At 64.9% G+C, this 57,671-nt stretch carries 50 protein-coding genes and 1 pseudogene (2 of these 51 running past the window's edge); 26 read left to right on the forward strand and 25 right to left on the reverse strand.

The features are described from left to right. Positions 1-565: the 3' portion of a class I SAM-dependent methyltransferase gene (locus QXZ85_RS07220; protein WP_316173845.1), read on the forward strand. It extends 197 nt beyond the left edge of the window; the window shows 565 of its 762 coding nt (coding positions 198-762); the start codon falls outside the window, past its left edge; the stop codon is at positions 563-565. A gap of 224 nt (positions 566-789) precedes the next feature. Here the strand turns inward: QXZ85_RS07220 and QXZ85_RS07225 are convergent, their stop codons facing one another. After that, a complete protein-coding gene (locus tag QXZ85_RS07225) occupies positions 790-1,290 on the reverse strand; it encodes a hypothetical protein (RefSeq protein ID WP_316173847.1) in 501 nt (166 codons plus the stop codon). A gap of 350 nt (positions 1,291-1,640) precedes the next feature. On the opposite strand from QXZ85_RS07225, the gene QXZ85_RS07230 reads away from it, so the two are divergent. Then, positions 1,641-1,928 (forward strand): hypothetical protein, encoded by a 288-nt coding sequence (locus QXZ85_RS07230; protein ID WP_316173849.1) that lies wholly within the window; start codon positions 1,641-1,643, stop codon positions 1,926-1,928. A 21-nt stretch (positions 1,929-1,949) separates the two neighbouring features. Here QXZ85_RS07230 and QXZ85_RS07235 read toward each other — a convergent pair whose 3' ends face one another. Next, positions 1,950-3,068, reverse strand: a complete 1,119-nt coding sequence (locus QXZ85_RS07235; protein WP_315702532.1) for a ring-opening amidohydrolase — start codon at positions 3,066-3,068, stop codon at positions 1,950-1,952. Positions 3,069-3,267: 199 nt separating this feature from the next. On the opposite strand from QXZ85_RS07235, the gene QXZ85_RS07240 reads away from it, so the two are divergent. Both QXZ85_RS07240 and QXZ85_RS07245 read left to right on the forward strand, forming a co-directional pair. Continuing rightward, entirely contained in the window at positions 3,268-4,527 is a 1,260-nt protein-coding gene (locus tag QXZ85_RS07240; protein WP_315764589.1) for a DUF2157 domain-containing protein, read from the forward strand. Then, the gene (locus tag QXZ85_RS07245) at positions 4,524-5,138 is read left to right on the forward strand and encodes a GDYXXLXY domain-containing protein (RefSeq protein WP_315702530.1); all 615 of its coding nucleotides are present in this window, start codon (positions 4,524-4,526) and stop codon (positions 5,136-5,138) included. The genes QXZ85_RS07240 and QXZ85_RS07245 overlap by 4 nt, the downstream gene beginning before the upstream one ends. 50 nt (positions 5,139-5,188) lie before the next feature. Here QXZ85_RS07245 and QXZ85_RS07250 read toward each other — a convergent pair whose 3' ends face one another. Next, the gene (locus QXZ85_RS07250; RefSeq protein ID WP_315744574.1) at positions 5,189-6,094 is read right to left on the reverse strand and encodes a hypothetical protein; all 906 of its coding nucleotides are present in this window, start codon (positions 6,092-6,094) and stop codon (positions 5,189-5,191) included. Between the two features lie 267 nt (positions 6,095-6,361). On the opposite strand from QXZ85_RS07250, the gene QXZ85_RS07255 reads away from it, so the two are divergent. Next, positions 6,362-8,824: a glucose/quinate/shikimate family membrane-bound PQQ-dependent dehydrogenase gene (locus QXZ85_RS07255; protein ID WP_316173851.1), complete on the forward strand. Its 2,463-nt coding sequence runs from the start codon at positions 6,362-6,364 to the stop codon at positions 8,822-8,824. 109 nt (positions 8,825-8,933) lie between these two features. Here QXZ85_RS07255 and QXZ85_RS07260 read toward each other — a convergent pair whose 3' ends face one another. The 8 genes from QXZ85_RS07260 to QXZ85_RS07295 all read right to left on the reverse strand — a co-directional run bounded on the left by QXZ85_RS07260 (position 8,934) and on the right by QXZ85_RS07295 (position 18,009). Further along, on the reverse strand, positions 8,934-10,076 hold the full coding sequence (locus QXZ85_RS07260; protein WP_315702527.1) for a hypothetical protein: 1,143 nt from the start codon (positions 10,074-10,076) through the stop codon (positions 8,934-8,936). 192 nt (positions 10,077-10,268) lie between these two features. Further along, a complete protein-coding gene (locus QXZ85_RS07265; RefSeq protein WP_315702526.1) occupies positions 10,269-10,970 on the reverse strand; it encodes an ABC transporter ATP-binding protein in 702 nt (233 codons plus the stop codon). Then, complete coding sequence (locus tag QXZ85_RS07270; protein ID WP_316173853.1) at positions 10,963-11,697, reverse strand: ABC transporter ATP-binding protein; 735 nt, start codon at positions 11,695-11,697, stop codon at positions 10,963-10,965. The genes QXZ85_RS07265 and QXZ85_RS07270 overlap by 8 nt, the downstream gene beginning before the upstream one ends. Beyond that, positions 11,684-12,742 (reverse strand): branched-chain amino acid ABC transporter permease, encoded by a 1,059-nt coding sequence (locus QXZ85_RS07275; RefSeq protein WP_315702524.1) that lies wholly within the window; start codon positions 12,740-12,742, stop codon positions 11,684-11,686. Before QXZ85_RS07275 ends, QXZ85_RS07270 begins: the two co-directional genes overlap by 14 nt. 210 nt (positions 12,743-12,952) lie before the next feature. Beyond that, on the reverse strand, positions 12,953-14,173 hold the full coding sequence (locus tag QXZ85_RS07280) for a substrate-binding protein (RefSeq protein ID WP_316173855.1): 1,221 nt from the start codon (positions 14,171-14,173) through the stop codon (positions 12,953-12,955). Between the two features lie 4 nt (positions 14,174-14,177). Then, entirely contained in the window at positions 14,178-15,035 is an 858-nt protein-coding gene (locus QXZ85_RS07285) for a branched-chain amino acid ABC transporter permease (protein ID WP_315702522.1), read from the reverse strand. A gap of 36 nt (positions 15,036-15,071) precedes the next feature. Next, entirely contained in the window at positions 15,072-16,586 is a 1,515-nt protein-coding gene (locus QXZ85_RS07290) for an amidase (RefSeq protein ID WP_315702521.1), read from the reverse strand. Positions 16,587-16,830: 244 nt separating this feature from the next. Beyond that, positions 16,831-18,009, reverse strand: coding sequence for a substrate-binding domain-containing protein (locus tag QXZ85_RS07295; protein ID WP_315764597.1), 1,179 nt, complete (start codon positions 18,007-18,009; stop codon positions 16,831-16,833). A 213-nt stretch (positions 18,010-18,222) separates the two neighbouring features. On the opposite strand from QXZ85_RS07295, the gene QXZ85_RS07300 reads away from it, so the two are divergent. From QXZ85_RS07300 to QXZ85_RS07310, 3 genes are all read left to right on the forward strand, one after another. Beyond that, the gene (locus QXZ85_RS07300) at positions 18,223-18,666 is read left to right on the forward strand and encodes a MarR family transcriptional regulator (protein ID WP_315702519.1); all 444 of its coding nucleotides are present in this window, start codon (positions 18,223-18,225) and stop codon (positions 18,664-18,666) included. 332 nt (positions 18,667-18,998) lie between these two features. After that, a complete protein-coding gene (locus tag QXZ85_RS07305) occupies positions 18,999-20,906 on the forward strand; it encodes an acyl-CoA synthetase (RefSeq protein ID WP_315769328.1) in 1,908 nt (635 codons plus the stop codon). 101 nt (positions 20,907-21,007) lie between these two features. After that, positions 21,008-21,478: a GNAT family N-acetyltransferase gene (locus tag QXZ85_RS07310; RefSeq protein ID WP_315744569.1), complete on the forward strand. Its 471-nt coding sequence runs from the start codon at positions 21,008-21,010 to the stop codon at positions 21,476-21,478. 216 nt (positions 21,479-21,694) lie between these two features. Here the strand turns inward: QXZ85_RS07310 and QXZ85_RS07315 are convergent. Next, positions 21,695-22,661 (reverse strand): annotated as a pseudogene (locus QXZ85_RS07315) (glycerophosphodiester phosphodiesterase). 256 nt (positions 22,662-22,917) lie between these two features. On the opposite strand from QXZ85_RS07315, the gene QXZ85_RS07320 reads away from it, so the two are divergent. Next, complete coding sequence (locus QXZ85_RS07320) at positions 22,918-24,210, forward strand: flavin-dependent oxidoreductase (RefSeq protein ID WP_316173858.1); 1,293 nt, start codon at positions 22,918-22,920, stop codon at positions 24,208-24,210. A 284-nt stretch (positions 24,211-24,494) separates the two neighbouring features. Here the strand turns inward: QXZ85_RS07320 and secA are convergent, their stop codons facing one another. Then, positions 24,495-27,341: a preprotein translocase subunit SecA gene (gene secA / locus QXZ85_RS07325; protein ID WP_315702514.1), complete on the reverse strand. Its 2,847-nt coding sequence runs from the start codon at positions 27,339-27,341 to the stop codon at positions 24,495-24,497. Positions 27,342-27,730: 389 nt separating this feature from the next. Between secA and QXZ85_RS07330 the strand changes: the two genes are divergently transcribed. Together QXZ85_RS07330 and argJ are read left to right on the forward strand one after the other, a co-directional pair. Beyond that, positions 27,731-28,648, forward strand: a complete 918-nt coding sequence (locus QXZ85_RS07330) for a peptidylprolyl isomerase (protein ID WP_316173860.1) — start codon at positions 27,731-27,733, stop codon at positions 28,646-28,648. A 317-nt stretch (positions 28,649-28,965) separates the two neighbouring features. Continuing rightward, the gene (gene argJ / locus QXZ85_RS07335) at positions 28,966-30,207 is read left to right on the forward strand and encodes a bifunctional glutamate N-acetyltransferase/amino-acid acetyltransferase ArgJ (protein WP_315702512.1); all 1,242 of its coding nucleotides are present in this window, start codon (positions 28,966-28,968) and stop codon (positions 30,205-30,207) included. Positions 30,208-30,211: 4 nt separating this feature from the next. On the opposite strand, the gene QXZ85_RS07340 is transcribed toward argJ, so the two are convergent. Together QXZ85_RS07340 and QXZ85_RS07345 are read right to left on the reverse strand one after the other, a co-directional pair. Next, positions 30,212-30,463, reverse strand: a complete 252-nt coding sequence (locus QXZ85_RS07340; protein WP_315702511.1) for a hypothetical protein — start codon at positions 30,461-30,463, stop codon at positions 30,212-30,214. Positions 30,464-30,685: 222 nt separating this feature from the next. After that, the gene (locus QXZ85_RS07345; RefSeq protein WP_315702510.1) at positions 30,686-32,032 is read right to left on the reverse strand and encodes a TadE/TadG family type IV pilus assembly protein; all 1,347 of its coding nucleotides are present in this window, start codon (positions 32,030-32,032) and stop codon (positions 30,686-30,688) included. 293 nt (positions 32,033-32,325) lie between these two features. Between QXZ85_RS07345 and QXZ85_RS07350 the strand changes: the two genes are divergently transcribed. Then, positions 32,326-32,736, forward strand: coding sequence for a (deoxy)nucleoside triphosphate pyrophosphohydrolase (locus QXZ85_RS07350; RefSeq protein WP_315702509.1), 411 nt, complete (start codon positions 32,326-32,328; stop codon positions 32,734-32,736). Between the two features lie 122 nt (positions 32,737-32,858). On the opposite strand, the gene QXZ85_RS07355 is transcribed toward QXZ85_RS07350, so the two are convergent. Continuing rightward, positions 32,859-33,704: a methyltransferase domain-containing protein gene (locus QXZ85_RS07355; RefSeq protein ID WP_315744558.1), complete on the reverse strand. Its 846-nt coding sequence runs from the start codon at positions 33,702-33,704 to the stop codon at positions 32,859-32,861. A 79-nt stretch (positions 33,705-33,783) separates the two neighbouring features. Between QXZ85_RS07355 and QXZ85_RS07360 the strand changes: the two genes are divergently transcribed. The 4 genes from QXZ85_RS07360 to QXZ85_RS07375 are packed head-to-tail and all read left to right on the forward strand — an operon-like array spanning position 33,784 to position 36,242. Beyond that, positions 33,784-34,593, forward strand: a complete 810-nt coding sequence (locus QXZ85_RS07360; protein WP_316173862.1) for a ComF family protein — start codon at positions 33,784-33,786, stop codon at positions 34,591-34,593. A 31-nt stretch (positions 34,594-34,624) separates the two neighbouring features. Beyond that, on the forward strand, positions 34,625-34,900 hold the full coding sequence (grxC, locus tag QXZ85_RS07365) for a glutaredoxin 3 (protein WP_315702506.1): 276 nt from the start codon (positions 34,625-34,627) through the stop codon (positions 34,898-34,900). Then, complete coding sequence (locus QXZ85_RS07370) at positions 34,897-35,775, forward strand: carbon-nitrogen hydrolase family protein (protein WP_315702505.1); 879 nt, start codon at positions 34,897-34,899, stop codon at positions 35,773-35,775. The genes grxC and QXZ85_RS07370 overlap by 4 nt, the downstream gene beginning before the upstream one ends. Continuing rightward, positions 35,772-36,242: a DUF1178 family protein gene (locus QXZ85_RS07375; protein WP_315744557.1), complete on the forward strand. Its 471-nt coding sequence runs from the start codon at positions 35,772-35,774 to the stop codon at positions 36,240-36,242. The genes QXZ85_RS07370 and QXZ85_RS07375 overlap by 4 nt, the downstream gene beginning before the upstream one ends. 129 nt (positions 36,243-36,371) lie before the next feature. Here the strand turns inward: QXZ85_RS07375 and QXZ85_RS07380 are convergent, their stop codons facing one another. The 3 genes from QXZ85_RS07380 to QXZ85_RS07390 form a co-directional block, all read right to left on the reverse strand. After that, a complete protein-coding gene (locus tag QXZ85_RS07380) occupies positions 36,372-37,271 on the reverse strand; it encodes a DMT family transporter (protein ID WP_316165205.1) in 900 nt (299 codons plus the stop codon). Between the two features lie 172 nt (positions 37,272-37,443). After that, entirely contained in the window at positions 37,444-38,208 is a 765-nt protein-coding gene (gene ubiG, locus QXZ85_RS07385) for a bifunctional 2-polyprenyl-6-hydroxyphenol methylase/3-demethylubiquinol 3-O-methyltransferase UbiG (protein WP_316173865.1), read from the reverse strand. 18 nt (positions 38,209-38,226) lie between these two features. Next, on the reverse strand, positions 38,227-38,694 hold the full coding sequence (locus QXZ85_RS07390; RefSeq protein ID WP_315702501.1) for a PH domain-containing protein: 468 nt from the start codon (positions 38,692-38,694) through the stop codon (positions 38,227-38,229). Positions 38,695-38,866: 172 nt separating this feature from the next. On the opposite strand from QXZ85_RS07390, the gene QXZ85_RS07395 reads away from it, so the two are divergent. From QXZ85_RS07395 to QXZ85_RS07420, 6 genes are all read left to right on the forward strand, one after another. Further along, positions 38,867-40,123: an aspartate kinase gene (locus tag QXZ85_RS07395; RefSeq protein WP_315702500.1), complete on the forward strand. Its 1,257-nt coding sequence runs from the start codon at positions 38,867-38,869 to the stop codon at positions 40,121-40,123. Between the two features lie 303 nt (positions 40,124-40,426). Next, positions 40,427-42,694 carry a phosphoenolpyruvate--protein phosphotransferase gene (gene ptsP, locus QXZ85_RS07400; protein ID WP_315702499.1) on the forward strand — a complete coding sequence of 756 codons (2,268 nt, stop codon included), beginning with the start codon at positions 40,427-40,429 and terminating at the stop codon, positions 42,692-42,694. A gap of 62 nt (positions 42,695-42,756) precedes the next feature. Next, a complete protein-coding gene (prfA, locus tag QXZ85_RS07405) occupies positions 42,757-43,842 on the forward strand; it encodes a peptide chain release factor 1 (protein WP_316173867.1) in 1,086 nt (361 codons plus the stop codon). A gap of 193 nt (positions 43,843-44,035) precedes the next feature. After that, the gene (gene prmC, locus QXZ85_RS07410; protein ID WP_315769339.1) at positions 44,036-44,917 is read left to right on the forward strand and encodes a peptide chain release factor N(5)-glutamine methyltransferase; all 882 of its coding nucleotides are present in this window, start codon (positions 44,036-44,038) and stop codon (positions 44,915-44,917) included. 551 nt (positions 44,918-45,468) lie between these two features. Then, positions 45,469-46,302, forward strand: a complete 834-nt coding sequence (locus QXZ85_RS07415) for a DUF4167 domain-containing protein (RefSeq protein ID WP_315744555.1) — start codon at positions 45,469-45,471, stop codon at positions 46,300-46,302. A gap of 146 nt (positions 46,303-46,448) precedes the next feature. Next, positions 46,449-46,778, forward strand: a complete 330-nt coding sequence (locus QXZ85_RS07420; protein WP_315702495.1) for a DMT family transporter — start codon at positions 46,449-46,451, stop codon at positions 46,776-46,778. 17 nt (positions 46,779-46,795) lie between these two features. On the opposite strand, the gene QXZ85_RS07425 is transcribed toward QXZ85_RS07420, so the two are convergent. Next, a complete protein-coding gene (locus QXZ85_RS07425) occupies positions 46,796-47,542 on the reverse strand; it encodes a class I SAM-dependent methyltransferase (RefSeq protein WP_315769340.1) in 747 nt (248 codons plus the stop codon). 136 nt (positions 47,543-47,678) lie between these two features. Between QXZ85_RS07425 and gloB the strand changes: the two genes are divergently transcribed. Together gloB and QXZ85_RS07435 are read left to right on the forward strand one after the other, a co-directional pair. Then, positions 47,679-48,446 carry a hydroxyacylglutathione hydrolase gene (gloB, locus tag QXZ85_RS07430; protein ID WP_315764613.1) on the forward strand — a complete coding sequence of 256 codons (768 nt, stop codon included), beginning with the start codon at positions 47,679-47,681 and terminating at the stop codon, positions 48,444-48,446. Positions 48,447-48,461: 15 nt separating this feature from the next. After that, positions 48,462-48,899: a cupin domain-containing protein gene (locus QXZ85_RS07435; RefSeq protein ID WP_315744552.1), complete on the forward strand. Its 438-nt coding sequence runs from the start codon at positions 48,462-48,464 to the stop codon at positions 48,897-48,899. A gap of 31 nt (positions 48,900-48,930) precedes the next feature. On the opposite strand, the gene QXZ85_RS07440 is transcribed toward QXZ85_RS07435, so the two are convergent. The 4 genes from QXZ85_RS07440 to QXZ85_RS07455 form a co-directional block, all read right to left on the reverse strand. Next, positions 48,931-50,937 (reverse strand): putative bifunctional diguanylate cyclase/phosphodiesterase, encoded by a 2,007-nt coding sequence (locus tag QXZ85_RS07440; RefSeq protein WP_315744551.1) that lies wholly within the window; start codon positions 50,935-50,937, stop codon positions 48,931-48,933. Between the two features lie 210 nt (positions 50,938-51,147). Next, positions 51,148-52,017, reverse strand: a complete 870-nt coding sequence (locus QXZ85_RS07445; RefSeq protein WP_315702490.1) for a DMT family transporter — start codon at positions 52,015-52,017, stop codon at positions 51,148-51,150. A 171-nt stretch (positions 52,018-52,188) separates the two neighbouring features. Then, positions 52,189-52,914 carry an acetoacetyl-CoA reductase gene (gene phbB, locus QXZ85_RS07450; protein WP_315761721.1) on the reverse strand — a complete coding sequence of 242 codons (726 nt, stop codon included), beginning with the start codon at positions 52,912-52,914 and terminating at the stop codon, positions 52,189-52,191. 274 nt (positions 52,915-53,188) lie between these two features. Continuing rightward, positions 53,189-54,367 (reverse strand): acetyl-CoA C-acetyltransferase, encoded by a 1,179-nt coding sequence (locus QXZ85_RS07455; protein WP_315702488.1) that lies wholly within the window; start codon positions 54,365-54,367, stop codon positions 53,189-53,191. 386 nt (positions 54,368-54,753) lie between these two features. Here QXZ85_RS07455 and phaR point away from each other — a divergent pair, with 386 nt between their 5' ends. Then, entirely contained in the window at positions 54,754-55,338 is a 585-nt protein-coding gene (gene phaR, locus QXZ85_RS07460) for a polyhydroxyalkanoate synthesis repressor PhaR (RefSeq protein WP_315702487.1), read from the forward strand. A gap of 154 nt (positions 55,339-55,492) precedes the next feature. Here the strand turns inward: phaR and QXZ85_RS07465 are convergent, their stop codons facing one another. After that, entirely contained in the window at positions 55,493-57,187 is a 1,695-nt protein-coding gene (locus tag QXZ85_RS07465) for an EAL domain-containing protein (RefSeq protein WP_409977466.1), read from the reverse strand. Positions 57,188-57,636: 449 nt separating this feature from the next. On the opposite strand from QXZ85_RS07465, the gene QXZ85_RS07470 reads away from it, so the two are divergent. Beyond that, a protein-coding gene (locus QXZ85_RS07470) for a hypothetical protein (RefSeq protein ID WP_315702486.1) crosses the window boundary here: on the forward strand, positions 57,637-57,671 show its start. 109 nt of this gene lie beyond the right edge of the window; the window shows 35 of its 144 coding nt (coding positions 1-35); it begins with the start codon at positions 57,637-57,639; its stop codon lies beyond the right edge, outside the window.

The following is a 57,671-nucleotide window of genomic DNA, read 5'->3' on the forward strand; positions in this document are numbered from 1 at the left end:
CGAGCTCGCGGCCCTGGCCGATGCCCATCCGTCCTGGACCTTCGTCGGTGTCGATCCGTCGGCGCAGATGTTGCGGCTGGCCGAGCGGACGCTCGGGTCCCGCATCGATCGCGTCGAACTGATCGAAGGCTATATCTTCGATGCTCCCACAGGCCCCTTCGACGCGGCGACGTGCCTGCTGACGCTACACTTTCTCTCAGCTTCGGAGCGCCTGAGGACGGTCCGCGCCATCCATGACCGGCTTCGGCCAGGGGCGCCGTTCGTGGCCGCACATGGCTGTCTGCCGCAGGATCCGGCACAGCGAGGGCTTTGGCTGGATCGTTATGCCGCCTACGCCGTCGCCTCGGGTGTCGATCCCGAGCAGGCGAAAACGATGCGCACGACCGTCGAGGCCAGCGTCAACATGCTGAGCCCCGAGGAGGACGAAGCCATTCTGCGCGGCGGCGGCTTTTCCGATGCCAGCCTTTTCTTCACCGCTTTCACCTGGCACGGCTGGACCGGTCACGCATCGGCGATCGGCTTTGGTGCGTCGGAATTGCATACGTTGATAGCGAGCAGCAGTTAGGGGTTGTGGTGCCGCGCCGGCTGTGATTCAATAAGGCGATAAGGGCCGCGCAGCTAAGGTTTGGACCCTTGGATGCGCGGATATTCTCTCGATGTGGTCCGACTCCTTGTGGAAGGGAGCGGACGTGGCCCTTGTGGAAGGGGCCGAAAGGTGGAGGTAGCGGGACTTGCACCCGCCGGGGCCGGAGCTGGACAACTCACCCCTGCACTGTGCACCCCCAAACTCTATTCTGGGGTCGCAGCATTCTCCTGTCTGAGGAGATCTGCGGCCTCTTTTTCTGCCTCATGAGTACCAGGCAGATAATAGATCGACCCATCCTTCCCCAAGCGGCCCTCCTTCCACATTCTCCAGGCAGTCGGGCCTACATCTTCTGATTTGACGGACGGCCACCACCTCCGGGCGATCGCCATCTGCATCTCCTTTGGCTCCAGCCCCTGCTTCCCTTGAGCAAAGGCCTCGCGCAAAAGAGCAAAAATCATGTTTGGTGTCGTTGGGGTTCCTTCCGGTTTACCGGACGCATGTTTTGTCTGGACGAGCAGGACACGATCGCCATCGGCCATCACCAAATCGGGCTGCACGGACCCAAATCGCGATAGAACCCGTTCGGCAGTCGCCAATTCTTGATCCTCAGACTCCAATGCTTCGATATGCGCGCGATGGCGCTCGATCTCGGCTGCGATCTCCTTGCGCCGGTGCAACAGCATTGCATATGGATCAGTGCTCATAATGATCCATATGAGCCTTAATCTTTGATTCTGTCAATGCAGAGATTGATTTTTATCATCAGTTGTTCTTGGTATTCCCCTCGAATCAATATCGATGACGACTTGTGGATAAGCAATGACTCATCTTGACTCTAAGAAAGCAAAGATCGAATCACAATAATGACAGTAATGCTGTCATTATTAATTCGGGTCGATTGTGCGAGTTTGCTCCCTGATGCGTAGGCATTGTTGGCCGAGGTGCGGCTGTCGATCTCCGCCGACCGCCCTGACGAATACCAGGCGTTCTGCTGCTTGTGGCTGGGCGAAACGAGCTGCTCGACGAGCAACGGAAGTCAGCGAGAGCGAAGTTCGTGCTGACAACGTCGGACGACGGCATTGAGGCGCGCTGCGATCCCGGTTTCCCCGATGCCTCGTGCAGTCAGCCGTATGAGCGCCATATCCGCGAATGGACTATCTCCGGCGAAGAGCATGACGTCACCGTGGTCGTCATCATGGGCGCGCGCATGATCCTGGTCACGCGTGAGCGCGACTTCGATCTCGGCACCGTCGGCCCTGACGAGCGCATCGTCCGTGAACTCGAGGGCACGCGCGTGATCAATGCCACGGTGGTGAAGGCAACGGAGCCGGATCGCAAGTGAGTGCGCGTCATCCGCCGAGCTTCATTGCGGCAACCGGACGATTGCAGCGATCGGTCCGCCGCCGGGCGGTCCCTGATGCTCGGCACCGCCGGAAACGTAGACGGCACTCGTCCCTGCGAGGCCGCTGATCAGACCACCAACCGCAGCGCGGGCATGCCGCGTGGCGCTGATGTCGGTATCCTCCAGCATGGTGTGCCGAAAGCCGCGCACGCTGCCATTGGGCGACGCCTCGGCCTTGGCGAAGATATTGACCAGTTGCCGTCCATCGCCCGACGTGGCGCCGATCGCCAGGCCGACGCTGCCGAGAGCCTCGATCACCGCCGCGGCGTCGATCGCATCCTGCATCACCGCGTGGCCGATCTCGCATGCGCTCGCGGAGTTTTCGGAGTTGCCGAGCACGATCACCACATTATGCATCAGCTCGATGCCGGCCGAGGTCGATGCGACCCGCGAATACAGATCGAACCGCCGCATGACGTGCTCATCGGCGATCTCGCCTTCGATCTCGCCGAGCGCAACTGCAATGCCGAGCGCCGAGGCGCCGCGCGAATAGGCCATCGACGTATAGGCGTTTCCGGTTACGGTCTTGGTGCCGCGTGCCAATGCGGCCTCGACGCGCTCGCTCGTCAGCAGCGGGCATTTGATCTGGGCGAAATGGACATCGCTGGGATCGGCGATGCCGGCATCCAGCATGGCAGCCGCCACGGCCTTGGCGGTTTCCCCGATCTGCGCGCTGCGTCCGAGTTCTTCCGGCAGGAAGTCGCGGGTCTGCGCAATGCCGATGCTCAAGCGCTTGCCCGCCGCCTCACCCGGGCCTCGGTCGCTGACACCATCATGACGGGTAAAGACGGTGATGTGTGGGCTGAGCACGCCTTCGGTGCCGCCGGACATCACGAAGGCAATCCGCTGTTCGACACCGTGCGGCGGCAGATCGAGATGCGGCGCCAGCGCCGCGCACAGCGCGGCAACCGCATACTCCCTGGTGAAATCGTTGACGCCGCCATTGCCCTCGGTCTTGCCGAGAATGGCGACGATCGCGTGCGGATCGATCGCTCCGGACTCGATCCGGCTCATGAGGCCCGAGACGTCCCCGGGGCCATGGGTCGCGATGCGAATGACGTCCACCGATCTTGTCCGCATGCGAACCTCTTGCATCTGCTCTCCCGGCGCGTCGTCCAGCAAATTCCCCTACCAGGTTCGTCTAGCAAGATTGACGCCAGCGCGGAGCTGAAGCCAGCCGATACCGCAGCTCATCACACCGGCGGCAAGATGCGCCTGTCGGCCGGCAGCCCTCATGCTAATATAGGTGAACGATCGCAACCGGTGGTGATTCACGCGGATGTTCGAGCGAACCTATCGTCAGCGTCTCGAGACTGATCTGGCGCGGTGGGAGGCCGATGGCCTGATCACGCCCTCGGCAGCGATTGCCATCCGCAACGCACTGCCGCCGCTTTCGCCTGCCGCCAACATCTCGGTGGTGGTCGGCATCGTCGGCGGCCTGTTGATCGCGGCGGCGTTCCTCGCCTTCGTCGCCGCGCATTGGACCGATATCGCGCGCCTGTTGCGTTGCGCCATTCTGGCGGCCGGCATCATCGTCGTTTACGGCCTCGGGGCGTGGTTCGCGCGCGCCGACCGCTCCATCCTCGCCGATCTTTGCGCCAGCGTCGGCGCGATCATCTTCGGCGCCGGCATCGCGCTGGTCGGCCAGATGTATCACCTCGGCTCGGATTTTGCGGGCGGCATGCTGCTGTGGGCGATCGGCGCACTCGCCGCGGCCGCGCTCACGGGCTCGCGCGGTGCGCTGGCGACGGCCCTCGTCGCGGCATGTATCTGGAGCGACATGCGCCTGTCCGAGGGCGATGAGGTGCCGCACCTTGCCTTTGTCGCGTTCTGGCTCGTTGCCGCCGGCCTGGCCGTGCTCTGGCAGTCGCGGGTCGCCGCCCATCTGGTCGCACTGGCCGCCGTCAACGGCTGGATCGCAACCGCGTCGCGGCTCGACCTGGCCGATCCACTCGCGGTGTTCGCCGACGGCACGGCATTGCTGCTCGGCGCAGGGCTGGCGCTGGCCGCGCTGCGTCCGCCGCGGCTGTCGGGCTTCGGTATCGTACTATCCGCCTATGGCGGCTTCATGCTGGCCGTGGTCGCCGTCCTGGGCGGCGTGGCATTCGACTCCCTGCTTCACCCGCGCTCGGGAGCGGGTCATCCCGCCTGGGCCCATATCTGCGGCATCGGCGGCATGTTGCTGGCCTTCGCCGCTGCCGCGATGACACGGCGCCCTGGCCCGGCCTTGGCGGGACTCGCGAGCGGGCTTGCGCTGCTCGCGCTGGAGCCGGGGATCGTCGGGCAAGGCGGCCAGCCATGGCTGGTTTACGCCATCGAGCTCGGCGCCATGATCTGCCTCGTCATCTCCGGCATGACCGATACGGCGCTGCCGCGCATCGTCGCCGGCTGGCTCGGCATCGCCGGCGTCATCGCCGCCATCACCTGGATCGTCAGCGAATCCCTGTTGAGCCGGTCGCTGTTTCTCGCGGTGGCCGGGCTGGCCGCGGTCGCGCTCTCGATCCTGCTCAATCGCCTGCTGCCGAGGGATGCACGATGACCCTCAGCTCAGCCGCAGCCGTGACCGATCGCCTGCAGCGCATTCCGAAGGCCGTGCTGTTCGGCGCGGCCGCCTTGATACAACTCGGCTTGCTGGCCGCGATGGTGGTCGACCGCGCGGAGATCCTGCGCGACGGCAAGGAGGTGACCCTGCAAACGCAGCCGGTCGATCCGCGCGATCTCCTGCGCGGCGATTATGTCGTGCTCGGCTACGACATCTCACAGCTCCCCGCGGGCGCGCTCAAGGACCAGCCGGCGCACGGGCAGCACCCTGTGCTGTTCGTCAAGCTCGCGCCCGACCAGAGTGGCGTCTACCACGCGGTCTCGGTGCACACCGAACCGGTCGCGGTGAAGGGCGCAGAGGTGTTGATCCGCGGCCGCGTGATCTCGGGCGCGAGCTGCGGGCCGAAGAGCGACTCGTTTTGCGACAGCTTGGGGGTTCGCTACGACATCGAGAATTATTTCGTGCCGCAGGGCGAAGGCCAGAAGCTCGAACAGCTGCGCAACCAGCGCAAGCTGCTGGTGGTCGCGGCCGTGCTGCCCTCGGGCCGGGCCGCGATCAAGCGGCTCCTGGTCGACGGCACCCCGGTCTATGAGGAGCCGTGGTTCTAGACCCGGTACCGCGGGTCAGCCTGACCCGCCGGCGCGGCCAGGATTGAATCTCAGCGCAGGCTGATCGGCTGGACGATCTCGGCCTGCGACACCGCCGCCGACTGCGCGCGGTAGTTCAGCAGATCATGGTCGAGCGAGGAGAGCACGCACAGCGCCAAGCTCGCCCACACCGCCGCACTGAAATAGAGCGACATCCAGGCGATCTCGTCCTTCCAATGATCGAACTCATGGGTGACGATCCAGCGCGTCGCGGCGTCACGCAGGCCCTCCAGCGGATGCAGCAGCCTAGTGCCGTTGGCTCGCCCGATGCGCCAGCGGTTGAGATACATCGGCACGTCGATGACGATCAGGAAGCCGAGATAGAACGCGATGCCGACGAGGCCCGTGATGAGCAGCCAACGCAGCGGCCCCTCGAATTCCGGCAACAGCCGGCCGAGCCCGATCCCGACCAGCAGGAAGGTGACCGCCCACAGCGAATTCTCGATCGCGTTGCCGAGGAAGTTGGTGGTCAGGACCGCGTACCAGGAGCAGATCTCGGCGACGATGATCAGCGGCACGATGATGCGCGCGATGTTCACGGCGGTTGGCGCGTCCGCGATGGTGCCGAGCTGGCCCAAGATGATGGCCCATTGCGCGGCGAAGCAGACTTCCGCGATCGTTGCCACCGAGCGGCCGACGAACACGCTCGACAGCCAGCTGTCGACCAGGCAGATGCGCTGCACGTCGGCGCGCGGCAAAACCGAGCGGAAAGCGCAGCCGAACACATAGGCCGCGCAGAGCATCAGCATCGACGAGGTCTCCGATCCGCTGGCGGACGTGACGGGCTGGCCGGAGAGCTGGCGGTACAACAGAAACCAGAACGCGACATTCGCAATGCTGACCAGCGTCAGCAGCGCCCACCACCAAGCCACCGGATTGGATGCCGCCTGCCGTCGTAAACCCACTCGCAACCCCATGGCCACGCTCCACGCTTTTCGTCGAACTGACATTTCAACGTAATGATACTGTCATAATCGACCCGGTAACCAGTACAAAAAGCCGTGTGCGGCCCCGCGGCCGGCAACCGGGTCCTTACGCCAAGGTTCCGGTCGCGCCACCGCCGCGCAATGGCCGGTGGCGGACGCGGCAAGTCCGGCGACAGGAACTTTCTGCAATGTCGGATGGTTCTTGAAGGCGCCGGGTAAACGCCCGATCATCAGTCGCAAAATCAGGAGACGCGCATCATGGTCAGCGCCCGCGAGCTGCAGCGCGCGCCGCTGCTCGTCTTCACGGTCATCATCGTTGCGCTGATGGGCATCGCCCTCGTCGCAGGCGGCGCCCGGCTGTTGGCGCTGGGCGGCTCGCTCTATTACATCATCGCCGGCGCGGCGCTGCTTGTCACCGCCTGGCTGTTATGGCAGCGGCGCGCCGAGGCGCTGTGGGTCTATGCCGCGCTGCTGCTCGGCACGATGGCCTGGGCGCTGTGGGAAGTCGGCCTGGATTTCTGGTCGCTGGCGCCGCGCGGCGACGTGCTGGTGCCGCTCGGCATCTGGCTGCTGTTGCCGTTCATCACCGCCCACCTTGCAGGCGACATGCGCCCGGCGCGCTGGGGCCTCGTTGCCGTGCTCGTGCTCGCCGCGATCGTGCTCGGCGCATCCTTGCGCGGCGACCGCTTCGGCCTCAACCGCGTTTTGCAGCAGGCAGCGGCCACGAACGCGCCAGGAAACGCATCAGGAAACGCATCAGGAAACGCGTCAGGAAACGCGTCAGGAAACGCGCAAGGAGCGGACGTCGGGGCGGCACAGGCGCAGTCCGACTGGACCGCCTATGGCGCGACCAATTTCGGCACGCGCTATTCGAGTCTCCACCAGATCACCAAGGACAATGTGAAGGACCTCGAGCTCGCCTGGGAATTCGAGACCGGCGACCGCAAAGGGCCGGATGATCCCAACGAGTTCACCAATGAGGTGACGCCGCTCAAGATCGGCGACCTGCTCTACACCTGCTCGCCGCATCAGATCGTGTTCGCGCTGGATGCGCAGACCGGCAAGCTGCGCTGGACATTCGATCCGAAGATCGAGCATCACAAGAATTTCCAGCACATGACCTGCCGCGGCGTCGCCTATCATGAGACCAAGCCGGGCGCCGTCGACATCACCGGCGCCGCCGCACCAACGGAATGTCCCAAGCGCATCTTCCTGCCGACCAATGACGGCCGGCTGTTCGCGCTCGATGCCGACAGTGGCAAGCCCTGCGAGGGCTTCGGCGATCACGGCCAGATCGATCTGAAGGCCGGCAACGAGATTACGACCCTCGGCTTCTACGAGGGCACCTCGCCGCCTGTCGTCACCGACAAGGTGCTGATCATGGCCGGCGCCGTGATCGACAACTACTCCAACAAGGTGCCGTCGGGCGCGATCCGCGGCTTCGACATCTACTCCGGCAAGTTGATCTGGGCGTTCGACGCCGGCAATCCAGATCCCAACGAGATGCCGTCGGCCACGCATCATTTCACGCCGGGCTCGCCGAACTCCTGGGCGGTCGCCGCCGCCGACGAGAAGCTTGGTCTTGTTTATGAGCCGCTCGGCTCCAGCTCGCCCGACATCTGGGCCGGCAACCGCACGCCGGACGAGGAGCGCTATGATTCCGCGCTGGTCGCGCTCGACATCGCCACCGGCAAGCTGCGCTGGTCGTACCAGAACGTGCACCACGATCTCTGGGACATGGACATGCCCTCGCAGCCGAGCCTGATCGACCTGCCGGGCAAGGACGGCGTGGTGCCGGCGATCTACGTGCCGGCCAAGACCGGCAACATCTTCGTGCTCGACCGCCGCGACGGCCACCTGCTGGTGCCCGCGCCCGAGACGCCGGTGCCGCAGGGCGCGGCACCCGGGGACCACGTCTCGCCGACCCAGCCGTTCTCCGATCTCAGCTTCCGCCCCCGCGAGAAACTATCCGGCGCGCAGATGTGGGGCGCCACGATGTTCGATCAGCTCGCCTGCCGCATCAAGTTCAAGCGGCTGCGGTATGAGGGGCCGTTCACGCCGCCGTCCGAACAGGGCACGCTGGTCTACCCGGGTGATTTCGGCATGTTCGAATGGGGCGGCATCGCCGTCGATCCGGTCAGGCAGATTGCGATCGCCAATCCGCAATCGATTCCGTTCGTGTCGCGGCTGGTGCCGCGCGGCAAGGACAATCCGGCAGCGCCGAACGCAGCGCATCCGCCCGGCACCGAGCTCGGCGTGCAGCCGATGTACGGCACGCCCTATGGCGTCGATCTCGGCATTTTCCTGTCGCCGCTCGGCATTCCCTGCATGGCGCCGCCCTGGGGCAGCCTCGCCGCGATCGACTTGAAGACCAACCAGATCGTCTGGCAGCACCGCGTCGGCACCATCCGCGATGAAGCGCCGCTGCCGCTGCCGTTCAAGCTCGGCGTGCCGATGCTCGGCGGCCCGATGGTCACCGCCGGCGGCGTCGCCTTTCTCACGAGCACGATGGACTACTACATCCGCGCGTTCGACGTGAACGACGGACGGCTGTTGTGGCAGGACCGGCTGCCGGCCGGCGGCCAATCGACGCCGATGACCTATGAGGCCGGTGGCCGGCAATATGTCGTGACTGTCGACGGCGGCCACGGCTCGTTCGGCACCAAGCTCGGCGACTACGTCCGCGCCTACGCGCTGCCGGGCAATGTCGCGCGCCGGTGAGATTAGTTGTAAATATCGTCATTGCGAGGAGCCGACGGCGACGAAGCAATCCAGACTGCCTGCTCGGCCCTGGATTGCTTCGCTTCGCTCGCAACGACGTCGAGTGCGCTCAGTGGCCCGAGTTCGCCGGCGCCGGCACTGCGGTGCGGTTGGCGAACACGTTGACCGGCTGGTACGAGAACACGTCGCGGCTGCGCGGGTCGACCGTGACCTTCAGCCAGCGCACGTCATTGTTGCCGTTGCCCTGGTTGTCGCCGAAGGTTTCGACGCGGGTGAAGTTCTCCAGACGGCGCCCTTGCGAGTCCAGAAACGGCTGGTCGACGCGGAAGTAGTGCGAATCGCCATGCACGTAGGCCACGGGTTTGCGGAAGGCGATCACCTCGTCGCGCAGCGCCGTCAGGAAGCTGACGAAACCGTCCGGCTGGCCGTCGGTCTCGGCGAGCGTTTTCGGATTGCGCAGCGGCGCGCGCGTCGGGTCCGAGAGGTCCCAGCCCGGATTGGCCTGCGAGATGAACATCACGGCGACCGAATTGCGCTGCTTGGCGACCGCGAAGGTCTGCTTCATCCAGGCGATGACGGCGGCGTTGCGGGCATTGAACTCGGCCGGATCAGGATTGGTGTCGCAGAGATTGTTGCAGGAGCCCTGGACGTTCAGCGTCGCATAGGTGACGCGGCCGACGTGCCAGCGGCGGTTTTCCACGCAGCCCGTCATGTTGCCGGAAGCATCGAGGCAGAGCTTGTCGGTCTGCACCTCCTGGCGCAGGCGGTGCTTGCCGAGCGTGAACGGGGTCGAGAAGAACACCTTGCGCTCATAGTCGAGACGGTCGCGCGAATTGAAGCCGCCATTGGAGGCGCGATCGCAGTCGACCCAGTCGTTGTCGCCGGGCGTGAAGACCGCCGGCGCTTCCAGGCTGTTGAAATTGGCCAGCGCCTGGGCGTAGAGACCGGCGTCGCACAGCGAGCCGGAGCCCTGCTTCAGGTCGCCGTCATGCGCGGTGAACTTCAGCCGATGCGCGTTCATGTCGGCAATCAGGTTCGGCACGCCGACGGTCGCCTGCAGCGTCGAATACGGCAGATCGCCCCACAGACCGATCTGATAGGTCTCGTCGTCGTCAAAATCGAAGTCGGAATCATGCGCGGCCGCCGGCACTGAAGCGGCGATCGACAACAGCGGCGTCGCGAGCAACAGCAATTTGCGCAGACGCGGCAGCGCGCGCAACCACGACGACGAATCGTTTGGACTCGTTGACATCAAGAATTCCCCCAATACGGAAAATAGCCGCCGTCCCAGCGGCGGCGCGCCACCATGTTCGGCGTCGTTAACCGGGGCATGACGGCTGCTTGACAGCGAGCTGACGGCCAGATGTCAGGACGGTGAGCCGCCCCGGCGGTCAATTCCGGTCAAGCTTGGGGATGACGCGAGAGCCTGTCCGAGGTCGCGCAGCTAAGGCGCGAGGTAACGCACCAGGTCGGGGCTGTGGCGGACCTCGTCCGCCGGGCCCTGCAGCGCGACGCGGCCACGGTCGAGCACATAGGCGTAGTCGGCGACGCGCAAGGCGAGCTCGAGATGCTGCTCGACGACGATCACCGCGATCTCCTTGGCGAGATCGATCAGCCGCTCCGTGATCTCCTCGATCACCCCGATCCAGACGCCCTCGGTCGGCTCGTCCAAGAGCAGCAGCTTGGGCTCGCCCAGCATCGCACGGCCGATCGCCAGCATCTTGCGCTCGCCGCCGGACAGCGTTCCCGCCGGCTGGTCGAGCCGCTGTGCCAGCTTCGGAAAGATCGCGAGCACGCGGTCGACGGCCGCGGCGTTCTTGTTGAACAGCGACCCGACGGCGAGATTGTCGCGCACCGACAGCCGCGCGAACACCGAATGCTCCTGCGGCACATAGCCGATGCCGCCGCGCACGCGTTGCTCGGTCGGACTACGGCCGATGTCGCGGCCATCGAACATCACCTCGCCCTTCCAGACCGGAAGGTCGCCGACGATGGTCTTCATCAGGGTGGTCTTGCCGGCACCGTTGCGACCGAGCACGGCGACCCCGCCGCGCCAGGGGATGCCCAGATTGACGTCGAACAGGACCTGGCTGCGATTGTAGCCGGTGTCGAGATGGCGGATATCGAGGAAGCTTTGCTCAGGCACGGCGCAAATAGATCTCCTGCACGCTGCGGCTCGCCTGGATCTCGGCCACCGTGCCGGATTCCAGCACCGCGCCCTGGTCGAGCACGGTGAGGCGGTCGCAGATATCGCGGATGAAATCGAGATCGTGCTCGACGATGACCAGCGAGCAATGCGCCTTGATCGGCGCGAGCAGCTCGCCGGTGACGCGCCGCTCCTCCAGGCTCATGCCCCCGGTGGGCTCGTCGAGCAGCAACAGCCGCGGCTTGGCGGCGAGCGCCATCGCGATCTCCAGCCATTGCTGCTGGCCATGCGACAGCGCCGAGGCCGGATCATGGGCGCGGTCGGCGAGCCGAAACTGCTGCAGCATGGTCATGACCTGGTCGTGCAGCGCGCCGCGCGTCCGCGACAGCACGAGATCGAGCAGCGAGGCCTGCGCCTGCAGCGCCAGCAGGATGTTATCGTAGAGCGAGAGCGCCGGCAGCACGCTGGTGATCTGGAATTTCAGGCTCATGCCGGCGCGTGCGCGCTCGGCCGGCGACAGCGCCGTGATGTCCTGCCCGGCAAAGCGGATGCTGCCTTGCGTCGGCGTCTCGGCGCCCGCGACGCATTTCATCAAAGTGCTCTTGCCCGAGCCGTTCGGCCCGATCAGGCCGTGGAATTCGTTTTCGGCAACGGTGAGGGCGGCGCCATTGAGGGCCGTGAGCTTGCCGAAGATCTTGACGATGCCCGAAGCTTCAAGAAGCGCCATGACCGACCTTTTGATGGCTGCCCTGCTTTGGCGTGATGCCGAAACGGCCGACGCGCTCGCGCTCGGACAGGACGAAGCTGATCAGCCCCAGCGGACGGAACATGATGACGAAGAGCAGCAGCACACCGAGGATGATCGGCCAGACGTCGCGGTAATTGTCGGAGAGCCAGAAGCTGACGCCCTCGATGATCACGGTACCGATCACCGCCCCGATCAGGGTGCCGGAGCCGCCAAACAGCACGTAGAGCACGACCTGGGTCGAGATGACGACGCCGACCATGTTGGGCCAGACGAACCCCTCGTGCACGGCGTAGAGACTGCCGGCCAGCCCAGCGATGGCACCACCGATCGCGAACACGATGGCTTTGAGATGCTGCACCTTGTAGCCGAAGAAAGCGATGCGGGTCTCGTTCTCGCGCAAGCCCGCGAGCGCCAGCCCGAATTGCGAGCGCACCAGGAAGCGGCAAAGCAGATAGACGACGACGAGCAGCGCGAGCGCGAAATAATAGAAGACCGGCCCCTCCTCGAACTCGTAACTGCCGAGTGTCATGGGCGGAATCGAAGGGATGCCGTTCTGGCCGCCGAGATAATACCAGCCGCGCGCAAGACGATCGGCGGCATAGGAGCCGGTCAGGGTGCCGAGCGCGACGAAGATCATGCTGGTCGGATGCCGCCCCAGCAGCAGGAAGCCGCCGAGCAGCAGCGCGAACGTCAGCCCGATCAGCACGCCGGCCGGCAGCAGCAGCAGCAGCGCCGAGACGTTGAGATCGCGCCCGAGCAGCGCGACGCCATAGCCGGCGGCACCGAAGAACAGCGCCTGGCCGAAGCTCATGATCCCGGCATACCCCCACACCAGATCGAAGGAGAGCGCGAACAACGCCAGGATCGCCACGCGGGTGGCGAACACCGTGAGATAATCCGGCAGCACGAGCGGCATTGCTGCTGCCAGAACCAACAGGACGAGCTCTACGATCGGCAAGACCTTCCAACGCGGCCCGCTCGCTGCTGCCGCCGGCGCAAGGCCCGCCACTCCACTGTCAGCCATCAACGAATGCCATCCTTGCCACTGTCCATTTCTAACGTGATCTAGTTCTAACGTGTGCCAGCAGACCCTCATGGTGAGGAGGCGCGTCAGCGCCGTCTCGAACCATGAGGCCCCATTCCTATCCAGGCCTCGTCCTTCGAGACGCTTGGCTTCGCCAAGCTCCTCAGGACGAGGAAGTCGCGCCATTCACAAGCAGCTTCTCATCACGCCTCAGCATTCCTTCGGATCGACGAGACCTTCGCTGCGCGCGACGATCTCGTACTTTCCGCCCTTGGCCACCGCCGTATACATCTTCATCTTGCAGTGGCGCTTGCCCGGCACCATCTCTGCGGGCCCGCCCGGTCCTTCCGCGATCTTGGCGTGATCGAGCGCGGCCGCGACCGACTCGCGATCCACCTTGCGGGCCTCCTTCACAGCGGCCGCCCACAGCATCAGGCCGCGATAAGTGCCGGTCGCAGCCGAACCCGCGGCGAACAGGAAGTTGCCGGGATAGTCCTTCTCATAGGCCGCCTGGATCTTGGCCGAGACCGGATCGTCCTTGGTCAGCACCTTGAAGTAGTCGAGACAGCTTGCCAGCCCCTCGATCTCACTGGCCTGGTTGATGCCGAGCGTGTTCTCGTCATAGTAGACGCAGGCAAGCCGCCCGCCGTTCTTCTGGAAGCCGGCCTCATAGAGCTGCTTGAAGAACGGGCCGACGCCGGGCGGAATGATGGTGTTGAAGACGACGTCGACCTTGTTGGAGACGATGCGGTTGACGGTCGCGGAGAAGTCGACCTGGTCGAGAGGATAATATTCCTCGAACACGACCTCGCCGCCGTTCGCCTCGATCACCTTGCGCGCATATTCGTTCAGCACATGCGGCCAGACATAATTGGCCGAGGGCAGCGCGAACTTCTTGCCGCCGTTCTTGATCAGCCAGGGAATGAACTCGTCGCATTGCTGCGCCGGCGTCGGTCCGGTGCAGAACAGATAGGGCGTGCACTCCTTGCCTTCGTAGAGCTGCGGGTAGATGTAGAGCGTCTTGCCCCGCGCGACGATCGGGTCCTTGATGGCATTGCGCATCGACGAGGTGATGCCGCCGAGAACCATGTCGACCTTGTCGCGCTGGGTCAACTTGCGCACGTTGCCGACCGCGACCGATTCGTTCGACGCGGTGTCCTCGATGAACAGTTCGATCGGCCGGCCCAAGAGGCCACCGGCATCGTTGAGCTGCTTGATCACCATCTTGGCGGTGTTGGCGTCGGCATTTCCGGCATAGCCCATCGGGCCGGTCAGGTCGGTGGCGATACCGACCTTGATCGGGCCTTCCGCCGCATTGGCCCACTCGGGCCGGATCACCCAGCTGCCGACTCCGGTCGCGATCGCGCCGGAGGCGACGGCCAAGCCGGACAGGAAGCGCCGGCGCGACAGATCCCCATGAAACTCAGACATGAAACTAAACCCCCTTGCCAGATAGCAGGCCTTGCGGCCGGAATTTGATGAAAGCGATGGCGAGAACGAAGACGAGCACGTCGGCGATGACGGGCGCCATCACCCATGGCAGCGCCGCGCTCATGGTGCCGATCACGGCCGCGCCCGCGACCGGGCCCATGAACGAGCCGACGCCGCCGACCATGACCGCGACGAAGCCCTGGATGAGGAAGCGGATGCCGAGATCGGCGAACAGGCTGAACACCGGCACCACCAGCGCGCCGGCAAGGCCGGCGAGCGCAGCACCGAACGCAAAGGTCGCACCATAGATCTTGGCGGTGGAGATCCCCGAGGCTCGCGCCAGCGCCGGATTTTCCAGCGTTGCCCGCACCCGCAGTCCGAAGCTCGTGCGCGACAGCAGCAAGTAACAACCGATCATGACGGCGACCGTGACCACCACGATCACGAAGCGCCAAGCCGATATGTGCACGCTGCCGAGATCGATCGAACCGCCGATCGGCTCCGGCACGGAGAGATACAACCCGCCGATCAGGCCGCGCACGATTTCCCGAATGATCAGACTCAGCGCATAGGTTCCGAGCATCGCCACGATCGGCGCAGCATAGAAGCGCCGGATGATCAGCGCCTCCAGGACGAAGCCGAGCCCCCCGACCAGGAACGGCGCCGCCGCCATCCCGATCCACACCGGCATGCCATGCGAATGGGCGAGGTAGGTGATATACGCGCCCAGCAGCACGAACTCGCCCTGGGCGAAGTTGAAGATGCCCATCATGCTGGCGATGATGCCGAGGCCCAGCACCACCAGCACGATGATCGCGGCAAAGCTCAGGATCTCGAAGCCGGCGACGAACGAACTAGCCATGGCTTACGGTCCATTCCGGCGGCAACGGCGGCTCCCTCACATCTTCTTCCAATCGCCGGCCTGCTCGAAGGCGTGCGCGGCGCGATAGATCGTCGTCTCTGCAAAATGCTTGCCGACCAGCATCAGGCCGACCGGCAACCCATCGACCATGCCGCAGGGCAGCGACATCGCGGGATGATGGCTGATGTCGAACGGGGCGGTGTTGGTAATCATTTCGAGCGCGCGCGCGACATAGTCCTCGCGGCTTGCGGTCGGCTCCGGCAGCGGCGTCGCCTTCATCGGCGTGGTCGGCAGCAGCAGGAGATCGTACTTGGACAGCGCGTGGTCATAGGCGGCGGTCAGCCGCCGCGAGATGTTCTGCGCCTTGCCGTAGAAGCGGGGCCCGTAGATGTTGTTGATGTAGGTGCCGAACAGCAGGAACAGCTTGGTGGTTTCCGACAGCGCGTCGGCCTGGCGGCGCCAGCCGCGATGGAAATCCATCAAGGATGTCGAGTACAGGTCGGGCCGGCTCAGGCCGTAGCCGTCGCCGACCATCATGGTCTGGGTCATGCCCTCCACGCCGATCGGGGTCCAGATCGCCGGCCCCATCAGGTGCATCGGGATCGAGATCTCTTCCACGATCGCGCCGAGGCTGGCGAAGCGCTTGGCGGCTTCCTTGACGCTCTCATTGACCGCAGCTTCCGCGCCGGGCTGCTCGAAGCCCTCCTTCAAGATGGCGATCTTCATGCCCTTCACGCCGGCACCGAGCGCCTTGGTGTATTCCTCGACCTTCGGGGCCTTGATGCGCGGATCATAGCCGTCGTCGCCCGCGACGACCTCGAGCAGCAGCGCGTTGTCCTCGACCGTCGCCGTCATCGGCCCGGTGTGATCGACGAAGATCTCGATCGGCATGATGCCCGTATACGGGACGAGGCCCCAGGTCGGCTTCAGGCCGTAGATGCCGCAGAACGAGGCCGGCATGCGGATCGAGCCGCCCTGGTCGCCACCCATCGCCATGTCGACCTCGCCGAGCGAGACCACGACGCCAGCGCCCGATGAGGAACCGCCGGCCGAATAGCCCATCTTGTGCGGGTTGTGCACCGGGCCCGTCGCGCCGGTGTGGCTGCCGCCCGACATGCAGAAGGATTCGCAATGCACCTTGCCGGCGATCTCGCCGCCGGCATCCAGGATGCGCGTCACGACCGTGGCGTCGAAGTCGGGCATATAGCCCTCCAGCGTCGCCGAGCCGTTCATCATGGGAACGCCGGCGAGCATGATGTTGTCCTTCAGCGCGACGGTCTTGCCCTTGAGCTTGCCGGACGCGGCCCCTTTCACGGTCGCCTTGCGATACCAGGCGTTGCGCGGATTCTCCGAAGGCTGCGGGCGATAGCCGGGTGTGCGCGGATATTTCACCTCCGGGACCTCGTCCGGCAGCGCCGCCACCAGATTATAGGCCTCGACCGATCCCTGCATCAGGCCGCGGAACGAGGCGACATCCTCATCCGTTAGCGACAGGCCACATTGCGTGGCGACGTCTTGGAGTTGGCTGGGAGTGGGAAGCACGACCGACACGGCGCTCTCCTGGGTGCTGTTTTGTTGCGCGATACGTTTCTTGCACGCAGCCAAGCCCGGGCAGGCTCGGCAACGCGTCGGAATTACTAGAACCTGAAATATTTTCCTTTTCAAGAATTATTTTATGCCGGGGCCGGCTTGAGCTTCGTGATCGCGACAAGCGTCAGCGACGCCGTCGCCCTTCGGGCTATGGCGGACAAGTCACTCCGCCCGCGATGACGATCCCTTTAGCTTTCCGGCAAACTCAGAACGTCCTGATGACGCTGAAGTCGAGGCCGTCTGCTTGGCAAAGATACATCGGCATCTCGGCCCGGCCGTTGCGAATCGTGACGGGCCCGCGCCCGCCGGCATAGACGAGGTTGCGGCCGGCCGCCTGGAGCGGCCGCAGCGCCAGCGAGCCGGCGCGCTGAGCAGCCGCCTGCAGGAAACGCAATCCTTCGTAGTTCGACTGTCCGACGGAGCCGACCGGCGGCGCATGGACGCCGAACATGCCGGTATAGCGGCTCATGAAATCGTCATTGGCTTTGGAACCGACACAGTTGAAATAGCCGGAGGCGCAGAACAGGTTCTCGGTGTTGTCAGCGCCGATGCCGAGCAGCACCGTCTCGTCCATCGCACCGGCCAGCCGCAACGTGGTTGCGGCAAGGCCGGCCTCCGCAAAAGCCCGATTGAAGGTGATGCTATCGGTGCCGATCAGAGAGATCAGCACGACGTCGGGCTGCGCGGCGCGAATCCGCGCCAGATGTGCTTCGTGATTGTCCTCGCCGACCGGCACAAACTCCTCGCCCACGATCTGACCACCGGCTTCCGCGATATAGGTCTTGATCGACCGGTGCGATTGCCAGGGCCAGACATAGTCGCTGCCGATCAGGTACCAGCGCAGCGCCTTCCTGGTGTCGGCAAGCCAGTGGATCGCAGGCCGGGTCTGACTGCGTGGGACTTCGCCGATCGCCATCACGCCGGGCGTGCGCTCACCGCCCTCATAGACCGGCGTGTAGATATAGGGCACGCGGCCGCGCGTGACCTTGCGCAGAGCCACCCTGACCGCGCTGATATGCGAGCCCATGATGATGTCGACTTCATCGAACTCGACCGCGTCGCGGGCGCGCTGCACGACATCCTCGATCGCCCCGCCGGAGTCATACATCGCAAGTTCGAGCTCGCGCCCGAGAATGCCGCCGCGCGCATTGATCTCGGCGACTGCCAGCAGCGCACTGTTGACCGATGACGGCCCCCAGATTCCCGGCGAGCCGGAAAAAGTCAGGAAGTTGCCGATCCGCAGTTTGTTGCGGGCGCCGCCCCGCTCGAACCGGTCGCGATCCAACGGAGACAAGCGCGGCACGCCGGACGGCGCGGGCGAGCCCCTGAACAGCAGATGCGGCGGGACGTTGACATGAGCTGAGACAGGGACTGTCGAAAGCACACTCACTCCTTGGCCGTCATGCGTGGCCATCATGCACGGGCCGGCACCTTTGCCGACGATTGAAGCCAGTAATTATTGAAGCCAGTAATTTGAGCACCCGCGCCCACAAATATCCTATTTGAAAATATTGAAAGTTCAAGAATTGGCATGCATATAGAAGCGGCAGCAACTGCCGGACATTCATTCAATTCCGCTGACCAGTGAAGTTCCACCGTGGCCAAACCGCCCAGCGCTGACGCGCCCCTCACCGACCATCTCGCTTATCTGCTCGCGCAGGCCAGCCGGGAGATCAACCGGCAGCTGGAAACGCGCCTCAGCACCGAGGGCGTGCCGGTGGAGCAATGGCGCATCCTGAAGGTGCTGTCCGACGGCGAGGGGCACTCGATGGGCGAGCTCGCGGACGCGGTCCTGCTCAATCATCCGACCTTGACCAAGATGGTCGACCGCATGGTGTCGGACTCGCTGGTCTATCGCCGGCAGGATGCGGAGGATCGCCGCAAGGTGCTGATGTTCATTTCCGACCGCGGCAAGGCGCTGTGCAAGCGCCTCAATTCGCTCGCGGTGAGCCAGGAAGCCCACATCGTGGAGAACTATGGCGGCAAGGCCACCGGCGAACTGAAGCGGCTCTTGGAGAATCTGATCGACGCGGCGAGCTGACGATCGGTCCCCGATAGGACGGTGTCGTCCCGGCGCACGCCGGGACCCAAACGCCGCAGCAGTCGTTTTTGGCAGGCTTCGAGTAACAATTATCGCAACACAGGCGGCGGTGGTTATGGGTCCCGGCATGCGCCGGGACGACGGCGATCATGTCGCTCAATCTGCGGCAAATCGAACGCGGCTCAAACCGGCGATGGACGCCAGCCGAATCCTCCATCATTGTTGACGTGATCGGTCGCGACGAACGGGCCAAAGAGCCCGCGCGCGACCGGCGGGCGACCTCCTCTCGCGGAGGCCGGCCGGGAAGGAACGTCACCGGGAGGATCAAGGCCATGACAGGCATCCACCTGCTCGATCGCATGATCGGCAGCGATTATCCGAACTTCGCCACTGCGGCGGATATCCGCGCTTTCGAACAAGTCCCTTACGCCGAGCGCATTGCGGCGCAGAGCACGTTCGACGCGATCAAGTGCGGTGCGGCCGCCAACCTCGACGCACCGGCGATCCAGTTTCTTGCCAACGCCGATCCTGCAGACACGCCGCTCGTCCTGACCTATCGCGACCTCGTGGCCAAGGTCACGCAGGCCGCCAACATGTTTCACGCGCTCGGCGTCGGTCCCGGCGACGTCGTCAGCTTCATGCTGCCGCTGCTGCCGGAGGCCTTCATCACGCTGTTCGGCGCCGAGGCCGCCGGGATCGCCAACCCGGTCAATCCGCTGCTGGAGCCGCACCAGATCGCCGAGATCCTCGACGCCGCACGGACCAAAGTGCTGGTGGCGCTCGGCCCCGTGCCCGGCACCGACATCTGGCAGAAGGTCGAGAAGGTGCGCGGCGGCCTGAAGCACCTGAAGGCGATCGTACAGGTGCATGGCGGCGGCGACCCCGCCAACGGCATTTTCGCCTTCAACGACCTGATCACGCCGCAGCCGGCCGATCGCCTGGTCAGCGGCCGGCAGATCGCAGCCAGCGACACCGCCGCCTATTTCCATACGGGCGGCACCACGGGCACGCCCAAGCTGGTGCGGCACAGCCACGGCAATCAGGTCTACCAGGCCTGGGCCGTGAACCTGCTTCTGAAGACGAGGCCCGGCGCCACGCTGCTGTTCGGCATGCCCCTGTTTCACGTCGGGGGATCGCTGACCCAGGCGCTGCCGACCTTCAGCGCCGGCGGCTCGCTCGTGGTGCTGTCGCCTTCCGGATGGCGCAATCCGGCCGCCGTCCGCAACATCTGGGGCCTGGTCGAACGCTTCAGGCCTGAGACGCTGTCGAGCGTGCCGACCGTGCTGGCGGCGACGCTCGCAATCCCGCAGGGCAATGCCGACATATCGAGCCTGCGCTATGCCGCCGGCGGCGGTTCGGCGATTCCGGTCGCGGTCGGCCAGGCCATCCAGGACAAGCTCAAGCTGCCGGTGGTGGAGGTCTACGGCATGACCGAGACCTCGAGCGTGCACACCATGGCCTATCCCGACCAGCCGATCCGGCTCGGCTCGGTCGGCCTGCCGCTGCCTTACGCGCGCGTGCGGATCGTCAAGCTCGACGCGAGCGGCACCTATGAGCGCGACTGCGCCACGGACGAGATCGGCGTCGTCACCATGGCCGGCCCCGGCGTGTTCTCGGGCTATCTCGACAACGCTCACAACAAAGGCGCCTTCGTCGAGGGCCATTGGGTGAACTCCGGCGATCTCGGCCGGCTCGACCAGGACGGCTTCCTCTGGATCACCGGCCGCGCCAAGGATCTGGTGATCCGCGGCGGCCACAACATCGATCCCGCGCCGATCGAGGACATCCTGTTCCAGCATCCGGCGGTCGGCTTCGCCGCCGTGGTCGGGCAACCCGACGCTTACGCCGGCGAGTTGCCGGTCGGCTATGTGCAGCTCAAGGCGGGCGCGTCCGTGCAGCCGGGCGAGCTCGAGGACTGGGTACGCGCACGCACGCCCGAGCGGGCGGCCGTCCCCGTGCAGGTCATCCCGATCGACCCGATGCCGCTCACCGGCGTCGGCAAGGTGTTCAAGCCGCAGCTGCGCTGGGACGCAGCGACGCGCGTGTTCACCAAGGCGCTGTCGCAGCTGACCGATCGCGGCATCGATTGCACCGTGAAGGTCGGCCCGCACGGCAGCCATGGCAGCCTCGCGACGGTGACGTTGCGGAATGTGCCGGCGGACGCGCGCGAGGCGATCGAGAACGAGGTGCATACGCTGCTGGCGCCGTTCGTGATGCGGCACGAGGTGGTGCAGGAGTGATTTTTGGTTTCGAATGAAGCCGCCGTCTCGACGTTTGATCGAGACGGAGATGGTCTGGTACAACGCCTGCGTGTTTCGTTGCGTTTGCAGGGCCGGGGCAGATGAACCATACGGATATCGCCATTGCGGTCGAAGACGCCAAGCAAGCTGACATAGCCGGCCTCATCGCAGAGGCCGACGCATATTTGCGGACGCTCTACCCTGATAAAAGCAATCATCCCATCGACGCCAACGCGCTCTCGGCACCCGGAGTCGTCTTTTTTGCCGCCCGTCGCGAGCGAACGCTGCTGGGCTCGATCGCCCTTCGGCTCCTCGTTCCAGGACATGGCGAGATCAAGCGATTATTCGTGCGCGAAGCTGCCCGGGGCTGTGGCCTCGGACGCAAGCTCCTCGTGACATTGGAACGCGAGGCCAAGGCTCGCGGGATCGAGCGCGTCAGCCTAGAAACGGGGATCAGCCAGCCGCAGGCAATCCAGCTCTATCGCAGCTCCGGCTATCAGGAATGTGGGCCTTTCGGTAGCTACCAACTCGATCCGTTAAGCCTGTTCATGAGCAAACGATTGGCGCCTTGACCGGGGCTGCGCGCGAACGGAGCTTACGCAGAGCAGAGGCCGGATGGCGTCGAAAGATGCGATCCGGGTGAGCGGGTCCAATCCAACAGCAAGAATCCCCGCGCGTCTGCCTCTCACCCCAACCCTCTCCCCGTGAAGGACGGGGAGAGGGAGCGGACCGTCTGTGTGCAACAGCTCGCTTCTGTCGGAGCCGTATCGCGGGGCAAGCGACCGCAGCTAATCCTTCGCCGGAAGGCCCGGCCCAAGCCGTTGAACGCGCAGTACTCCCAGCGGCTTTGCGAACCCCTTGTCTACCGCGACCTTGCGCAGCAAATCCGGCCGGTCCGAGATGATGCCATCGACGCCCATGTCCATCAGGCGCGCCATGTCCTCCGGCTTGTTGACGGTCCAGACCACGACGCGCAGCTTCAGGGTATGCGCCTCGACGACCAGCGCAGGCGTGACGTCCTGGAAATAAGGCGACCAGACTGCGCCGCCGGCTGCGGCAATCGTAGGTGGCAGCGAGCCGCCATGGTCGGCTGGATTGAAGCCCGCGGTCCAGCTCGTGGCCGCATCCAACGACGCGGTCGGCGCCTTGCCTCGCTGCAGGGTGAGATAGACGGTCGGGATATCCGGCGCGCGCTTGCACCAGCTGCAGCGTGCGCCAGTCGAACGACTGGATCATCACGCGGTCGGTGAAGTTCTCTGCCTTCAGGAGGTCGAGCAGCAGCGTGACGAAGCGCTCCGGCTCCGGCGCCTCGGTGGGATGATCCGGATCGAGCTTGGTCTCGATGTTGAGCCGCACGGTGGTGTTGCCGGAGCTGCGGACGAGATCGATGACCTCCTTCAGCGTCGGAATCCGCGGCGGCGGAAAGGCCGGGGCCGCGAGAGCATGCTGCTCCGGAAACTGGTTTGCATAGGCGCTGCCGGGTCGGATCTGGCCAATGTCGTAGGACTGCACCTCGGCCAGCGGCCGCTCGATCAGCAGCGGCCCGGGCGGCGCGACATAATTGCCGTTCGCATCGCGCGCCAAGTCAGGATTGACCCGCCGCTCATGCGAGACCACGAGCACGCCGTCACGGGTGACGCCGACATCGAGCTCGAGCGTATCGACGCCCATCGCCAGCGCGGCGGCGAAGGCCTGCAGCGTGTTTTCCGGAAACAGTCCACGGCCGCCGCGATGGGCCTCGATGTCGAATGCCATGGCCGGGCTTGCGAGCAGAAAAAACGATGCCGCGAGAGGACGAAACCACATGACGTAAGCCTATCATACCGCAGCACGCCGGTCCCCATTTCCCTTGTCTCGCCTACCCTTCTGAATTAGGCCTAAGCTCCAAGACCGGCGCCAATGCCGGCGCCATCCGGAGGGAGCTCGACGCGGTGCAAGGCCGCCTCGCCATAACGCGACGCATCCAGCCTCTTCCAGACCTTCTTTCGAGCTTGCGCGACGGACCATGCCCATGACCGACCTTCCCGTAATCATCGCCGGCGGCGGCATCGGCGGCCTCGCGACCGCGCTCACGCTGCAGCAGATCGGCGTGCCCTGCATTGTCTATGAGGGGGTGCGCGAGATGCGTCCGCTCGGCGTCGGCATCAACCTGCAGCCCAATGCGGTTCGCGAGCTATATGACCTCGGCATCGGCGCGGCCGATCTCGACCGGGTCGGCGTGCCCGCCAAGGAATGGGCGCTGGTCGGGCTGAACGGCAACGACATCTATTCCGAGCCGCGCGGCGTGCTGGCCGGCTACAACTGGCCGCAATATGCCGTGCATCGCGGTCAATTCCATCTGCTGCTCTACCGGACGTTCATCGAGCGGGCCGGGCGCGACGCCGTGCGGCTCGGCAGCCGCGTCCATGCGTACGTGAAGAATGCAGACGGCTCCGTGACCGCTTTGATCGAGCACGCCGATGGCACGACCTCGAAGGCGCGCGGCAGGCTACTGATCGGCGCCGACGGTATCCACTCCGCTGTTAGGTCGCAGATGCATCCGAACCAGCCGCCGATTCATTGGGGCGGCGCGGTGATGTGGCGGGGTGTCACCCGCGCCAAGCCGATCCGTACCGGGGCGTCCTTCGTCGGGCTCGGCACCCATCGGCATCGCGTGGTGATCTATCCGATCTCCCATCCCGACAAGGATGGTCTGGCGCTGATCAACTGGATCGCCGAGGTCACGATGGACAATTCCGAGGGCTGGAAGCAGACCGGCTGGTTCAGGCAAGTCCCGGTCAGCGATTTCGCGCACCACTTCGCCGGCTGGACCTATGACTGGCTCGACGTTCCCGCCCTGATCGCAGGCAGCGATGGCGCCTATGAGAACCCGATGATCGACCGCGATCCGATTCCGACCTGGGTCGATGGTCCGGTGGCGCTGCTCGGCGATGCCGCGCATGCGATGTATCCGACCGGTTCGAACGGCGCGAGCCAGGCCATCGTCGACGCTCGCGTGCTGGGCGTCGCGATGCTGGAGCACGGCGTCACGCCGGCCGCTCTCGTCGCCTACGATGCAAAGCTGTGCGGTCCGATCTCGCAAGTCATCCTGCGCAACCGTGGCGCCGGCCCGTTCGGCCTGCTCAACATGGTCGACGAACGTTGCGGCGGCACGTTCACCAACATCGACGACGTGATCCCGCCGGCCGAGCGCGACGCCTTCATGGCCGGCTACAAGAAGGCCGCGGGCTTTGCGGTCGAGCAACTCAACGCCGCGCCGCGGACGATCGCGGAAGGCGCGAAGGTGCAGGCGAACGCCGCCTGATCCGAACTCGCTGTCGTCCCGGGCAAGCCCAGCGGCGCTGGGCGCCGACCCGGGACCTATACTCACCGTTATCAGTTAGGAAGCACGCTGGAGCGACCAGCGCACCTCACCACATCGCTCTGTGGTTATGGATCCCGGCGTTCGCCGGGATGACGGCGGGAGGCTGGGAGGCAGCTCGGCCAACAAGGTCATCGCGAGCGGAGCGACGCAGTCCAGGGACGAGGACGCGACTCTGGATTTCATCGCTACGTTTGCGATGAGGGCTGAGAATCCGCCCTCAAACGTTACGCGTACCGGCCGTGGCAGTGCTTGTACTTCTTCCCGGAGCCGCACGGGCAGTCCTCGTTGCGGCCGACCTTGCCCCAGGTCTCGGGATTTTTCGGGTCCCGCGCCTCGGCGACGGCGGCATTGGCGGCCGGTGCCAGCGAGACATTGGCGAACGCCATCTCATCCTCGCCGGTGTTCGGATCAGCATGGTGCACCTGCATCGGCGGCAGCATCTGCTGCTGCTCTTCCGGCGGCACGATCTCGACCCGCATCAGCTGCGCCGTGACGGCCTCGCGCAGGTGAGCGACCATGGCCTCGAACAGCGTGAAGGCTTCCGACTTGTACTCCTGCAGCGGATCGCGCTGGCCGTAGCCGCGCAGGCCGATCACCTGGCGCAAATGGTCCAGCATGATCAGGTGCTCGCGCCAGAGATGGTCCAGCGTCTGCAAGAGGATCGTCTTCTCGACGTAGCGCATCACGTCGGGGCCCCATTGCGCCACCTTGGCCGCCATCCGCTCGTCGACATGCTTCTCGATGCGGTTGAGCAGCTCCTCCTCGGCGATGCCTTCCTCCTTGGCCCATTCGTCGACCGGCAGATCGACATCGAGCACGCGTTTGAGCTCTTCCTTCAGACCGGCAACGTCCCACTGCTCGGCATAGGCATGCTCGGGAACGTGCTTGGCGACGAGATCGTCGATGAAAGCGTGACGCATGTCGGCGACGGTCTCGGCGACGCTGTCGTCCTTCATCAGCTCGACGCGTTGATCGAAGATCACCTTGCGCTGGTCGTTCTGGACGTTGTCGAACTTCAGGAGATTCTTACGAATATCGAAGTTGCGCGCCTCGACTTTCTGCTGCGCCTTCTCCAACGCCTTGTTGATCCAGGGATGGATGATGGCCTCGCCCTCTTTCAGGCCGAGCCGGGTCAGCATGCTGTCGAGCCGGTCGGAGCCGAAGATCCGCATCAGATCGTCTTCCAGCGACAGGAAGAACTTGGAGCGGCCGGGATCGCCCTGACGACCGGAGCGGCCACGCAGCTGGTTGTCGATGCGGCGGGACTCGTGGCGTTCCGAACCGATGATATAGAGCCCGCCCGGCTTCTGCACCGTCTTGGCGGCCTTCGAACCCTTCGCAGGCTCGACCTCGACGGTCTCCTCCGCCTTCAAGACGATCTCGCGGAAGCGCTCGACATCGGCCTTGATCTGCTCGATCTTCTTGGCCTTCTCGGCCTCGTCGGTGATGCCCGCCGTCTCGAGCTGCATGCGCATGTCGAGCGAGCCGCCGAGCTTGATGTCGGTGCCGCGGCCGGCCATGTTGGTCGCGATCGTGATCGCGCCGGGCACGCCGGCTTCCGCGACGATGTAGGCTTCCTGCTCGTGGAAGCGCGCGTTCAGCACCGCGAACAGCTTGGCGGGCTTGCCGGCGCGGGCGGCCGCGTAGAGCTTGTCGAGCGCGCGTTCGCTGCCGAAATCGATCTGCTTGTAGCCGTGCTGCTTGAGATAGGCGGCCAGCACTTCCGACTTCTCGATCGACGCCGTGCCGACCAGCACCGGCTGCAGCCGCGCATTGGCGCGTTCGATCTCGGCCAGGATCGCGGCGTATTTCTCCTGCTGGGTGCGATAGACCTCGTCGTCCTCGTCGAGGCGGGCCACCGGCAGGTTGGTCGGGATCTCCACCACCTCGAGCTTGTAGATGTCGAACAGCTCGTCGGCCTCGGTCGCGGCCGTGCCGGTCATGCCGGCGAGCTTGTCGTACATGCGGAAGTAGTTCTGGAAGGTGATCGAGGCGAGCGTCTGGTTTTCCGGCTGGACCGGCTGGTGCTCCTTGGCCTCCAGGGCCTGGTGCAGGCCTTCCGAATAGCGGCGGCCGGGCATCATGCGTCCGGTGAATTCGTCGATGATGACGACCTCGCCGTCGCGGACGATGTAGTCCTTGTCGCGGGTGAACAAGGTATGCGCGCGGAGCGCCTGGTTGATGTGGTGCACGACGGAGACGTTCTCGACGTCGTAGAGCGACTCGCCCTTCAGGAGCCCGGCATCGCGCAGCAGGGTCTCGATCTTCTCCATGCCGGCTTCGGTGAGCGTCACCGTGCGCTGCTTCTCGTCGACCTCGTAGTCGGTCTTGTCGAGTCGCGGCACAAAAGTGTCGATGGTGTTGTAGAAGTCGGAGCGATCATCGAGCGGACCGGAGATGATCAGCGGGGTGCGCGCCTCGTCGATCAGGATGGAGTCGACCTCGTCGACGATCGCGAAATAATGCCCGCGCTGGACCATGTCCTCCAGACGGTACTTCATGTTGTCGCGGAGATAGTCGAAACCGTATTCGTTGTTGGTGCCGTAGGTGATGTCGCAGGCATAGGCGGCCTTGCGTTCGGCATCGTCGAGGCCGTGGACGATGACACCCGTGGTCAGGCCGAGGAAGCCGTAGATCTGGCTCATCCAGCCGGCGTCGCGGCGGGCGAGGTAGTCGTTGACGGTCACCACATGCACGCCCTTGCCGGCGAGCGCATTGAGATAGACCGCGAGCGTCGCGACCAGGGTCTTGCCTTCGCCGGTCTTCATCTCGGCGATGTCGCCCTCGTGCAGCACCATGCCGCCGATCAGCTGCACGTCGAAATGGCGCTGGCCCAGCGTGCGCTTGGCGGCCTCGCGCACGGTCGCGAAGGCCGGCACCAGGATGTCGTCGAGCGTCTTGCCCTCGGCGAGTTGCTTTCGGAACTCCTCGGTCCTGGCTTTCAGGGCCTCGTCCGACAGCGCGGCCACCTCCGGCTCGAGCGCGTTGATCGCGTTGACACGCGCCTGGTACCCCTTGACCCGTCGGTCGTTGGCGGAGCCGAAAAACTTGCGGGCGAGCGCGCCGATCATGCGAAAATCCTGCCTATGTGGGTCTGCGTTGCAGCCGTAGAGGGTCTATCCGGTTCGCCCCGGTCCCATGATGACGCACCGCAGCACCAGCAGACCGGCTCAAGGTTGGGAGCTCGCGCAGTACCGCCAGATGCGTGGGATGTGAGCAAACCAAGGTCCAACGGCCAAAAACGCAGTAAAATAAGCGCTATCGCCCTTGAAGCGATCGGCCAGAGATATGGCTGGGGGGCATGCTTGTCAACGGCGCGCCGCGCTCGCCAAATCGGCCCTGACCTGTCGCTAATTTCACGAAATTGACAGACTTTTCGCGTTGCCAAGGCCGCGCGATTGGGCGAGTGTCCCGCCGCTTTGAGGTCCCTCTCGCGCCCTCACTTCAAGAAGGATTTTCCATGACCACCTCGTTCCCGGTTACGAAAACCGGCCTGCGCTTCGGCCTCGCGACCGCGCTGGCCGGCAGTCTCGCGCTGACCCTGATCGCGGGCCCCGTGCGCGCCGCGGAGGACCCGAACCCCGTGCTCGCCAAGGTGAACGGCGTTGAAATCCGCAAAAGCGACGTGGCGCTCGCCGAGGAGGAGCTGGGGCCGAGCCTGGCACAGATGGATCCGGCCAGCCGGGACGACAATGTGCTGTCGTTCCTGATCGACATGAAGCTCGTCGCGAAGGCGGCCGAGGACAAGAAGATCGCCGACACCGAGGATTTCAAGAAGCGCCTCGCCTTGACCCGCAACCGCCTGTTGATGGACAGCCTGCTCGCCAGCGAGGGCAAGACCGCGACCACCGACGATGCGATGAAGAAGGTCTATGACGAGGCCTCCAAGCAGATCGGCGGCGAGCAGGAGGTGCATGCCCGGCATATCCTGGTCGAGACCGAGGACGAAGCCAAGGCCGTGAAGGCTGAGCTCGACAAGGGTGCCGACTTCGCCGAACTCGCGAAGAAGAAGTCCAAGGACCCCGGCGCCTCCGACGGCGGCGATCTCGGCTTCTTCACCAAGGAGCAGATGGTCCCGGAATTCGCCAAGGTCGCCTTCGCGCTGGAGCCGGGCAAGATCTCCGATCCGGTGAAGACCCAGTTCGGCTGGCACATCATCAAGGTTGAAGAGAAGCGCAACCGCAAGCCGCCGGAGTTCGACCAGGTCAAGAGCCAGATCGAGACCTATGTCACCCGCAAGGCGCAGGCCGACTACGTCGCCAAGCTGCGCGCCGACGCCAAGATCGAGCGCACCGACAAGCCGGCGGATGCGGCCGCCAAGCCGGATGCCGCGAAGCCGGCGGATGCAAGCAAGCCGGCCGATCCGGCGAAGAAGTAAAACGAGGGACGCCATACGCGTCATCCGCTCGTCATAATCAGTATCGCCCCGGCCTTGCGCCGGGGCTTTTTTTTGGCGACGCCCGTCCGCGGGGGCACAGGACGTCTCCGCATCAACGGTGTCGTCCCGGCGCCGGGACCCAGATCGCGTGATGCTCGATGCGGGCACGCGGCAAGTACCGGGCACGTCAGCAACTCAGGTGGTTATGGGTCCCCGCGTTCGCGCGAACGACAGCGGAGTACGGCGCACTCACTCTCCCACCCTGGCATCGAAAGTGATACAGAGCGGCTCCCGCCAATCCTGCCGCCGGAAGCCCGATGTCCTCAGCCGTTTCTCCGCTCGCCCCGACCGACGTTCCCGATATGCCCGCTGTTGCGGGCGTCAAGCTCGCCACCGCGGCCGCCGGCATCCGCTACAAGAACCGCACCGACGTCCTGTTGGCCCTGCTCGACCCTGGCACAACCGTTGCCGGCGTGTTCACGCTGTCCAAATGTCCCTCGGCGCCGGTGGAATGGTGCCGTGCCAAGCTCAAGGGCGGCAAGGCCCGCGCGCTCGTGGTCAATTCCGGCAATGCCAACGCCTTCACTGGCAAGACCGGCCGGCAATCGACTGCACTGACCGCCTCGATCGCTGCCAAGGCCGTCGGCTGCAAGCAGGACGAGATCTTCCTGGCCTCGACCGGCGTGATCGGCGAGCCACTCGACGCCACCAAATTCGACGGCGTGCTGCAGGGCTTGGCCGGCACCGCCATACCCGAGGACTGGATGGGCGCTGCGCAAGCCATCATGACCACCGACACCTTCCCGAAAGTCGCGACCGCGACCGTGAAGCTCGGCAAGGCCAAGGTGACGATCAACGGCATGGCCAAGGGCGCCGGCATGATCGCGCCCGACATGGCGACCATGCTGTCCTTCATCTTCACCGACGCACCGATCTCCGCCCCGGCGCTGCAGGCGCTGCTCAAGGCCGGCGTGGAGGACACCTTCAACGCGGTGACGATCGACGGCGACACCTCGACCTCCGACACCCTGCTCGCCTTTGCCACCGGTGCGGCGGCCGCCAATGGCGCGCCGAAGATCAGCCGGGCCAGCGATCCCAGGCTTAAGGCCTTCGTCAAGGCCTTCAACGCCGTGCTGGCCAACCTGGCCGAGCAGGTGGCCCGCGATGGCGAAGGCGCACGCAAGCTGGTCGAGATCATCGTCGAGGGCGCCAAGAGCAAGCCGTCGGCGCGCAAGATCGCGATGTCGATCGCCAATTCGCCGCTGGTGAAGACCGCGATCGCCGGCGAGGACGCCAATTGGGGCCGCGTGGTGATGGCTGTCGGCAAGGCCGGCGAGCCGGCCGATCGCGACAAGCTCTCGATCTCGTTCAACGGCATCCGCGTCGCCAACAAGGGAGCGCGCGATCCGTCCTATGACGAGACGGAAGTCTCGGAGGCGATGAAGGCGCAGACCATCCAGATCAAGGTCGCGCTCGGCCTTGGCAAGGGCCGCGACCGCGTGCTGACCTGCGACCTCACCAAGGACTATGTCGCTATCAACGGCGATTACAGGTCGTAGCCGCTCAGAGCCGCCCTGCGACCTTGACCGTGAGATTGACGGTGCGCGTGACCGGGTGATTAAGCATGTCCTGCCCCTCGCGCGCATAGACGAGATGATCCTCGCCGACGAAGCCGGGCCGAGACACGTACACGATCCGGTTGCCACTGATCGAGACGGCGCCGTTGCTCGGCGGGGAAACCAGCCGCGTGCCAAAAGTCGGTCCCATTGAACGCGTCAGAATGATGCTGCAGCGCTTGCCGGTGACCGCGAACATTGTTCCTTCGACAGTCTGATTGTTAAGGGTCCTGATGAAAGGAACACTGCAGGTCCCCGCGGAGGCCTGGGTGCTGAGCACCAAAGCCACCATCCACGCAAATCCTATTGTCCTGATCATGCCTGTCCCGCCCGACGATTGCGACGACAACTGGAGCGCGAATAGAGCTGAGGCGGAGTTATAAATCAATGCCTCCATGCAGCTGCAGAGCCCGAGCAGACTTCAACCGCTGATGCGCGCGTCGGCGACCGCCTTCTTGAACAGCGCGTTCATCGCGTCCGCGATCCCCTGCGTCGGCGAGACCTCGAAGTAGAAGCCGTCCGAGGCGCAGGCCTGCATGTTCTGCGCGATCTCGCTGTTCGGTGATGGACCGAACGGTCCCTTGTTGAAGGGATCGATCCAGGCCATGTACCAGCTGTTGGTCGGCAGCTGCAGATAGGTGGTGTAGAGCACGGCGATCTTGATGCCGCGGTCCTTGAGCGTCTTGCAGAGCGCGGGATTGATCGGCGACTGGCAGCGCGGCGAAATATTGCCGAAGGTCGTGTTCTTCATCGGCTTCAGGCAGCCGGTGTTGCTCTCGTCCGCCACACCGTCGGAGACGAAGAACAGATATTTGAGCGGCGAGCCGGCGCTGCCGTCGCCCGGGTTCGGGATCTGGTTGTTGATCGCGGGAAAGATGGTGCTGAACTGGGTGTCCTTGTCGGCGGTGTAGGCGTCGTTGTTGCCGTAGACCCCCATCAGGTCGATGTTTCCGGCCGCCGTCTTGGCGCTCGACAGGCTCGATGACAGGCTGAACAGCGCCCGCAGGCCGATCGTCTTCGACGCTGCGCCGAAATCGTAGATCGCCATCCGGAACTGGTTTTGATAGGTCTGGGTCTGCGCCGCCGTATCCATCAGTTGCTGGGTGGCGCTGCGCAACACGTCGATCCGCGTGGTCACACCGAGCGACTTGGCGAGATTGTAGTAATTCTTTGACGTGTTGTAGTCGTGGCAGGCGAAAGCACACTTGTCCGGCGTGTTGCTGACCATCTTGGTCACGTCGGCCGGCGTCGCCGCCACGCCCATCGACGGCGAGTTGTCCAGGAGCAGATAGAAATCGATATATTTCGGCATCGTCGCCGTGGCCGTCGAGGAGCCGTTCATGGTCATCGACTTGATCCCGACCACGTTCATGAACATGGTCGGCATGGTCGCCGTGTAAGACACGGTGGCGGTGACCACCGAACCCTTCTTCTCCACCAGCGGCGTCAGGCTGGTCAGCGTGTAGCCGGTGCTGCCGGCGATATTGCCGTTGAAGATGTTCTTTGCATCGGTATTGCCCACGTCGATCGTGCCATCCGAAGTCATCGAGCCCGCAGCAGCGAAGGCCGGCGACGTCCTGGACACGGCACCGACCGAGGCAGCGTCGACTGCGGCCTGCAGCTTGGCCCGGACCTGGTTGTGACGGCTATAGTCGACAGCGCAGCCGACCGCCGAGATCACCGGCACGCAGACGATGGCGAAGGTGACCGCAATATTGGCCTTGGTGTCGCGGCGAAATCGCGTGAATAAACTGGACAAAGAACTCATGGGACAATGCCTGACGAACGTGCGCCTGTAACGGCCAAGTCCCGTAGAATTGCGCGAAAACAGATTAAACTTGGCTTATTTCGATCGTAGAAATCGGCCCCTTCCAAGGTCGGAATCCGAAGTTCGCTCCATTTCGTAAGCGGCCTCGTCGGCGAACGTCGAATTCGGACCCTCGTGCAGCATCTGCAGCAGGCAGCTGGCGAACTTCGAATTCACTGGTTAAAGAACGGTAACCGCTGCGGCGTGGCTGCAGCCTGTAGACATCGAACCGCGAAGAGCGAACAGCATCGAACATGGCCGAATTCAAACTCACGCTCGTCGTCGCCTGCGCCCTGATCGATGCCGACAAGCGCGTGCTGCTGGCGCAGCGTCCGCCCGGCAAGACGCTGGCAGGCCTCTGGGAATTCCCGGGCGGCAAGGTCGAACCCGGCGAACGGCCGGAAACGAGCCTGATCCGCGAGCTGCATGAGGAGCTCGGCATCACCGTCAGCGAGCCGTGCCTCGCGCCGCTGACCTTTGCGAGCCACGCTTACGAGAATTTCCACCTCTTGATGCCGCTCTATATCTGCCGGCGCTGGGAAGGACAGGTGGCGGCGCGCGAGGGCCAGACGCTTGCCTGGGTGCGGGCCAACAAACTGCGCGACTATCCGATGCCGCCCGCCGACATTCCGCTGATTCCGCATCTGATCGATCTGTTGATGTGACGGAGCACGGACCGCACCGCATACGCCGTCATGGCCGGCTTGGCCTAGCCATCCACGATGCGGCAGCGGGAAAGACGTGGGATGCCTGCGACGAGCGCGGGCATGACGAGTGACATGCGGACTTAAGCCTTCGTTCCGCGCTTCACCGCGTCCTCAAGCCTGGCTGTCGCCGAGCCGGGCTTCAGCGGCTTCTGCTGGCTCTCATGCGGGGCCCAGCCCGACAGCCAGATGATATCGAAGGTGGCACGGATGCGGCCGTCGGGATCGGCGAACCGCTCGGCGTAGATCTCGGCCATACGGAGCAACGTCGACCGGCGGGTCGGCGTGCGCCGCCGCTCGATCAGGCTGTTGGCGGCGCCCATGCGCCTGATGTCCTGCATCAGGCTGAACGCATTGGCATAGCGCACCACCACGCGATCGACATCGCTGACAGGAAGCGCGAATCCGGTACGCTGCAACAGGCCGCCGATGTCGCGCAGATCGGCGAAGGGCGCCACCCGCGGCGACACCCCGCCCTCGCATTCGGCCTCCGCGGCAGCGAACGCCTGCCGCAGCTCGGTCAGGCTGTCGCCGCCGATCATCGCCGCCAGCAACAGCCCGTCGGGCCGCAAGCTGCGGCGGATCTGCGCCAGCACGCCGGGCAGATCGTTGACGAACTGAAACGCGAGCGCGGACAGCGCCAGATCGAGCGATTGTGGCGCGACGCCCAGTTCCTCCCGCGCGGTCTCCGGCGCGACCACATACGAGAATTTTGCAAAGCGATCGACGAACGGCGCCCGCAGGCCGCCTGGCGACCAGATGTCGGCAACATCGGCAAAGCTGCGGTTCACAGCCAGCAGCCGGTCGCCCATGTCCTCGACGACGCGCTCCATCAGGAACGTCTCGGGCGCGCGCGCCGCGCGGCGCTGCCGCGCTGCCAGCAGCGCGCGATCGAACAGGATGGGCGCGGAATTGGGATTGGTCGTCATGGTCCGTGGTTACGCCGATCTGAGGGGCCTTAGCAATCCGCCGCTTGAGCCTCTGCGGGAGCGGCGGTACCGTCAACGCATGGACGTCGGCATCGCTCCCCTCCGTTCAGCTGCGACCAGGATGCGCACCGCTTTCGGCGCCATCAACGGCGCTTGCGCTGGCCTCGCCAAGCTCGCGCTCGACATCGCCCTGCCGACGCTATGCATTTCCTGCCGCGAACCGGTGGATGGCGAGGGCGTCTGCGCCGCCTGCTGGGGCAAATTGTCGTTCATCGAACGCCCCTATTGTCCGAAGCTCGGCATTCCCTTCGTCTACGATCCCGGCCCGGAGCTGCTGTCGATGGAAGCGATCGCGAGCCCCCCGGGCTATGCGAGGGCACGCGCGGCGGTCCGCTATGACGAGGTGGCCCGCACCCTGGTTCACGCCCTGAAATACCAGGATCGCACCGATCTCGCGCCGGTGATGGGCCGCTGGATGGCGCGGGCCGGCCGCGAGCTGCTCGAGGGCGCCGATGCGCTGGTGCCGGTGCCACTGCATTGGCGGCGCGGCTTTGGCCGCCGCTACAACCAGTCCGGGGCGCTGGCGCGGTCGGTCGCACGCGAGACCGGCGTCAGGCTCCGGAGCGACCTCCTGCGCCGGGTGCGCGCGACCGAGCAGCAGGTCGGGCTGTCGCGCAGCCAGCGCGCCAGCAACGTGCAGGGCGCCTTCCAGGTCGCGCCGGACTGCCTTTCCGATGTGCAGGGGCGCCGGATCGTGCTGGTCGACGATGTCTTGACAACAGGTGCGACGGTCGACGCCTGCGCACGCGCGCTGCTCAGGGCCAAGGCTGCAGAGGTCAGCGTGCTGGTCTTCGCCCGGGTTGTCGATGCGCCGCGAAGTCCCATATAATCCTGCACTTTGGAAAACATTCGAGCGCGAGATGACAGCTGCTATTGAAATCTACACCCGCCCGGGCTGCGGCTATTGTTCCGCAGCCAAGTCGCTGCTTTCTCGCAAGAAGGCCACTTTCACCGAATATGATGCCGGCAAGGACCCGTCGTACCGGCAGCAGATGTATGATCGGGTCGGACCCGGCTCGACCTTTCCGCAGATCTTCATCGGCGAGAGACATATCGGCGGCTGCGACGATCTCTATGCGCTCGATCGGGAGGGCCGGCTCGACGCGATGCTGGCGGGGGAAAAGGCAACATCATGAGCACGGATCGCAGCTTCACGGCCGCCATGGTGCAGATGCGCACCTCCCTCCTGCCTGAGCCGAGCCTCGAGCAGGGCACAAGGCTGATCCGGGAGGCGGTCGCGCAAGGTGCCGACTACGTGCAGACGCCGGAAGTGAGCAACATGATGCAGCTCAACCGGGCGGCGCTGTTCGAGCAATTGAAGAGCGAGGACGAGGATCCCTCGCTGAAGGCCTATCGCGCGCTGGCCAAGGAGCTGAAGATCCATCTGCATATCGGGTCGCTGGCGCTGCGCTTCTCCGAGGACAAGGCGGTCAACCGTTCCTTCCTGATCGGCCCGGAGGGCGATATCCTCGCGAGCTACGACAAGATCCACATGTTCGACATCGATCTGCCGGGCGGCGAGAGCTACCGGGAATCGGCGAACTACCAGCCGGGCGAGACCGCCGTGATCTCGGACCTGCCCTGGGGCCGGATCGGACTGACCATCTGCTATGACGTACGCTTTCCGGCGCTCTATCGGGCGCTGGCCGAGAGCGGCGCCTCGTTCATCAGCGTGCCCTCCGCGTTCACCCGCAAGACCGGCGAAGCGCATTGGCACACGCTGCTGCGGGCACGGGCGATCGAGACCGGCTGCTTCGTGTTCGCGGCCGCCCAATGCGGCCTGCACGAGAACAAGCGCGAGACCTTCGGCCATTCGCTCATCATCGATCCCTGGGGCGAGGTGTTGGCCGAAGGCGGCGTCGAGCCCGGCGTGTTCCTGGCGCGCATCGATCCCTCCCGCGTCGAGACCGCGCGCAAGGCGATCCCCTCCCTGCAGCACGGCCGGCGCTTCAGCGTCGCCGACCCCAAGGCCGGCCCCGACTATCTGCACCTGGTGCGGGGATCGGTATGATCCGCTACGCCCTGCGCTGCGAACGCGACCATGCGTTCGACAGCTGGTTTCAGAGTTCGTCCGCGTACGAATCGCAGGTGAAGCGCAAGCTGGTGGAATGTCCGGTCTGCGGCTCGACCAAGGTCGAGAAGGCGATCATGGCGCCGCGGATCGTCGGCAAGAAGGGACGGGAGGCCAATCTGCCGGTCCCCGCCCCGGCGGCCGAGGTCATTCCGCCCGGACCGACCCCGCTGATGATAGCGCAGGAGCAGGAGCTGCGCGCCAAGCTCAAGGAGCTGCGCGACCACATCGTCAAGCACGCCGACGATGTCGGCGAGCGCTTCCCGACCGAAGCGCGCAAGATGCATTACGGCGAGACCGAGCACCGGCCGATCTATGGCGAGGCCTCGCTGCAGGAAGCGCGCGAGCTGATCGACGAAGGCATCGAGGTGGCGCCGCTGCCGGTTCTGCCGGACGACCGGAATTGACGCGAGGCGAGCAGTCTTCCGCGTCACTGCGAGCGCCAGCGAAGCAATCCAGAGTTCGGCAAGAATTCCGGATTGCTCCGTCGCTTCGCTCCTCGCAATGACGGTGGAGGCGGATATCGGGAGCGCTTCTCACACCCCAATGAGCATTGCCACGCCGGCAACGATCAGCACGATGCCCGAAACTTCGCGCAATGACACCGGCTGCTTGAACGAATAGTGCGATACGGCCTGCGCGAACAGCACCTCGACCAACGCGAGGGTGCGGACATTGGCGGCCGCGGTCAGCGCAAAGGCCAGGAACCAGAATTGCGAGGCGAACGCGCCGACGAAGCCGGCCAGCATCGACGGCCGCCACAGCGCGAGGATGCCCCGCAGCACCTCCGGCGCCCGCGCCAAGAGGTAAACGCTCAGGATCAGCGTCTGCACGAACAGGCCGCAGACCAGCGTGTAGGACGCGGCCGTCACGAATGAGACGCCTTCGATCGCGATGATCGCGCCGCGAAAGCCGACCGCCGAGAGCGCAAAGGATGCGGCCGCGACCAGGCCGATGATGGTGGGCTTCCATGCCGCATAGCGCGTCTCGCCGCCTGGCCGCAGCGCCGTGACCACCACGCCGAGGGTCGCGATCCCGATCGCAACCAGTTTGGCGACCGACAGCGGATCGCCCAGGAATACGAACCCGAAGATCGCGGTCTGGATCGCCTCCGTTTTCAGATACGCGGTCGTCACCACGAAGGACCGGTCGGTCATGGCCAGAAGCATCAGGCCGGTACCGAGGATCTGGGTCAGCGCACCCAGGAGCAGCCAGGGCCAGAACGCAGCCGGCGGCCACGGCAGGTGGTCGCCCGTACTCAGCAGCACCGCAGCCAGAAACAACAGCGAGAACGGGAAGCCGAACAGGAAGCGGATGTTGGTGGCGCCCCACGTGCCGAGCTTCGCCGTCAACGACCGCTGCATCGCGTTGCGCGCGACCTGACCGGCGGCGGCGATCAGGGTGAAGGGAATCCAGAGCGAGGTGAGGGAGAGCATAACTGAGAGCCGGCTGAACGCAGCCACCGTGCAAAGCGGAGCTCACGAGGTCAACCGCGGGACGCCGCATGTCTGCATTGCGGCTGATGCCGCAAGCACGCTGTCGTGCAAGCCTCGCTTGCGCAGGGACGATACAGTCTACGAGGCCGCGGCGCCGGAAACCAAAATCAATCTACACCATCTGCTCCGCAACCAGCATGTAGTTGACGTCCATGTCGGACGACAGGCTCCAGCGGTCGGCGAACGGGCTGTAGACCACGCCGCTCTGCTCGGTGACGACGAGCCGCGCGTCGAGCAGATGTTTGGTGAGCTCGTCCGGCGTGATGAACTTGTTCCACTGATGCGTGCCGCGCGGCAGCCAGCGCAGCACATATTCGGCGCCCACGATCGCAAGCGCGAAGCTCTTCCAGTTGCGGTTCAAGGTCGAGACCACCATCATGCCGCCGGGCTTGAGCACCGAGGCGCAGCGCCCGAGAAAAGCGCCGACATCGACGACATGCTCGACCACTTCCATCGCCAGCACGATATCGAAGCGTTCGCGCGGATCCATCTCTTCGATCGTGGTGTTGCGATAGTCGATCGACAGATGCCCTTTCTCCGCGTGCAGCTTCGCCGCGGCAATGTTGCTCGCGGACGGGTCGACGCCGACCACCTGCGCGCCGAGCCGCGTGAACGGCTCGCACAACAGGCCGGCACCGCAGCCGATGTCGAGCATGCGCAGGCCGGACAGGCAGTTCAGGCTCTTGGCGTTGCGCTCGAACTTCCGGCAGGCGGCGTCGCGGATATAGGCGAGCCGCAGCGGATTGATCTTGTGCAGGGGCGCCATCTTGCCCTTGGGGTCCCACCAGGTCTCCGACAGTTTGGAGAATTTCGCGATCTCGGCCGGATCGACGGTGGACGTCTGGGCGGACGCTGTGGAGGCGGTGTCCTGTGGCATCGACGTGAACTCGCCCCTTTAGCGTGCAGTAATCGCGTTGCGGAACGCGAGCGGCTCGGCGATGGTCGCGATCGTCTCCCTGCCCTCGCCGACACCCATGATGGTGACGTCGCCGTAATTGAGGATGCGGCCCATGATGGTCTGATTGACGTCGACGCTCTCCACCTTGTCCAGCGCGATCTCGAAGGTTCGGCGCTTGATGAAGCCGGTCTTGTGCACGACGCGCTTATTGGTCACGTCGGTCTCGGTGGTCATGCGGTGGAACCAGGCCCTGACGGTCCAATACAGCGCGACCACGGCAATGACCGCCGCGGCGGCGAGGCAGATCAAGGACAGGTTGTAGACGGCAGTGCCTTGCGACAGGATCAACAGCGCAAATACAACGATCCAGGCGCCGATGGCAGGCAGATAGAACATCCAATGCGCGTTGGTCGAATACAGCACCTTCTCCCCGGGCTGCAAGATCTCGTCGATATAACGCCCCATTACCTTCGCCTCTACCTCACCTGCGCGGCCCGGGGAAGAGTTGAAAGCCCCGATCCAGGAACCCGCTTGCCCCCGGCCGCGCCGCTCTGTATACGCGCCTTTCGGCTGGCGCGCCTCCGGTTTCGCGCCGGCCCACCAACTTATCCTCCCCGAGGGAATTGAGCGCGCCGTCATGAGCCGCCTCGTGCTGAAATTCGGCGGCACATCCGTCGCCAATATCGACCGTATCCGCAACGTCGCGCGCCATGTGAAGCGCGAGGTCGACGCGGGCCACGAAGTCGCCGTGGTCGTCTCCGCGATGGCCGGCAAGACCAACGAGTTGGTCGCCTGGTGCACCGAGGCCTCGCCGATGCATGATGCGCGCGAATATGACGCCGTGGTGGCGTCGGGCGAGCAGGTGACCTCCGGCCTGCTCGCGATCGTGCTGCAAAGCATGGGTATCCAGGCCCGCTCCTGGCAGGGCTGGCAAATACCTATCAAGACGAGCGATGCCCACGCCTCCGCCCGCATCGTCGATATCGACGGGTCCGAACTGATCCAGCGCTTCAAGGAGCGCAAGGAGGTTGCCGTCATCGCGGGCTTCCAGGGCGTCGACCCGCAGACCAATCGAATCACCACACTCGGCCGCGGCGGCTCCGATACCTCCGCGGTCGCGATCGCGGCCGCGATCAAGGCCGACCGCTGCGACATCTACACCGACGTCGACGGCGTCTACACGACCGACCCACGGGTGGTTCCCAAGGCGAAACGGCTCGGCAAGATCGCCTTCGAGGACATGCTGGAACTGGCCTCGCAGGGCGCCAAGGTGCTGCAGGTACGGTCAGTGGAACTGGGCATGGTGCACAACATGCCGATCTTCGTCCGTTCCAGCTTCGACAAGCCTGAGGATATCGACCCCCACGCCAATCAGCCGCCGGGCACGCTGATCTGCAGCGAGGAGCAAATCATGGAAAATCACGTCGTCACCGGCATCGCCTTCTCCAAGGACGAAGCCCAGATCTCGGTGCGCCAGATCGAGGACAAGCCGGGAATCGCGGCATCGATCTTCGGGCCCCTCGCCGACGCCAACATCAATGTCGACATGATCGTGCAGAACGTGTCGGAGGACGGCAAGACCACCGACCTCACCTTCACGGTGCCGGCGACCGACTATAATCGCGCGCGTGAGACCATTTCCGCCGCCAAGGACAAGATCGGCTATCACCGGCTCGATACCGCCACCGATGTCGCCAAAGTGTCGGTGATCGGCAGCGGCATGCGCAGCCATGCCGGGGTTGCGGCCCAGGCCTTCGCCGCGCTGGCGGCCCGCAACATCAATATCCGGGCCATCACCACCTCCGAGATCAAGTTCTCGGTCCTGATCGACGCCGCCTATACCGAGCTTGCGGTGCGGACGCTGCATACGCTCTACGGGTTGGACCAGGTCTAGAAGACGCTTCCCTCCGGATCCCGCTGTGCAACAGCAGGACCTGAAAACGTTCTGCGGACGCTCCGAAAGCCGTTGACGCGGCCGGGGCTGGCAGGCGTTTTGCTTGGCAAAACAAGTCCCGATTCGCTATACGGCCATCGCAGAATAATCGCTGCAATTGCGCCCCCGGCGATGGCTGTCCCGATTCGGGCCGGCGCATGGGGCTACGACGGCCTCGCATCAAGAAAGCTGTTGTATTTCGCAAGCTTAGCACCAGATTCGGGCTGACCACCGAACTGGTCCCAAGAAGGGGGATTGTGCCACATGCGAAGCGCGTCGGGAGGGCCCCGCGTCTTACTGAGACGGCTTCGCGAGACCATGGCGGAGCAGGTCTCGGCACAGGAGCGCCTCGACAAGATCGTGGTGCTGATCGCGGCCAATATGGTGGCCGAGGTCTGCTCGGTCTACGTGCTGCGCGTCGACAATACGCTCGAGCTCTACGCCACCGAAGGTCTGAACCGCGACGCGGTGCACATGACGGTGCTGAGCGCGCATGAAGGCCTGGTTGGCCTCGTCGCGAGCGAGGCCACGCCGCTCAATCTGAACGACGCGCAGAGCCATCCGGCGTTCTCCTACCGCCCCGAGACCGGCGAAGAAATCTACCACTCCTTCCTCGGCGTGCCGATCCTGCGCGCCGGCAACACGCTCGGCGTGCTGGTTGTGCAGAACCGCGCCAAGCGCACCTATGTCGAGGAAGAGGTCGAGGCGCTGCAGACCACCGCGATGGTGCTCGCCGAGATGATCGCCTCCGGCGAGCTCGCGGCATTGGCGCAACCCGGCGCCGAGCCGGCGGTCCGCCATTCGATCCACAAAACCGGCACGGTGCTGTCGGACGGCATCGCGCTCGGCCATGTCGTGCTCCATGAACCGCGCGTGGTGGTCAACAACTACATCGCCGAGGACCTGCCGAAGGAGATCAAGCGGCTCGATGCGGCACTGCTCATGCTGCGCGCCGATCTCGACCGCATGCTGGAACGGGGCGACGTCGCCGATGGCGGCGAGCACCGCGACGTGCTCGAAGCTTACCGCATGTTCGCCAATGACCAGGGCTGGTCGCACAAGCTGCACGAGGCAGTGGCAACCGGCTTGACAGCCGAGGCGGCGGTCGAGCGCGTGCAGTCCGACACCCGCGCCCGCATGCTGCGTTCGACCGACCCTTACCTGCGCGAACGGCTGCACGATCTCGAGGACCTCGGCTATCGCCTGTTGCGCCAGCTCGTCGGCCGCGACCACGCGCCCTCGCGCGAGCAATTGCCCGACAACGCGATCCTGATCGCGCGCGCCATGGGTCCGGCCGCCCTGCTCGACTACGATCGCAAGCGGCTGCGCGGCCTCGTGCTCGAGGAAGGCACCACCAATTCCCACGTCGCGATCGTGGCGCGCGCGCTGGGCATTCCGGCCGTCGGCGAAGTGCCGAACGCGCCGGGCATCGCCGATCCCGGCGACGCCATCATCGTCGACGGCACATCGGGCTCGATCTATGTGCGGCCGTCGGCCGAGATCGAATCCGCCTATGCGGAACGGGTGCGCTTCCGCGCCCGCCGCCAGGCGCAATATAGCGAGCTGCGCAACAAGCCCTGCGTCACCAAGGATGGCCAGCCGGTCGAATTGATGATCAATGCCGGGCTCGTCATCGACCTGCCGCATATCGAGGACACCGGCAGTGCCGGCATCGGACTGTTCCGAACCGAGCTGCAATTCATGGTCTCGGCGAACCTGCCGCGCTCGAGCGACCAGCTCGCGCTCTACCGCGCCGTGCTCGATGCGGCCGGATCGCGGCCGGTCACATTCCGCACGCTCGATATCGGCGGCGACAAGGCCCTGCCCTATATGGAGACGGTGATCGAGGAGAATCCCGCGCTTGGCTGGCGCGCGATCCGCCTCGGGCTCGACCGTCCAGGACTGTTGCGCGGCCAGATCCGAGCGCTGTTGCGCGCCGGCGGCGGCCGCGCCCTGCGCATCATGTTCCCAATGGTCTCGGAGGTCGCCGAATTCGACGCCGCCAAGGCGATCGTCGAGCGCGAGCTGACCTATTTGCGCCAGCACGGCCATACGCTGCCCGAACGCATCGACGTCGGCACCATGCTCGAGGTGCCGGCGCTGCTCTATCAGCTCGACGAGCTGCTCACCAAGGTCGACTTCATCTCGGTGGGCTCGAACGACCTGTTCCAGTTCCTGTTCGCGGTCGACCGGGGCAACGCCAAAGTCTCCGAACGCTTCGATACGCTGTCAGCGCCGATTCTGCGGGCGCTGCGCGACGTGGTGCGCAAGGCCCAACGCGCCAGGAAATCGGTCTCGCTGTGCGGCGAGATGGCTTCCAGACCGATCGGTGCGCTGGCGCTGATCGCGCTCGGCTATCGCTCGCTATCGCTGTCGGCGACCGCGCATGGCCCGGTGAAGGCGATGCTGCTCGAACTCGATGCCCGCAAGGCCGAGGCCGCGATGGATCAGTTGCTCGCAGAGCCCGCCGGCAGCATCTCGATCCGGCAGAAGCTGGCCGAGTTCGCCGAGGCCGAAGGCCTGGCCTTGTAGCGGCACCGCCGCCGCTCCGCCGCTCATTTGCTCCCGAAAATCGTTTATCCTGAGATTCTGTCATGTCATCGCTTCCCGAAGCCAAACTGGACATCATGCTCGCGCATCACGCCGCGCTGGAAGCGGAGCTGCTCGGCCAGGTCAATTCCGACAAATATGTCCAGATCACCCGCGAGCTCGCCGAGCTCAATCCCGTGATCGAGGCGGTGAAGACCTATCGTGCGGCGGTGAAGGAGCTCGCCGACGCGGAGGCGCTGATCTCAGATCTCGCCACCGACCCGGAGATGCGCGCAATGGCCGAGGCCGAGCGCGAGGAGCTGATCGAGCGCCGCGCCGAGCTCGAGCAGAAGATCCGCGTGGCGCTACTGCCGAAGGACGCGATGGACGATCGCAACGTCGTGCTCGAAATCCGCGCCGGCACCGGCGGCGACGAGGCCTCGTTGTTCGCGGGCGACCTGTTCCGCATGTATGAGCGCTTTGCGGCGTTGCAGGGCTGGAAGGTCGAGGTGATCTCGGCCTCCGAAGGCACCGTTGGCGGCTACAAGGAAATCATCGCCGAGATTCAGGGCCGCGGCGCCTTTGCGAAATTGAAGTTCGAATCCGGCGTGCACCGGGTGCAGCGCGTGCCCGACACCGAAACGCAAGGGCGCATCCACACCTCGGCGGCGACCGTGGCCGTGCTGCCCGAAGTCGAGGATGTCGACGTCGACATCAAGAACGACGATCTACGCATCGAGACCATGCGCGCGCAAGGCGCCGGCGGCCAGCACGTCAACAAGACCGAATCGGCGATCCGCATCACCCATCTGCCGACAGGAATCGTCGTGATGATGCAGGACAGCCGCTCGCAGCATAAGAACCGGGCCTCGGCGATGAACATCCTGCGCTCGCGCATCTACGACGCCGAACGACAGAAGGTGGATGCGGCGCGCTCCGCCGATCGCAAGGAGAAGGTCGGCTCCGGCGATCGCTCTGAGCGCATCCGCACCTACAATTTCCCGCAGGGGCGCGTGACCGATCACCGCATCAACCTGACCCTCTACAAGCTGCCGCAGGTGATCGCAGGCGTAGCGCTGGGCGAGCTGATCGACGCGCTGACCACGGAGCATCAGGCGGCGCAGCTGGCTGCGCAGGGCGCGGCGGCGTGACAAGCATCTGCGCTCTGTTCGCCCTTGCGCGACGACGCCGCGGCATTTCAGATGTCGTCCCGGCGCACGCCGGGACCCATAACCACCGGCGTTGGTTAGGGCGCGAGCTGGCAACTCAGATCCTTGCGCCCGATGGGCCGGTGGCTATGGATCCCCGCTTTCGCGGGGATGACGCGTGGACAGGATCTTGACGATGATCGAGGTCGTCGCCGGCGAAACCATCGACACCACCCGCCGCGCGCTCGCGGCGCGCTTCGCCGGCGCCGGGCTGGACTCGCCCGAGCTCGATGCGCGATTGCTGGTCGGTGCGGCGCTGAGCCTCGATCTCACGGGCTTGGTCAGCCACGGACAGCGGCAGCTCACCGCAGATGAAGCTGCGCGAATCGAACGGCTCGCCCAGCGCCGATTGGGCGGCGAGCCGGTCGCGCGCATCCTCGGCGCAAAGGAATTCTGGGGCCTACCGCTTCGGCTTTCTGCCGAAACGCTGGTGCCGCGGCCGGACACCGAAACCGTGGTCGAGCTGGCGCTGGAAGCGCTAGGCAGCGACAGAAGAAATCGCCGACTTTGCATCGCCGATCTCGGCACCGGTTCGGGCGCGATCCTGCTTGCACTGCTCTCGGAGCTGCCGAACGCCATCGGCATCGGCACCGACCTCAGCCTGGATGCGCTGCTGACGGCACGAGACAACGCGGTGAGACTAGGTCTCGCCGATCGTGCGGGCTTTGTCGCCTGCTCCTACGCCTCGGCGCTGTCGGGATGGTTCGACCTGATCGTGTCGAATCCGCCCTACATCCGCGCCGGTGACATCGCCGGGCTTGCGATCGAAGTGCGCGCGCACGATCCGCTCCGTGCGCTCGACGGCGGCGTCGACGGACTTGACGCCTATCGTGCCTTGATCCCCCAGGCGGCTGGCCTGCTACGGCCGGGAGGAGCTCTGGTGGTCGAGGTCGGCCAGGGCCAAAGCGGGGATGTTGAAGGCTTGATGACAAAGGCGGGCTTGCAGGTTGATTTTCCTGCCACACGAGCCGATCTGGCCGGAATTCCCAGGGCCGTGATCGGCCGAAAAAAGCCCTGACAAGCGCGAATTAACCAGCAAAAACCTCTTGGAATATCGCCGCGGAGCGACTACGTTCCGTTCAGAGCATCGGCGCAGGCCCCCGTAGAGCGGTATCGATTGACCACCGCCACGGATTCACTAGGCGAGCCGCGCCGGGCAATAGGTTCCAAAACGCAGGTCGGTTGAGCACGGTAGCCGTGAAAAAGGCTGTGCTGCTCGCGATTGCAAAGCGAACGAAAGCCTGATTTTGCGCTTGACGTCTTACGCAAAGAAAAACGGGTCTGCCGCAGCTCGGGCTGGGTTCGCAGGCTGAATGACATGGTTCGCCGGCACAGCCGCTGGCGGGTGGGGAACGCGTGTTGAACGCGCATTGTCGAGACATCGGTCGAGATGATCGCTGGTCGAACAATTCGGCTTCCGATCACAGTTATCGATCACGACATGGGTCGGATTGCAACGCAGGTCCGCGGCTGGCACGCGCGGACCGCGCAGGATGGTATTTGCATCACGGTGACAATTCACGGTGGCAGTTCAGTGCTCCTAACACAGGGTTGGAATAAAGGCAGGACATGAGAAACGGTCAAAACAACAAGCGGATGCGCAACCGGAATAACAACAATAATAATAACCGGCGCGGCCAGAACCCGCTGACCCGTGTGTTCGAGTCCAACGGGCCGGACATCAAGATCCGCGGCACGGCCTCCCACGTGGCGGAGAAATACGTTCAGCTTGCCCGCGACGCCCGCTCCTCCGGTGATCCGGTGGCGGCCGAGAATTACTATCAGCACGCCGAGCATTATTTCCGCCTGATCGCCGCGGCCCAGGAGCAGCTCCGCCAGAACCAGCCGCAGCCGCGCCACACTGAAGACCTGACGGTGGACGATCTCGACGACGAGGGCGACGGCTTCTCGAGCTTCGGCCAGGAGCCGGGCTTCGCTCCGGCCCCCCAGCAGCAACCCTTCATGCGTGACCGCGACGGCGGTCAGCGCGATCGCGAGCCGCGCGACAACCAGCCCCATCAGCGCGACCAGCAGCAGCCGCGGGAACAGCGCGAGCATCGTGAACCGCGGGAACATCGCGAGCACCGTGAACCGCGCGAACAGCGCGAGCCGAGGGAGCATCGCGAGCCCAGGGAGCACCGGGAACCCCGGGAGTTTCGCGAGCGTCCGCAGCCGCAATATCAGCCGCAGCCGCAACCCCAGCCCGTGATCGCCGACAGCGGCGTCGACCGGCTGCCATCCTTCATCACCGGCCCGCAGCCGCAGATCTCGAACGCGCCGGCCCCGTTCGAAGGCGGCGAGCGCTATCCGCGCCGGCGCCGCCGCCCGCATGCCCCGCGCCCCGCGGAGACGGCCGCCGCTCCGGCCCCTGCGCCGAGCGAAGATTTCAACCCCGGCGAATAGTCCGGGCAGCGCTTTGCGAAGGCGGGCGGACGACGTGTCCGCCCGCCTTTTTTGTTGCAGACTTCTTTGTTGCAGACGAAGGCTCAGCAAAGCCGGCCTTCGGCCCTGTCAGCACGAAGTCACGTCCGCATGCTAGCGCTGGACGCATGACGTATCTGCTGCTCGCGATCGCGATTCTGGCCGAGGTCCTGGCCACGACCGCCCTGAAACAGGCGGAGGGCTTCAGCCGGCCGCTCTGGAGCGCACTCACATTGGCGGGCTATGCGGTCGCGTTCTACTGTCTGTCACTCAGCCTCAAGACCATCCCGACCGGGATCGCCTACGCCATCTGGTCGGGGGCGGGGATCATCCTGATCTCGCTGTTCGCGTGGCTGTCCCACGGGCAAAGACTGGATACACCGGCCCTGATCGGCATGGGTTTCATCATTGCCGGCGTGGTGGTGATGAACCTGTTCTCCAACGTTACGGCGAATTAGCGCTGCCTTGCGGGCGGCTACCCGCGTCCGCTTCGGCCGTTCGCGGGCGCGGACGGCACCAGCACCGGCTCGAGCCTCGGGATCAGCCGGATGCGCTGCTGGCGCGCCGGAATGACACGATAGACCTGCTTGGTGGCCTCGATGATCAGCACACCGGCGAAGGGCAGCGACAGCGCCGCCCCACCCCGCTCCCAGGCCAACGCCGAGCGCAAGAACCAGCTCGCGGTCACCGGCGGCATGAACAGCGCCTCGCTCCAGGCGGTCGGGGTGAACCAGGTCTGCCGCAGCAACTCCGTGATCTGCGACCGCGAATAAGGCCGGCCATGGCCGAAGGGCGTCCTGTCGGTGCGCGTCCAAATGCCGCGCCGGTTCGGGATCACGATGATCATGCGCCCGGACGGCGCCATCACCCGCCACACTTCGCGCAAGAGCCCGGCGGGATCGTCGGACATCTCGAGCGCGTGGACGAGCAGAATGCGGTCGACCGCTGCATCCGGCAGCGGCAGCGCATATTCATCGACCAGCGAGGCGAGCGTCGGCCGCGCGGTGGGCCATTTCAACACGCCCTGGGCCGCCGGCATGAAGGCGATGCAGCGCTCGGAATCCTCCCGGAACAGACCGAGATACGGGGTCGGGTAGCCGATGCCGAGCACGCGCTGGCCTTTTGCGCTCGGCCAACGTTCCCTGATGCCGCGATTGATCAAACGCCGCGCCACGATGCCGAGGTGCTGCGAGTAGAAGTCGCGGAGGTCGATCACGTCCATGGGCCTAATCTACCACGTCGCGAGCCATCTCTGCCCGCGGAAGATTGCGTTGCGCCGGAAGCGTTAACGCCATATCTCTCGCCGACGCGGGTGGCACCAGACCAGAATGCCGCCCCTGCCCGCCGATGGAGACATCATGGCCGCCGAGATCCGCGTCTTTACCTGCCTGTCAGACAATTTCGGCTATCTGATCCACGATCCCGCAACCGGCGCCACGGCCTCGGTCGACGCGCCAGATGCGGCGCCGATCATCCGCGAGCTGAACGCCCAAGGCTGGCGGCTGACCGACATCCTGATCACCCACCACCATCATGATCATGTCGGCGGCGTCGCTGAGCTCAAGGAGGCCTATGGCTGCCGCGTGGTCGCTCCGCACGATAAATCGACGAAGATCGCCAATGTCGACCAGCGCGTCGCCCATGGCGACGTCGTCAGGGTCGGCGAGTTGCTCGCGCGCGTGCTGGAAACGCCCGGCCACACGCTGGATCACGTCGCTTACGTGTTCGATACGGAGAAGGCGCTGTTCGCGGCCGACACGCTGTTCTCGATCGGCTGCGGTCGCGTGTTCGAAGGCAGCTATCCGATGATGTGGGATTCGCTGCTCAAGCTGCGCGCCCTGCCAGACGACTTCAAGCTCTATTGCGGTCACGAGTACACCGCCTCCAATGTCAAGTTCGCGCTCACCGTCGAGCCCGACAATGCGGCGCTGCAGGCACGTGCCGAGGAGGTGACCCGGCTTCGCGCCGCGGGCCGGCCGACCATTCCCGCGCTGCTTGGCGACGAGAAGAAAGCCAATGTGTTCCTGCGTGCCGACGATCCGGCGGTGGCGATCAAGCTGCGCATGAAGGGCGCCAGCGCAGAAGAGGTGTTCGGCGAATTGCGCGAGCGCAAGAACAAGTCCTGAGCCTTCGTCCCGGTCATGAACGCCCTCACCGCCGCAGAGATCATCGCGCAACTCGCCCTCGAGCCACATCCCGAGGGCGGGCACTTTCGCGAGACGTTTCGCGACTCCAAGCTCGACACGAGCGGGCGTGCCGCTTCGACCCTGATCTACTTCCTGCTCGCGCGCGGCGAGCGTTCGCATTGGCATCGGGTCGATGCCGGCGAGGTCTGGCACTTCTATGCTGGCGCTCCGCTGACGTTGCGGATCGCCGAAGATGAGCAGCAGCCATCGCAGACGCTCGTGCTCGGCCTCGAGTTCGCCGCAGGCCAGCGGCCGCAAGCGGTGGTGCCGGCATATGCCTGGCAGTCCGCCGAAACGACCGGCGACTGGACGTTGGTGGGCTGCTCCGTCGCGCCCGGCTTCGAGTTTTCGGCATTCGAGCTGGCGCCGCCGGGCTGGGAGCCGGGCGGCTAACGTCCGAACGCGTTCGCGCCGTCTGCCGGCGTCAGAGGCTCGCGGCGATCTTCTGCCCAGCCGGCGCGAAGCGCCGTCGTTCCTCGGTGAGAAAGCCCGCAACGGCGTCGGCCGGCATCGGCTTGGCGAGATAGTAGCCCTGAACGAAATCGCAGCCGAGGCAGCGCAGGCTGTCGAGTTGCGCCTGGGTTTCGACGCCTTCGACGATGCAGGCGATCTCCATGTCGGCGCACAAGCCCGTCAGCGACTTGATGATCTTAAGGCTGACCGGATTGGTGTCGATATCGGCCACGAAGCTGCGGTCGACCTTGAGCTTGTCGAGCGGCAAGCGATGGACGTGGCTGAGCGACGAATAGCCGGTGCCGAAATCGTCGAGCGAGATGCTGCAGCCCATCGCCTTGAGCGCGGCGATCGAGTGCTCGGCACGGGAGAAATCGTAGGTGACCGCGGTCTCCGTGATTTCGAACCCGATGCGGCTCGGCGAGACGCCGCTCGCCTCGATCGCCGAAATCAGGTGCAGGATGCCGTCCGGCGAGCAGATGTCGTGGGCCGAGAGGTTGAACGAGATGCGGATATCCTCCGGCCAGGTCGCGGCCGCGGCCAGTGCCTTGACCAAAAGGATCCGGGTCAAACTGCGAATGACGCCGGTGCGCTCGGCGGCGGGAATGAAGTCGGCCGGCGACACCAGCCCCAGCTTCGGGTTGTGCCAACGCGCAAGAACTTCAAGGCTCCTTGTCCGCAGGCATCTGGTGTCCTTGATCGGCTGGAACGCCAGCCGCATCTCGGCGTCGAAATCGGCGGTCCGCAACATGTGCTCGATCACGCCGCGGCTGCGGATTTCGGCTTCGAGCTCGCTCGAGAAGATGATGGCGCCGCCACGCGCATGACGCTTGGCGTGATAGAGCGCATAATCCGCACACTCATACAGCGGCTCCGCGGCCGTTGCCGAGCGCGGGTAGAGCGCAAAGCCCGTCGAGCAGGACAACCCCGTATGCGCCGTATCGAGCTGGTAGGGCAGCTTGATGCGGTCGGTGATCTGGCGCCCCAGCGCAAGCAGATCCTCGTCCGTGGGATCGCCGCCGACCACCAGCCCGAATTCGTCGCCGCCGAGCCGGGCGAGATGAACCTTGGGACCGTAGCTGTTGCAGACCTCGCCAAGACGGCGCGCCGCCTCGATCAGGACGCGGTCGCCGACGGTGTGCCCATAGGTGTCGTTGATCGGCTTGAAGCCGTCGAGGTCGATGATGCCGACGGCGAGTGTCGTGCCGTTGCGCTCGGCCTCGGCAAAGAAGCGCGTGAGCTCAGAGAAGAAGCGGCGGCGATTGGGCAGATCCGTCAGGGAATCCAGATTGGCCAGCCGGAAATTCTCGTCCGACAGAGCCTGCGTCGCCGCCTGCTGCGCGAGCAACGACTTGCGGCTGGCAACGAGATCAGCAAAGTCGCGGTAGTAGATGAACAGCACCGTGACCATGGCGCCGGAGACCAGAAGCTGGTTCACCGCAATCGCCCGCAAGGCGGGCACGCCGGTCGCCAGGAAATAGACGACGAAGGGACCGATCACGACCAGCGTCACGATCAGGGCCGCCGAGCGCAGATGCATCAGGCAGAAGATGATGCCGATGACGGTGACCGCCATGTAGAACGCCACCTGGCCTTTGGCGAACGGATCGCCATAGGGAAACAGCGCGAACGACCAGACCACGAACAAGGCGCCGAGCGGACCTGCGATCCGATTGGTGAAGCGGAGATTGCGCAGAACTTCGCCGTCATCGCAGACGACATTGCGCTGACGCAGCCACCAGATCATCCGGAAGCCAGTCACCGAGCTCAATAGCGCCGGCGTGCTGATGGTGAGCCACGTCGGCGCCAGCGGCAAGAAGGTCGATGCGAGGGCAATGCTGTTGGTGATCAGGATGAAGTAGAGCAGCGGCACCTGCTTCGAGAATGCCTTGAACTGGGCGCGCGTGAGCTCCGGATTGTCCGCGGGCACGCGAAACAGATCTCGCGCGCGAGCCACCTCACCTCTCAAGTCCCGCATATTCCCGCCCCGTCTCAACTACCGACCATCGAGACCACGAGGTTGCGGATCGCGGGTAAAAGCGGAGTTAGGTGCCTTGGACGGAAAAACAGACGATCGGTTGTAAGCTACCACTCGAAAGGCACTTGAGTGCCTGCCGTTAAGCCGGGATCAACGATACGAGCAAGAGATCGCGTTCCGCCGCCGTCGCAGGCTACGAAGCACGGCGGCTTAACGACGGAGCCGAAACATGTCCTTGGCCGCGACCAGGCCGCCGCCGGCGATCAAGAACGCAGCGAGCGCGATGTTCGCGCTCGGCTGGGCAAAGCCCGCCAGGATCAGGAACGCCGTCGAGAGCAGAGGCGTGGCGTAGGAGGCCGCACCGAGCACGCGGATATCGCCGCGCTTCATGCCGATGTCCCAGGCATAGAACGCAGCCCCGACCGGCCCGACGCCGAGACCGATCACGGCGAGCCACTGCGTCAGTGTCGCCGGCCAGACCGTCGTCTCAAAGGCGACGTGCATGGTCGCCGCGAGCGCTGCCGTCACCAGACAAAAGCCGGCGACTGCATCGGTCGGCACCGACTTCAGCCGGCGCGACAGCACCGAATAGGTCGCCCACACGAAGGCGGCGATGAAGGCCGCCAGCAGACCCGGGACCTGGGCTGCCGCGAAGCTCGCGCCATTGCCGACGAACAGCAGCACGGTGCCGGCAAGTCCGAGTGCGGCGCCGACGACGTGATACGGCGCCAGCCGTTCGCCGGGCAGGAAGGCGGAGAACAGCACGATCAGAAGCGGCCAAAGATAATTCAGCAGCCCGGCCTCCGCCGGAGGGGCAAAGCGCAGCGCCAGGAAGTACAGCGCATGGTAGCCGAACAGGCCGCCAACGCCGACGATCCAGGCGACAGGCGGCTGCCGCAGCGCCTTCATCGCCCCATGCCGACCGATCCAGGTCAGCGTGCCCACCACGCCGCCGATGGCAAAGGTCATGGCGGCGAGCTGAAACGCCGGGACGGTGCCGGTCGCAACGGTCATCACCGCAAGCAGCGACCACATCAGGATCGCGGTGAGGCCGATCAGGGTCGCGGTACGAGAGGACATGGACAACATTGCTCCGTCATGGCCGGGCGAGAGCGCGACGCGCGCCTTCGCCCCTCGGCGATCCACGCCCATGAGCTGCTCAGAGATCGCAAAGACGCGGATGCCCGCGACGAGCGCGGGCAGGGCGAATCATATGCAGCAGACAGTTCGCTTACGCAACGCCGTTCGGCGTCAGGTCATGTACTGGCCGCCATTGATGGTCAGCGTCGAGCCGGTGATGGCGGCGGCGTCATCGGCGGCAAGGAAGACGACGGCGCGCGCGATCTCCTCGGGCTCCCCAAGGCGGCCGATCGGAATCAGCGGCAGGACCGACTTTTCCAGCACGTCCTTCGGCACCGCCTGCACCATCTCGGTGTTGATGTAGCCGGGGCAGATCGCATTCACGGTGATGCCGGCCTTGGCCGTCTCCAAGGCCAGCGCCTTGGTGAAACCGATGTCGCCGGCCTTGGCGGCCGAATAGTTCACCTGGCCGAACTGGCCCTTCTGGCCGTTGATCGAGGAGATGTTGATGATGCGGCCGAACTTGCGCGCGCGCATGCCCTCGATCACCTGGCGTGTCATGTTGAACAGCGAGCCGAGATTGGTGTTGATCACGGCGCTCCACTGCTCGAGGCTCATCTTGTGGAACGCGGTGTCGCGGGTGATGCCGGCATTGTTGACCAGGATATCGATCGGGCCGAGATCGGCTTCGACCTTCTTGATGCCCTCCGCGCAGGCCTCGAACGCGCTGACGTCCCATTTATAGACAGGGATCTCCGTCTCGCTCTTGAACTTCTCCGCAGCCGCATCGTTGCCGCCATAATTGGCCGCGACCCTGTATCCGGCCGCTTTCAGCGCCTTGGAGATTGCCGCTCCGATGCCCCGCGTTCCACCCGTCACCAACGCAACCCGTGCCATGTCGAATCCTTCCCTTGGTGCTCGCTCAAGCGCAACAACTTATAGATGCATATCTGCAACGACGTTGTCACGCTTCACGCCGTTGCCGAATGATGGCCGTTGAGAAAAATTTCGTCATCGACCGGGGATCGCAGCGCTTTGGCTTCTTATCGACGGATTATGCGACGCGTTTGACGGACATCAAGAGCAAAACGCCCGGCGAGGCCGCCGGGCGTTTTCGTTGTTGGGATGCGTGCAGCTGCGAAGCTGATCGCGTGCGCAGTCTGCGAGGTTTTTAGTCGCGCGCGATGCACATCGCGATGCCCATGCCGCCGCCGATGCACAAGGTGGCGAGCCCCTTCTTCGCATCGCGCTTCTGCATCTCATGCAGCAGCGTCACCAGCACGCGCGCGCCGGAAGCGCCGATCGGGTGGCCGATCGCGATCGCGCCGCCATTCACGTTGACCTTTGCCGGATCCCAGCCGAGATCCTTGTTGACCGCGCAGGCCTGCGCGGCGAACGCCTCGTTGGCCTCGATCAGATCGAGGTCGGCGATGTTCCAGCCGGCCTTCTTCAGCGCGGTGCGCGAGGCCGGGATCGGGCCGGTGCCCATGATCTTCGGATCGACGCCGGCCTGGCCCCAGGAGACGATGCGGCCGAGCGGGGTCTTGCCTTCCTTCGCGGCCTGCTTCGCGGTCATCAGCACCACGGCCGCAGCGCCGTCATTGATGCCGGAGGCATTGCCCGCGGTCACCGTACCGTCCTTCTCGAAGGCCGCGCGGAGCTTGGCCATCGCTTCGAGCGTGGCGCCGTGGCGCGGATATTCGTCGGTGTCGACGATGATGTCGCCCTTGCGGCTCTTGACCGTCACAGGGACGATCTCGTCCTTGAACCTGCCGGCCTTCTGTGCGGCCTCGGCCTTGTTCTGGGAGGCCACCGCAAACTCGTCCTGCTGCGCACGGGTGATCTGATATTGCTTCGCCACGTTCTCGGCGGTGTTGCCCATGTGATAGCCGTTGAAGGCATCCCACAGCCCGTCCTTGATCATGGTGTCGACGAGTTCGAGCGAGCCCATCTTGACCCCAGCACGCAGATGCTGCGCATGCGTCGCCATGCTCATGGATTCCTGCCCGCCGGCCACCACGATCTCCGAATCGCCATTGACCAAGGCCTGGTAGCCCAGCGCCACCGAGCGCAGGCCGGAGCCACAGAGCTGGTTGACGCCCCAGGCGGGGCTCTCGACCGGGATGCCGGCGGCGATCGAGGCTTGGCGGGCCGGGTTCTGCCCCTGCGCCGCGGTCAGGATTTGCCCCAAGATGACTTCGGAAACGCGACCGGGCTCGACGCCGGCACGCTCAAGCGCCGCCTTGATCGCGACCGCGCCGAGCTCATGAGCCGGCAGATTGGCGAAGGCGCCGTTGAAGCTTGCAACCGGGGTGCGGGCGGCGCTGACGATGACGACATCGTCTGACATGGGCATCTCCTGACTTTTGCTCTTGGGGACCAGGCTCGGGGACCGGGGAGTCTCTGAAACCTAAATGAAATTGGAGCGGGGCGCTGCAGCGTGCCGGTGGGAACGACGGCAAACCCCGGATTGGCGGATGCGCAATCTCTAGGGCGCATCCTGTTAACGTCGTTGCGGCATGTCAATGAGACAAAGGCCGGTTTCCTGCTGCAGCGCATTCAAATTGGCGCGCCTGTCCGTTTCATAAGCACAATTTGTGCTTTGGAATTAACCGTCGCGCACAAAACCGTAGCCGAACTCTCTCGAACGTGATTACGCTAGTGCGATTGCGTAGCTCGTCGCCCTGCGGCGTAACCGCGGGGTTTCCCGTCCTCGGTCTGAATGTGTGAGCTTCCATGGCGAAATCCGACCAACCCACCACGATCAAGAAATATGCGAACCGGCGGCTCTATAATACCGGGACGAGTACTTACGTGACCTTGGAAGACCTCGCCGCGATGGTGAAGGAGGGAGAGGACTTCCTGGTCTATGACGCCAAGACCGGCGACGACATCACCCGCTCGGTGCTCGCTCAGATCATCTTCGAGCAGGAGAACAAGGCCGGCCAGAATCTGTTGCCCACGACCTTCCTGCGGCAGCTGATCCGATTCTATGGCGATAGCATGCAGATGGTGGTGCCGAAATATCTCGAGCAGTCGATCGACACACTGACCCGGGAGCAGGAGAAGTTTCGCAAGCAGATCGCCGAGACCTTCTCAGGCACGCCGTTCGCGCCGCTCGAGGAGCAGGTCCGCCGCAACATGGAGCTGTTCCAGCAGACCTTCTCGATGTTCAAGCCGTTCGCTCCCGCACGGACGGAAGAGAAATCGGCCGAGCCGGCGGCCGGCGGTGACAACATCGACGACCTGCGGCAGCAGATGAAGGAAATGCAGGAACGCCTCGACCGCATGTCGAAGGAGCCGCCGAAGCAGGAGGAATAGCCTCGACGTCGCTTCCGGCCCAGGCCAGGCCTCCTGGCTATGGGCGGTTGCGCCGCCGCGCGGCGACCAGCAATCTCCCGCGCGATGGGGTGCCCTGCATGTGTCCCGCATCGCGTGCGCATGCGCCGGCATGCAACGATGCTGCCGATCGAGGTCATCCCGCGGCGGGCAAGATTTCTCCAGCCGCGGACCGCCAGGGGCACGCGATCGAGGCGAGCCCGATCAGCCGTCCCTGGATGTAGTCGCAGCCCCATTCGCGCAGGAGCGCGGCCGACTCCTCGTCCTGCACCCATTCCGCAACCGTCTTGATCTGCAGCCGGCGCGCCAGATCGACCAGCGTCTGCACGAAGGCGCGGTCGTCGGCGGAGCGCGCCAGGTTCTGCACGAAGGCGCCGTCGATCTTGACGATATCGACACCGAGCTTGCGCAGGTTGCGGAACGAGGTGTAGCCCGCGCCGAAATCATCGATCGCGATCCGGCTGCCGAGATCCTTCAGTCGGGTGACGAAACCTCTGACATCGTCGATGTCCTGGATCTCGACGGTCTCGGTGATCTCGACCACCAGCCGTTCGGCAACGCCCGGATGCGCACGCATCAGAAATTCGATCGAAGCCCACCAGTCCGGGTCCATGGTGGTCTCCGGGGAGATGTTGAGGCTGAGCCGCACGTTGGGCGCGGCGGCGAGTTCGGCGATGACGAGCTCCAGCACCCGGTGATCGACCAGACGGATCAGCCCAAGGCGCTCGGCCACCGGCACGATGTCGGGCGCGTGCAGGACCCGCCCGTCGTCCTGCCGCATCCGCACCAGGCATTCATAGAACGCCGACTCGCGGGTGTCGGCCGCGACCACCGGCTCGAAAGCGGTGACGATGCGCCGCTCGTTGAGCGCCGTGACGATCTGGTCGGTGACGCGGATATTGACCTTGCGCTGGGCGTCGCGCTCGACGTTCGGCCGCCACACGGCGAATGAGCCGACCCGACGCCGCTTGGCGCCGTCGAGAGTCTCATGGGCGCGGTTGATGGCCTCGTCGGCGGTGCGCGCGTGACGCGGCACGCTGACCGCGCCGATCGTCACGGTCACCGCGACGGGGCCGGATTTGGTGGGCACCACGTCGTCGCGCACCGCGGCCAGAAATCGCTCGGCCGCGATCGTCATGTCGTCCATGGTGCAGTTCTTGAGGATCAGCCCGAACTTGTTGCCGGAGAAACGGCCCAGCACATCGCCGCTGCGCAATCGGGCCCGAATCCGTTGCGCGACCTCCAGGAGCACGCCGTCCGCAACATCGAAGCCGAACGCGTCGTTGAGGCGCGCCAGATGATCGACGCCGACCAGCATGAAGGCGCAGGAAAAGCGGAAGCGCTGCGCCTCCTCGATCGTCGCCGCCAAGGTGGCGATCAGGTGGCTGCGGTTGAGCTCGCCGGTGAGCGGATCGTGCTGCGAGAGCTTGATGAGCTGCTCGTCACGGGCGTGGCGCTCGTTGTTGATACAGACGACGCCTTGCGCGCGGACTGGACGGCCGTCGGCATCCGCGAACCAGCAGCCGGTCTCCTCGACCCAGAGCAGCGGCGCGCCGGTATGGGCGCGGACACCATATTCGATCCGGTAGGGTGTGCCGCCGGCGCCGTGCAGCGGCGGCGACTGCAACAACACCTCGGAGCGGATCGCTTGCTGCGGCTCGATCAGCTTGGCGAAATCGGCGCCGCGCGACAGCTGCGGCAGCGCGATATCGGGAAACACCGCACCGACATGATCGCTCCAGACGATCACGTCGGCGGCGATATCCCACACGAAGGCGGCCTGGCCGACCGAAGCCAGAATCATCGAGGTTTGCGGCACATCGGCTGTCAAGATCGCCTCGTTTCGGGACACGGCCGGTCGCGATCGCGGCCTCACAATCGGTTACGGATGACCGGCATGCGGCGCATATGGCCGCAGCGGTCTTGCGAATCAGCCTACGGACATCTGGTTAATGAGAACATTTTCTTGCGACAGGCCATTTGCAAGCCCCGGTGCCGCAGGCGTAAGCTAAAAAGGGAGGCGCCGAAGGAACAAACGCCCGTGAAATAACGATAACTCCGTGAGCGGCATTGCTCTTGCGAGAGTTCGGGAGGAAAGGATCCGGCGCCCCAGAATAGAACAGTCAGGCCGGATTTGGTTGGACGATGTTAACGATCGACCGGAACGAGGCGGCTAGGCAGAACGGCGAATCGCGCGAAAGCGTCGCGCTGGTTCCGCTCGTCCATGGACCGGAATTCCGATCTCCGCCGCGGCGCTCGGTCAGGCCAGATGCCAGTTTCGTGACCCATTTGATCGCTACGGCCGAGCAGGTCCC

Source organism: Bradyrhizobium sp. SZCCHNGR1005, assembly GCF_032489995.1.
GTDB lineage: Bacteria > Pseudomonadota > Alphaproteobacteria > Rhizobiales > Xanthobacteraceae > Bradyrhizobium.

Coding starts and splice junctions, on each gene's coding strand:
- QXZ85_RS07225 (WP_316173847.1), bottom strand. CDS start 1,290: ATGAGCACTGATCCATATGCAATGCTGTTGCACCGGCGCAAGGAGATC.
- QXZ85_RS07235 (WP_315702532.1), bottom strand. CDS start 3,068: ATGCGGACAAGATCGGTGGACGTCATTCGCATCGCGACCCATGGCCCC.
- QXZ85_RS07240 (WP_315764589.1), top strand. CDS start 3,268: ATGTTCGAGCGAACCTATCGTCAGCGTCTCGAGACTGATCTGGCGCGG.
- QXZ85_RS07245 (WP_315702530.1), top strand. CDS start 4,524: ATGACCCTCAGCTCAGCCGCAGCCGTGACCGATCGCCTGCAGCGCATT.
- QXZ85_RS07250 (WP_315744574.1), bottom strand. CDS start 6,094: ATGGGGTTGCGAGTGGGTTTACGACGGCAGGCGGCATCCAATCCGGTG.
- QXZ85_RS07255 (WP_316173851.1), top strand. CDS start 6,362: ATGGTCAGCGCCCGCGAGCTGCAGCGCGCGCCGCTGCTCGTCTTCACG.
- QXZ85_RS07260 (WP_315702527.1), bottom strand. CDS start 10,076: ATGTCAACGAGTCCAAACGATTCGTCGTCGTGGTTGCGCGCGCTGCCG.
- QXZ85_RS07270 (WP_316173853.1), bottom strand. CDS start 11,697: ATGGCGCTTCTTGAAGCTTCGGGCATCGTCAAGATCTTCGGCAAGCTC.
- QXZ85_RS07275 (WP_315702524.1), bottom strand. CDS start 12,742: ATGGCTGACAGTGGAGTGGCGGGCCTTGCGCCGGCGGCAGCAGCGAGC.
- QXZ85_RS07280 (WP_316173855.1), bottom strand. CDS start 14,173: ATGTCTGAGTTTCATGGGGATCTGTCGCGCCGGCGCTTCCTGTCCGGC.
- QXZ85_RS07285 (WP_315702522.1), bottom strand. CDS start 15,035: ATGGCTAGTTCGTTCGTCGCCGGCTTCGAGATCCTGAGCTTTGCCGCG.
- QXZ85_RS07305 (WP_315769328.1), top strand. CDS start 18,999: ATGACAGGCATCCACCTGCTCGATCGCATGATCGGCAGCGATTATCCG.
- QXZ85_RS07310 (WP_315744569.1), top strand. CDS start 21,008: ATGAACCATACGGATATCGCCATTGCGGTCGAAGACGCCAAGCAAGCT.
- QXZ85_RS07320 (WP_316173858.1), top strand. CDS start 22,918: ATGACCGACCTTCCCGTAATCATCGCCGGCGGCGGCATCGGCGGCCTC.
- secA (WP_315702514.1), bottom strand. CDS start 27,341: ATGATCGGCGCGCTCGCCCGCAAGTTTTTCGGCTCCGCCAACGACCGA.
- QXZ85_RS07330 (WP_316173860.1), top strand. CDS start 27,731: ATGACCACCTCGTTCCCGGTTACGAAAACCGGCCTGCGCTTCGGCCTC.
- argJ (WP_315702512.1), top strand. CDS start 28,966: ATGTCCTCAGCCGTTTCTCCGCTCGCCCCGACCGACGTTCCCGATATG.
- QXZ85_RS07340 (WP_315702511.1), bottom strand. CDS start 30,463: ATGTTCGCGGTCACCGGCAAGCGCTGCAGCATCATTCTGACGCGTTCA.
- QXZ85_RS07345 (WP_315702510.1), bottom strand. CDS start 32,032: ATGAGTTCTTTGTCCAGTTTATTCACGCGATTTCGCCGCGACACCAAG.
- QXZ85_RS07350 (WP_315702509.1), top strand. CDS start 32,326: ATGGCCGAATTCAAACTCACGCTCGTCGTCGCCTGCGCCCTGATCGAT.
- QXZ85_RS07355 (WP_315744558.1), bottom strand. CDS start 33,704: ATGACGACCAATCCCAATTCCGCGCCCATCCTGTTCGATCGCGCGCTG.
- QXZ85_RS07360 (WP_316173862.1), top strand. CDS start 33,784: ATGGACGTCGGCATCGCTCCCCTCCGTTCAGCTGCGACCAGGATGCGC.
- grxC (WP_315702506.1), top strand. CDS start 34,625: ATGACAGCTGCTATTGAAATCTACACCCGCCCGGGCTGCGGCTATTGT.
- QXZ85_RS07370 (WP_315702505.1), top strand. CDS start 34,897: ATGAGCACGGATCGCAGCTTCACGGCCGCCATGGTGCAGATGCGCACC.
- QXZ85_RS07375 (WP_315744557.1), top strand. CDS start 35,772: ATGATCCGCTACGCCCTGCGCTGCGAACGCGACCATGCGTTCGACAGC.
- QXZ85_RS07380 (WP_316165205.1), bottom strand. CDS start 37,271: ATGCTCTCCCTCACCTCGCTCTGGATTCCCTTCACCCTGATCGCCGCC.
- ubiG (WP_316173865.1), bottom strand. CDS start 38,208: ATGCCACAGGACACCGCCTCCACAGCGTCCGCCCAGACGTCCACCGTC.
- QXZ85_RS07390 (WP_315702501.1), bottom strand. CDS start 38,694: ATGGGGCGTTATATCGACGAGATCTTGCAGCCCGGGGAGAAGGTGCTG.
- QXZ85_RS07395 (WP_315702500.1), top strand. CDS start 38,867: ATGAGCCGCCTCGTGCTGAAATTCGGCGGCACATCCGTCGCCAATATC.
- ptsP (WP_315702499.1), top strand. CDS start 40,427: ATGCGAAGCGCGTCGGGAGGGCCCCGCGTCTTACTGAGACGGCTTCGC.
- prfA (WP_316173867.1), top strand. CDS start 42,757: ATGTCATCGCTTCCCGAAGCCAAACTGGACATCATGCTCGCGCATCAC.
- prmC (WP_315769339.1), top strand. CDS start 44,036: ATGATCGAGGTCGTCGCCGGCGAAACCATCGACACCACCCGCCGCGCG.
- QXZ85_RS07415 (WP_315744555.1), top strand. CDS start 45,469: ATGAGAAACGGTCAAAACAACAAGCGGATGCGCAACCGGAATAACAAC.
- QXZ85_RS07420 (WP_315702495.1), top strand. CDS start 46,449: ATGACGTATCTGCTGCTCGCGATCGCGATTCTGGCCGAGGTCCTGGCC.
- QXZ85_RS07425 (WP_315769340.1), bottom strand. CDS start 47,542: ATGGACGTGATCGACCTCCGCGACTTCTACTCGCAGCACCTCGGCATC.
- gloB (WP_315764613.1), top strand. CDS start 47,679: ATGGCCGCCGAGATCCGCGTCTTTACCTGCCTGTCAGACAATTTCGGC.
- QXZ85_RS07435 (WP_315744552.1), top strand. CDS start 48,462: ATGAACGCCCTCACCGCCGCAGAGATCATCGCGCAACTCGCCCTCGAG.
- QXZ85_RS07440 (WP_315744551.1), bottom strand. CDS start 50,937: ATGCGGGACTTGAGAGGTGAGGTGGCTCGCGCGCGAGATCTGTTTCGC.
- QXZ85_RS07445 (WP_315702490.1), bottom strand. CDS start 52,017: ATGTCCTCTCGTACCGCGACCCTGATCGGCCTCACCGCGATCCTGATG.
- phbB (WP_315761721.1), bottom strand. CDS start 52,914: ATGGCACGGGTTGCGTTGGTGACGGGTGGAACGCGGGGCATCGGAGCG.
- QXZ85_RS07455 (WP_315702488.1), bottom strand. CDS start 54,367: ATGTCAGACGATGTCGTCATCGTCAGCGCCGCCCGCACCCCGGTTGCA.
- phaR (WP_315702487.1), top strand. CDS start 54,754: ATGGCGAAATCCGACCAACCCACCACGATCAAGAAATATGCGAACCGG.